Raw genomic sequence first — 57671 nt, forward strand, 5'->3', positions numbered from 1 at the left:
GGGTGGGGTCGTGCGGCGGCCGCGGCCCGGCGGCGACCAGGCTGGCCGCCACCGGCGGCCGCGCGGGTCGCCCGTTGAGGGTCGGCCGCTTGCGCTCGTCGGGCAGGTCGATCTCGCCGAGCCCGATCTTGTTCTGCAGCCGCCTGGCCCAGCGCGGGGCCCACCAGCAGTCGTCCCCGAGCAGTTTCATCACCGACGGCACCAGGAACATCCGGACCACGGTGGCGTCCAGCAACAGCGCCGCCATCAGGCCGAACGCGAGGTACTTCATCAACACCAGGTCGGAGAACACGAACGAGCTGGCCACCACGGCCAGCACCAGGGCGGCGGCCGTGATCAGGCGCCCGGTCGTCGCGGTGCCGATCCGGATGGCCTCGGCGGTCGACATGCCGCGTTCGCGTGCCTCGACCATGCGGGACACCAGGAACACCTCGTAGTCGGTGGCCAGGCCGAAGCCCACCGCGACCACCAGCGCGATCACCACCACCATCAGGGGGGTCGGCGTGAAGTTGAGCACCCCCGACAAATGGCCGTCGACGAAGATCCACGTCAGGATGCCCATCGTCGACCCCAGCGTCAGCGCGCTCATAAGCACCGCCTTGACCGGCAACACCACCGATCCGAACGCCAGGAACATCAGCAGCAGCGTGGCGCCCAGCAGGAAGACCAGCATCAGCGGAGCCTTGTCGAACAGGCTATGGATGCTGTCCTGCTCCAAGGCGGGGGTGCCGCCGACGTAGAGGTTGAGGCCCTTCGGCGGATTTATCGCCCGGAGTTCGCTGATCTTCTTGGCGGCGTCGTTCTTGCTGAGCAGGCCGTTCTGGATCACGCGTACCGAGCCGTCCTTGGGCACGGTAGTCCCGTTCGGCCCGGCGACACAGGGGTTGCCGGCGATGGTCGGGCACGGCCGCTCCTCCCAGGTCTTGTCGGTGAACCCGCCGATCGAGGAGATCCTGTTGCGGATGTCGGCGACCTGTTGGTCGGTGACCTTGCTGTGGTTGGTGCTCTGGATCACCATCGTCAGCTGTTCGGTGCGGTAGCCGGGGAAGAGCTTGTCGAAGTGTTCCTGCGCCTGGCGCACGGGGTTGGTCGGCGGCAGGTACTTCTCACTCATGCCGCCGAACGACAGGTTGCTCAGCGGGATGACCAGCAAAATCATGGCGACGGCGATCGGGACGGCGAACGCCAGCGGCCGCTTCATCACCCAGTTGACCAGCTTGCCCCAGAAGCCGGCCTCGACCTCTTCGCGGGTCTTGGTCTTCTGCAGCCGGTCGGCCAGCCAGTTCAGGTAGGCCCGCGACCACTTCCAGTTCCGCAGGAAGGGCACCCGGAACGCGGTCCGCACGCCCAGCGCGTCGACGTGGCGGCCCAGGATGCCCAGGCAGGCCGGCAGGAACGTGATAGACAGCAACGCGGCGAGCCCCACGGCGGCGAAGATCGCGTAGGTCAGCGAGTGCACGAAGCCCTGCGGTAGCACCAGCAGGCTGGCGCTCGACGCGATGATCAGCACCGCCGAGAACGTCACGGTGCGCCCGGCCGTCATCACGGTGCGCCGCACGGCGGTCTCGGTGTCGTATCCCTCGGCGATCTCCTCGCGGAACCTGCTCACCACGAAGAGCCCGTAGTCGATCGCGATACCCAGGCCGATCAGCGACACCACCGGCTGGGCGAAATAGTGCACCGGCCCGAACACGGCGACCAGCCGCAGAATGCCCAGCGAGCCCGCGATGCTGAGCCCACCCACGATCGCCGGCAGGCCGGCGGCGACCGCACCGCCGAACACCAGGAACAGGACCACCGCCACCATCGGCACCGCAAGGACCTCCATGCGGCGCTGGTCGGTGGCGATGGTGCCGGTCAGGGCGTTGGCGATGGGCTCGAGGCCGGCCAGCTGCACCGTGCCGCCGTCGAGCTTCTGCAGGTCCGGTGCGATGGCCTTGTAGTTGTTGAGGATGCTGTCGTCGTCGTCACCCTTGAGCGGGATGGACACGAAGGTGTGCTTGCGGTCTTCGCTGACCATGCCCTTGATCAGGGGGTTGGTGCTGTCGGGGGCGGCCAGCCAGCCGGCCCACCCGACGACCTGGTCGGCGTGGTCGGTCTTGAACTTGTTGAGCTGGCCGACGATCTTGTCCCGCCAGGCCTGGTCGTCCACGGTTTTGCCGTCCGGGGCGGTGAAGGTGGCGACGATGTGGCTGGTGCGGTCGCGGCCGTAGGTCTGGTCGCCCAGCACCGAGGCCTTCACGGATTGGCTGCCCTCGTCGTAGAAACCGCTCTGTGTGACATGCTTGCCGAGGCTCATCCCGAACACGCCGCCCAGCAGGCACAGAGCTACCGTGACCCCGATCACGATGTACCGGTAGCGGTACACAGTTCGACCCCACCAGGCGAACACGCAAGCTCCTTACTGGATCGTTAACGACCCGCGTGGTGTCTTTCGGTTTCCAAGCCAGTGTCACACACGCGCGGTCAACAAGGCGGACAGCGGCCGGAACGGCTGCAGCCATGCTCCCTGGTCAGGCAGCGAATCCAAACCGATTCGCGGCAATGGCTCCCGGAACACACCGCTGATGTCTTCCAGGTCGACAAAGTCCAAGGTATCCGACGCTAGCGCCCAACTCGCGTGTTCGCGAAATCCGATGACTTGGACGGCGACTCCGCTGCGTGCTATCTCCTCCAGCGGTTGACGAAACGCCTGCCCGTCGGCCGACGCCACCACCAGCGCCGCCAGCCCCTGGCTGCGCCGCAGTTCGATGTGGGCGAGCATGTCGCGGTCGACGTCGCTGTCCTCGTCGATCTTCGGCTTGGCGAACACCGCGAACCCCACGTTGCGCAGCGCGTCCACCCAGGGGCGCACGACGTCGGCGCTGCCCGGCGCGATGTTGGTGAAGACGGTGGCCTCGGGCTCGACGACGACGCCCGGCCGGCTCGCGCTGACCTCGGCCGTGCGCGCCAGCAGCCAGCGCCCCAGGGCGTCGAACCGCGGGCGCTCCAGAGCGGTGGGCCGCCGGCCCAGGATCGAGCCGAGCCCCATGTCGAGGTTGGGCGCGTCCCACACCAGCAAGACGCGTCCGCCCGGCGGTGAGAAGCCGCCCAGCGACGCGTCGTCGGACAACACCGCCAGGGGTTCTGCGGCCGCGGTCTGTTGTTCCGCCAGGCTCATGGTCATCGCCTACTCATGTCGTAGCCAGATGAATTCGGTGACGGCGCTGCCCGCCTCGTGGGCCTTGGTCTCGTACTTGGTGGTCGGCCGTCCCACCGAGATCGGGAGCGCGCTCGCGGGGTCGACGCGGCGCAGCCGCGGCTCGGCGTCGCAGACGGCGCCGATGTGTTCGGCGTAGCCGGGGTGGTCCGTCGCCGCATGCAGGACACCACCAGGGAGTAACCGGTCGGCGATCAGGCCAACCGTCCCCGGCTGCAGAAACCGGCGCTTGTGGTGGCGGGCCTTCGGCCAGGGGTCGGGGAAGAAGACGCGGACCCCGGTCAGCGAGCGCGGGGGGATGAGCCGCTGCAGCACGTCGATGCCGTTGCCGCGGATCAGGCGGATGTTGCGGACCCCTTCGCGGTCGATCGCGCACAGCAGTTGCGCCAACCCCCGCTTGTAGACCTCCACCGCGATCACATCTATATCGGGCTCGTCCTTGGCCATCGCCAGCGTCGACGTGCCGCTGCCGCAACCGATCTCGAGCACGAGTGGCGCTTCGCGGCCGAACCAGGCGCGGGCGTCCAGCGCCGGTTCCCCGCCGCCTTCGGCCGTCGGGGCGCCGACGGACCGGCCCAGCTCCGGCCACAGCCGGTCCCACGTCTGCCGTTGCGCGTCGGAAAGCGCGGACCGCCGGGAGCGAAAGGTCGACGCCGGAAGGTGGCGCTGGTCGCGACGGTCGTCCGAGCCCTCCTGCGGCGTGGCGCGACAGACTCCCACCCCGGGTTGCGCATGCATTTGTCCATGGTGGCGCATAAACCAGTGATGTAGCCGCCCCTGGTCCAGATTGATACCCAACAGTTGCCTTCAGCTGGTAACAGTCAGACGGTGGCTCGCGTCAAAGTGACGCAAGTGCCACCATTCGGTGGGACCCGACCGGCCCCCGGGTCGGATCCATCGAACTGACGGCGAAGCATTGAGGGGACGATGAGGGGACAAGGACACCAGGATTTCGTCGACGAACTGGCGCGATTCGCCGCCGGCCACCCCGACCCGCGCGTGACGGCGGTCGCGGAGCGCACCGCCGCGCCCCTGGGCGTGCTCGTTGGCGGACGTGCCGGCGTGGGGCGCGGCACCGTCGCCCGGGCGCTGGCCCGCGCCGGCGCCACCGCGGGCATCAGGGTGACGACGGCGGATGGTCGCGATCCCGAGGTCGTCGTCCAGGTGGTCGCCGAGGTGGTCAAGCCGGAAGACGTCGACGCGATCGCCGGCGCCGGGCGCCCGGTGCTTGCGGTACTGAACAAGGCGGACCTGGCCGGGTCCCTCTCGGGCGGGGACGGGCCGATCGCGGCGGCGCGAAGCCGCTGCGCGGAGCTGGCCGGCCGGGTCGGCGCGCCCGTGGTGCCGGTGAGCGGCCTGCTCGCGGTGGCCGCGCTCGACGGCCTGGACGACGCCTTGTGGTCGGCACTGCGGACGCTGGCCGCGCACCCCGGCGCGGCCGACTGCCTCGACGGCTCGTTCGCCGGGTTCCTGGAAGCCGACAACCCCCTACCGGCCGACGTGCGGCTGCGCTTGCTGGACGACCTGGACCTGTTCGGCATCGCGCTCGGGGTCGCCGCGGCCCGGCAGGGCAGGACCGCCGCGCAGCTGCGGGCCCTGCTGCGCCGGACGAGCGGGATCGACGTCGTCCTGTCCCACATCACGGTCGCCGGCGCCGAGGCGCGCTACCGGCGGGTGTGCGACGCCGTCGCGGAGTTGGAGGCGCTGGCGGTCGGCGACGAGACCATCAGCGCGTTCCTGTCCCACGACGACACGGTGGTCGCTCGGATGGCGGCGGCCGTCGATCTGGCCGAGGCGGCCGGGTTGGACCCGGGAATCGCGCGGTCCGCCGACTGGGACCGGGACCCGTCCGGGCACCTGCCGCGGGCGGTGCGGTGGCAGCGGTACAGCCGCGCGACCTCGAGCGAATTGCACCGCGCCTGCGGCGCCGACATCGCGCGGGGATCGATGCGATTGTGGTCGCGGGCCTGCGGGTCGCTGCCGGGGGACTGGCGGTGAGCGCCGACAAGCCCGGAGATCCGGTCGCCGAGGTGGATGCCCTGGTGGCGAGCGTCGGGCCGGAGCTGGATGCCCCCGCCGTGCACCGCCGCGACGTGGTGCTGGTGACCGGACCGTGGCTGGCCGGCGTGAGCGCGGTGGCCGCGGCGCTGCGTGAACGGCTGCCCGAGCACAAGTTCGTCGAGTCGGCGGAATTGGGGCCCGGCGACGTGCCGCTGGCCGTGGTGTTCGTCGTCTCCGCGGCGGCGCATCTCACGCCGTCCGACTGCGCGTTGCTGGACGCCGCCGCCGCGCACACCGACGCGGTGGTGGGGGTGGTGTCGAAGATCGACGTGCATCGGGGCTGGCGTGACGTCCTGGCCGCCGACCGCCAGACGCTGGCCGCGCACGCGCCGCGCTACGCCGCGGTGCCCTGGGTGGGCGCGGCCGCGCAACCCGACCTCGGCGAGCCGATCGTCGACGAGCTGGCCGAGGCCGTCTCGGCGTTGCTGGCAGACCCCGAGCTCACCCGCCGAAACCGGCTGCGCGCCTGGGAATCCCGGCTCACCACCGTGGCGCAGCGTTTTGACCGCGAGGCCGACGGCGCGGGGCGCCGGGCGCGGGTGAACGCGTTGCGCGACGAGCGCAGCACCGCCCTGCGGCAGCGGCGCGAGGCGAGGACCGAGCGCACCGTCACGCTGCGGGGTCAGATCCAGCAGGCGCGCGTCCAGCTGTCCCATTTCGCGCGCAATCGGTGTTCGTCGGTGCGCAGCGAGCTGCAGGAAGACGCGGCCGGGTTGTCCCGGCGCAACATGCCCGGCTTCGAGGCGCACACGCGTGGCCGGCTGGACGAGGTGGTCGCCGAGGTGAGCGAGGGCACCGCCACCCATCTCGCGGACGTCGCGCAGGTGGTGGGCGTCGCGACGGCCCTGCCGCCCCTCGAGCAGCTGCCGACGGTCGACGTCCCGGCGCCCCCGCTGAAGTCTCGGCGGCACGAGACCTGGCTGATGATGTTGCTGGGCGCCGGGTTCGGCCTGGGCGTGGCGCTGACCCTGACCCGGCTGATGGGCGGGCTGGCCGCTCGGCTCAGCCCCGCCCTGTCGGTGGTCGCGGCGGTCACCTGCGTGGCGATCGGCCTGGCCGTCACCCTGCTGGTGATCCACATCCGCAGCCTGCTGCGCGACCGGGCGCTGCTGGACCGCTGGGCGGGCGACGCGACCTCCTCGCTGCGGTCGGTGGCCGAGGAGCTGGTCGCCACCCGCGTCCTGGTCGCCGAGTCGGTGCTGAGCAAAGCGGTGCTGGCCCAGGACGAGGTCGAGAACGCCCAGGTGAGCGACCAGGTCAACGCCATCGACCGCGAGCTGCGCGCGCACGCCATGGCCGCGTCCCGAGATGCCGCGGCGCGGGACCGGGAGCTGCCCACGGTGCTGGTGGCCCTGGAGGCGGTTCGTGCGGAACTGGGCGAATCGGGTATATCTACATCCGACGATTCCGATTTGCACCCCGATCCGAACATGGAAGAAGCCGCGGCGGACGAAGCAACCGAAAAACCGGCTTCTAGCAGCGGTGATGGGGATGCTGGAGAATCTTCTGAATCGTTGCTGTGAGAAGGCTTATACCTGCCCGAGGCTTCCCCGACAAGGTCCTCACGATAACCTGTAGTTAACGCCACCATTCGAGCAGCCGTGTGGTCGAGCGCATACGCAATTCAAGAGATGTACGAGTACGCAGAAGGATTCAGGAGATTTCGATGACCTCAGCGACCATTCCCGGTTTGGACACCGCGCCCACCAACCATCAGGGGCTGCTGTCGTGGGTACGGGAGGTCGCCGAGCTCACTCAGCCCGAGCGTGTGGTGTTCACCGACGGCTCCGCCGAAGAGTTCGATCGGCTCTCCGCCGAGTTGGTCGAGGGGGGCACGTTCAAGAAGCTGAACGAGAAGAAGCACCCCAACTCCTACCTGGCGTTGTCCGACCCGTCGGACGTCGCGCGGGTCGAGTCGCGGACCTTCATCTGCTCCGAGCGCGAGATCGACGCCGGCCCCACCAACAACTGGATGGACCCGGCCGAGATGCGCGCGCTGATGACCGACCTGTACCGCGGCTGCATGCGCGGCCGCACCATGTACGTGGTGCCGTTCTGCATGGGCCCGCTCGGCGCCGACGACCCCAAGCTGGGCGTGGAGATCACGGACTCGGCGTACGTCGTCGTCTCGATGCGCACGATGACCCGGATGGGCAAGGCCGCCCTCGAGAAGATGGGCGACGACGGGTTCTTCGTCAAGGCCCTGCACTCGGTCGGGGCTCCGCTGGAGCCGGGCCAGCAGGACGTGCCGTGGCCGTGCAACGACACCAAGTACATCACCCACTTCCCGGAGACCCGCGAGATCTGGAGCTACGGCTCCGGCTACGGCGGCAACGCCCTGTTGGGCAAGAAGTGCTACTCGCTGCGCATCGCCTCGGCGATGGCCCACGACGAGGGCTGGCTGGCCGAGCACATGCTGATCCTCAAGCTGATCTCCCCGGAGAACAAGGCCTACTACTTCGCCGCCGCCTTCCCGTCGGCATGCGGTAAGACCAACCTCGCGATGCTGCAGCCGACCATCCCGGGCTGGCGCGCCGAGACGCTGGGCGACGACATCGCCTGGATGCGCTTCGGCAAGGACGGCCGGCTGTACGCGGTCAACCCGGAGTTCGGCTTCTTCGGGGTCGCCCCGGGCACCAACTGGAAGTCCAACCCGAACGCGATGCGCACCATCGCCGCGGGCAACACCGTGTTCACCAACGTCGCGCTGACCGACGACGACGAGGTGTGGTGGGAAGGCCTGGAGGGCGAACCCGACCACCTGATCGACTGGAAGGGCAACGACTGGTACATCCGCGAGACGGAAACCAAAGCGGCCCACCCGAACTCGCGCTACTGCACGCCGATGTCGCAGTGCCCCATCCTGGCGCCGGAGTGGGACGACCCGCAGGGCGTGCCGATCTCGGGGATCCTGTTCGGCGCCCGCCGCAAGACCACGGTGCCGCTGGTGACGCAGGCCCGCGACTGGCAGCACGGCGTCTTCATGGGCGCCACCATGGGTAGCGAGCAGACCGCCGCCGCGGAGGGCAAGGTCGGCACGGTGCGCCGCGACCCGATGGCCATGCTGCCGTTCCTCGGCTACCACGTCGGTGACTACTTCCAGCACTGGCTCGACCTCGGCAAGAACTCCGACGAGTCCAAGCTGCCGAAGGTGTTCTTCGTCAACTGGTTCCGCCGCGGCGAAAAGGGCGAGTTCCTGTGGCCGGGCTTCGGCGAGAACAGCCGCGTGCTGAAGTGGATCGTCGACCGCATCGAGCACCGGGCCGGCGGCCAGGACACCCCGATCGGCATTGTGCCGACCGAGGCCGACCTGGACCTGGACGGGCTCGACGTCGAGGCCGAGGACGTCGCGAAGGCGCTCGCGGTCAACCCCGCCGAGTGGCGCGAAGAGCTGCCGCTGATCGAGGAGTGGTTCGAGTTCGTCGGCGACAAGCTGCCCACCGGCGTCAAGGACGAGTTCGAGGCGCTCAAGCAGCGGCTGGCCGACGCCGACTAGGCATTCTCGGAGGCGGCCGGTTCCGCCCGGATCCTGTCGATCTGGTCGAGTGCATAATTGACCATTTCTGCGATGGTCATGGCCGCCCCCTTTGCGGCCAACGACTCGTACTCCCGATCGCCGAGGGCGGCGCGCAGGTGTGCGACCGCGCTGTTGATTTCCGGAAACGCGTGCGACGTCAGCGGCGTGGCGGCGAATCCGCTGATGGTGGCCGCCGGCGCGAGATGGCCGAGGCGATCCAGGTATGCCGCGAGGACCGCCAGCGGGCTGCGGACCAACGCAAAACTGCCCGAATCGAAGAAGTTTCGCATTGACACGGTCAGCAGGTCGAGGGCATCCGCGGGGTTGCCCTGCGAAACGGCCAGCCGGGACAGGATAAGCGTCTGGTGCGACTCTTGTTGGCGGTTACCGCTTTCGCGCGCGATCGTCAGGCCCCGGGCCAACGCGTCGTATGCCTGCGTCGGCTCGGCGTCGGAGTTGGCGTACCCATATGCCAGCAGAGCCTGCGATCGAACGTTTGGGTTGTCCGAGGTCTCCGCGGCCGCCGGGAGTTGTTGCGATGCCGCGATCGCGGCCGCGGTTTCCCCGCTGATGATCAACGCGTAGACCAGGCAGGCGTGCACGAAGGTGTGCGGGTGGGGGCGTCGCTCAATGATGTTGCGGCACCAGTCAACCCAGCGTTCCGGGTGCCCGGCGACGATATTACCTACCCCGAGCATCGGCTCGAGTGCCTCCGCAATCTCGTCGTACCTCCCGCTGATGATCGCAGCCTTCCCGGCCTCGCTATAGCGGAAATAATCCTCGATGCGACCGTTGGCGTAGCACTGCACGGCGGCCAGGTACAGGTGCGCCAGCCTCGGGTGGTCGACGGCTTTCGCCGACTCGATGAGTTCCTCCGCCCACTGAACCGGCTCGTACTGCTCGACGCACAGCCCGAGAACCGTTGCGTACCAAGCGATCGCGATGGCAGTGTCGAGATCGACGGCATCGGCGGCCCATCGGAATGCGCTGCGCAGGTTCGGTAATTCGTCAGTGAACCAGATGTAGGACTCGCGCTGTCGGGCACTGTCCCACAGCCTCATGACATCGTTTTCCCGGCCGGCGAAGTACCGCGCGTGCGCATTGCGGGTGTCGTGCGCTTCACCCGCGGCGACGAGCTGTTCCTCGGCGAACTGCCGGACGGTCTCCAGCATCGAGAAGCGCGTTCGCGACGCTGAACGATCGGCCACCAGCAGCGACTTGCGAACCAGCGCGTGCAGCAGGTCCAGGGTGGTCAGGTCGTCACCGGACCCGGTGACCGCGCAGGCGGCCGGAAGGCCGAACCCTCCCGCGAACACCGAGCAGCGTTGCAGCAGAGCCTTCTCCGAATCGTGGAGCAAATCGTAGGACCACTGGACCATGTGCCGTAACGTCTGGTGCCGTTCCAGCCCGCGCCGGGATCCGACGAGCAGCCGGAACCGGTCGTCAAGCCGGTCGCGCAGCTCGGTCGGGGACATGGACACCATCCGCGAGGCGGCCAATTCGATGGCCAGGGGTATCCCATCCAAGCGGCGACAGATCTCGATGACTGCGGCCGCGTCGTCGCCACGGGTCAAGGACACACCCCGCGCGAAACCCTGTGCGCGCTCAATGAACAGCGTCGCCGCGGGTGACGCCAACCCGCGACCGTGGTCCAGCGAGGGTACCGTCCATAGTTGTTCATCGCCCAGCGACATACCCTCGCGGCTGGTGGCAAGAATCGTCACGGTAGCCGAGTGCTCAAGGATCTTTTCAATCAGTTCAGCCGCTGCATCCAGGACGTGTTCGCAGTTGTCGAACACCAGCAGCCGCGACCGGCCCGCCAAGGCCATCGCGATGCTGTCCGCCAGACTCATCTCCGGCTGCTGGATGATGCCCAAAACGGCCGCGGCGGCATCGGGCACCGCGGCCGGATCGCCGATGGTTGCCAGCTCGATGAGGAAAGCGCCGTCCGCGAAGTCATTCGCCAGGCGGCTGGCCACCTCGAGCGCGAGTCGTGTCTTGCCGACGCCGCCGACTCCGGTCAGCGTGACGAGCCGATGGGCTTTGAGCGCAGTTTGCACCTCGACGATGTCCGATTCCCGGCCGATAATCGTGGTTGCCGGCGCTTTCAGGTTCCCCGGCACGGCGTCGACGGCCCGCAGCGGCGGGAAGTCTCTGCTGAGCCCGGGTGCCCGCACCTGATGGATGGCAACGGGTTTGGCGATGTCGCGCAGCCGGCGTGGGCCCAGGTCGACCAGGTCAACCCCGGTGAGGAGTTCCGCTGTGGCGCCGTCGAGCAGGATCTGGCCCCCGTGGCCGGCCGACATCACGCGCGCGGCGCGGTTGAGCACTGCGCCGAAGTAGTCGTCGCCGCGCATCTCCGCCTCGCCGGTGGCGATGCCCATCCGCACCGGCAGCTGCAGGCCCCGTTGCGCGGCAACCGCCGCGTCGACCGCGGCCTTCGGCGAGCTGAACACCGCGCACACCCCGTCGCCGGTGTGCTTGAACAACCAACCCCGATGCGCCGCCACCGTCTCCCGGAACAGTTGGTCGTGCACGGCCAGGGCCGCGCGCATCCCGTCGGGATCGGCCTCCCACCGTCGGGTGGACCCCTCGATATCGGTGAACAGGAACGTCACCACACCCGACGGGGCGTCCGGTGTGTCGGTGGTCATCGGCGCACTCCGCGATCGGGGGAGACCCTGCCCGCTCATCGTAGGTCAGGCGCGGGCCGTCGACCGACCACTTGACACCCGTCAAGTTTTTCGGCGGTACAGTCTGCGCATGCAGATTCGCGAGTACCTCGGCGCCGGCAAGCCCGCCGTCATCCTTCACCCGTCCGGCACGGTCATCACCTTCGACGAGCTCGAGGCGCGGGCCAACCGGCTGGCCCACTTCTTCCGGCGCACCGGCCTGGTCGAGGGCGACGCCGTCGCGATCCTGATGGAGAACAACGAACACATCCACGCGGTGATGTGGGCGGCGCGGCGCAGCGGCCTGTATTACGTGCCGATCAACACCCACCTGACCGCTGCCGAGGCCGCCTACATCATCGACAACAGCGCCGCCAAGGCGATCATCGGGTCGGCGGCGCTGCGCAAGACGTGCGAGAACCTGGCCGAGCATCTTCCCGGGGGCCTGCCCGACCTGCTGTTGATCGCCGACGATGAACTCGAGGGCTGGCAGCGCTATCCCGAATGTGTTGCGGGCGAGCTCGATACCCCGATCGACGACGAACGCGAGGGCGACCTGCTGCAGTATTCGTCGGGGACCACCGGTCGGCCGAAGGGCATCAAACGCGAGCTGCCGCACGTTCCGCCGTCCGAGGCGCCCGGCATGATGTCGGCGCTGGTGAGCTTCTGGATGACCCCGGACTCGATCTACCTCAGCCCGGCGCCGCTGTATCACACGGCGCCCTCGGTGTGGTCGATGAGCGCGCAGGCCGGCGGCGTCACGACGGTGGTGATGGAGAAGTTCGATGCCGAAGGCTGCCTCGACGCCATTCAGCGGCACCGCGTCACGCACGGCCAGTTCGTTCCCGCGATGTTCACCCGCATGCTGAAACTGCCTGAGGCGGTGCGTAATTCGTACGACCTTTCCAGCCTGCAGCGGGTGATGCACGCGGCGGCGCCGTGCCCGGTGGAGATCAAGAAGCAGATGATGGACTGGTGGGGGCCGATCATCGACGAGTACTACGCCTCCTCCGAGGCGCACGGGTCGACGTTGATCACCGCCGAAGAGTGGCTGGCGCACCCCGGTTCGGTCGGCAAACCCATGGGGGGCGCCGTGCACATCCTCGACGAGAGCGGCAACGAGCTGCCGCCCGGGCAGGCCGGTGAGATCTACTTCGAGGGCGGCTCATCGTTCGAGTACCTCAACGACCCCACGAAAACCGCGGCGTCGCGCGACAAGCGCGGCTGGGCCACCGTCGGCGACATCGGCTACCTCGACGAGGAGGGATACCTGTACCTGACCGACCGGCGCCACCACATGATCATCTCGGGCGGGGTGAACATCTATCCCCAGGAGGCCGAGAACCTCTTGGTGACCCACCCGAAGGTGTTGGACGCGGCGGTCTTCGGGGTTCCCGACGACGAGATGGGGCAGCGCGTGCTGGCCGCCGTGCAGACTGTGGACCCGAGCGAGGCCACCGACGAGTTCGCCGACGAGCTGCTGGTCTGGCTGCGAGACCGCTTGGCGCACTACAAATGTCCGAAATCGATCGCGTTCGAGGCGCAACTGCCGCGCACCGACACCGGCAAGCTCTACAAGAACGGACTGATCGAGAAATACTCGGTGTGACCCATGTTCCAGGTGGTGGACCTGGCGAGCCCGCCGGATGCCGTCCCCGCATCGCCGCCGGGGGTGATCCTGGCGCACGGCGCCGCTTCCGACCTCGCCCGAAGTGAATCATGGCTGCAGGCGGCCACTTTCACACTCACCGAGGACCGCTGTGACGATCGGCGGGCGGTCACCGTCGAGTCGGTGCCCGACGCGCTCGCCGAGCTGACCGCGCGGTGTCACCATTGGCCGCACGCCAGCAGCGTCTGTGACGACGTGCTGCGCGGGGTGGTCCCCGGCGGCCCGGCGCTGGCCGCGGTGGTGACCGAATCGCTGGCCTACTCGACACTGCAGGCCGGCCCCGAATTCGCGCGTTGGCTCGGTGAACGTGGTCCGGCCCGGATGCCCGACATCGCCGACCCGGTGCTGGCCGAGCGGGACGGCGACACCCTGTGCATCGCATTCAACCGGCCGCGCCGCCACAACGCGTTTTCCACCGACGCTCGCGCCGCGCTGCTGGAGGCGCTGACCGTCGCGCAACTGGACCCATCCGTGGCCGGGATCGTGTTGCGCGGCAACGGTCCGTCGTTCTGCAGCGGGGGCGACCTCGCCGAGTTCGGTACCTTCGCCGACCCCGCGAGCGCTCACCTGGCCCGCACCCGGCACAGCCCGGCGCTGGTGCTCGATGCGCTCACCGCCCGGCTCGGTCGCGCCTGCCGGGCAGAGGTGCACGGCCGCGTGCTGGGCAGCGGGCTGGAGATGGCGGCGTTCTGCGGATGGGTGACCGCGCGGCAGGATTCGGTGTTCGGCCTACCCGAACTCGAGCTGGGGCTGATCCCCGGCGCCGGCGGAACGCTCAGCGTCACCCGTCGGATCGGCCGGTGGCGCACGGCCTATCTGGTGCTGTCGGGACGCACAGTCGACGCCGGCACCGCGCTGGCCTGGGGCCTGGTGGACGCGACCCGCGACTAAGAAGCGCCTAAAGCGTTGTCAGAAGCCGGAATACGTCGTGGTGGTGGTTGACGGCAGGTTGGAGACGGCGATCACGCCGATGGCCACGTAGAGGATCACCATGACCACGGCGAAGACGGCACCGGCGACGGCGCCGATGATGGCCCATTTCTTGGCGTTGTCGGCGGCGGCCTGCGCCTCGGCATACCGCCCCTGGGACCAGAGTCCGGACACCTTCGTGGAGTAGACGATCGACACGATTCCGAACGGCAGACAGCACAGCACGGTGCACAGGATGGCCCAGACGAGGTAGTTGTCCGGCTCCTGCTGGCCCGGCCAGCCCGGCTGCGGCGCCTGCCAACCCGGCTGCTGGCCCGGCTGCTGGCCCGGCCAGCCCGGCTGCTGGCCCTGCCAACCCGGGGGCTGGCCCTGCCATTCCGGCTGCTGACCCTGCCATTCCGGCGAGCCTTCGTACGGCCCTGGGGGATAACTCATGGCAGCCGACTTTCCTTCGTCGCAGTAACTTTTACTCCCGCGCCGCTTTGCTGGTGCCAGAAGTCAGGCAAATATACAGCACACCAAGGCGTCAAGCCCGCACATTCGAACTCAGATGCCGCCGCGCGCGATGAGCTGCCCGGCGATCACGTTGCGCTGAATCTCGTTGGTGCCCTCGCCGACGATCATCAGGGGCGCGTCGCGGAAGTAGCGTTCCACGTCGTATTCGCACGAGTAGCCGTAGCCGCCGTGAATCCGCACGGCGTTCAGCGCGACCTCCATCGCCACTTCGGAGGCGAACAGTTTGGCCATGCCCGCCTCCATGTCGCAGCGCTCCCCGCTGTCGTAGCGCTCGGCGGCGTAGCGGGTGAGCTGACGGGCGGCGGTCAACTTGGTCGCCATGTCGGCCAGGTAGTTGCCCACCGACTGATGCTGCCAAATCGGCCGGCCGAAGCTCTCCCGCTGCTGCGCGTAGGCCAGTGCGTCCTCGAGCGCGGCGGCGCCCACACCCAGCGCCCGGGCGGCGACCTGGATGCGGCCCGTCTCCAGGCCCTTCATCATTTGCGAAAACCCCTCGCCCATCCGGCCGCCCAGCACCGCCGACTCCGGCGCCGGGAAGTCGTCGAAGGACAGCTCGCAGGATTCGACACCCTTGTAGCCCAGCTTGGGCAGGTCCCGCGACACCGTCAGGCCGGGGCCGTGCTCGACGAGCACGATCGAGATGCCCTTATGGCGCGGCGTGGCACTCGGATCGGTCTTGCACAGCAGCGCGATCAGACCGGACCGCCGGGCGTTGCTGATCCACGTCTTGGCGCCGTTGATCCGCAGGCGGCCGGCACCGTCGGGCACAGCGGTGGTCGTCATGTTCTGCAGGTCCGAGCCGCCGCCCGGCTCCGTCAACGCCATGGTGGCCCGCAGGTCGCCGGTCGCCATCGCGGGCAGGTGGGCCCGCTTCTGTTCCTCGGTGCCGAACAACGTCAACAGCTTGGCCACCACGGTGTGCCCGCCCATCGCGCCGGCCAGGCTCATCCAGCCGCGCGCCAATTCCTCGGTGACCCGCACGTAGCAGGGCATGGACACCGGCGAACCGCCGTATTCCTCGGGAATCGCCAGGCCGTAGATGCCGATCCGCTTCATCTGCTCGATCCACGCCTCGGGATAGGTGTTGGCGTGTTCGACGTCGCGGACGGTCGGCTTGACGTCGCGGTCGATGAATGTCCGCACCGTGGCGACCAGCATCTGTTCTTCGTCGTTCAGCTCACTTCTCACGTGTGCCATATTGGCCCCGTGACTTATGCGCGTGTACGGGAGGGCGGGCCCTACTTCGACGACCTCTCGGTCGGTCAGGTCTTCGACTGGGCGCCGGTGATCACGCTGTCCTCGGGATTGGCCGCCGCGCACCAGGCGATCATCGGGGATCGGCTACGGCTCGCCCTGGATGCCGGCCTGTGCGCCGCCGTCACCGGCCTGGCCGCCCCGCTGGCGCATCCGGCGCTGGTCTGCGACGTGGCGATCGGGCAGTCGACGCTGGCCACCCAGCGCGTCAAGGCCAACCTGTTCTACCGCGGGCTGACGTTCCACCGGTTCCCGGTCATCGGGGACTCCCTGTTCACCCGCACGGAAGTGGTTGGGCTGCGGGCGAACTCAGCCAAGCCGGGCCGCGCGCCGACCGGGATGGCGGCGCTGCGGATGACCACCGTCGACCAGGACGACCGGCTGGTGCTCGACTTCTACCGATGCGGCATGCTGCCCGCCGGCCCCGATTGGCGGCCCGACGAGGCGCCGCACGACGATCTGTCCACCATCGGGGCCGACGCGCCCGCCCCCGCCGCCGACCCGACCGCGGACTGGGACGGCGAGGTGTTCCGGGACAAGGTGCCCGGTCCCCACTTCGTGCCGGCCCTGGCCGGCGCGGTGTTGCACAGCACCGGCGACGTCGTCAGCGGCGCGCCGGAGCTCGCCCGGCTCACCCTGAATATCGCTGCCACCCATCACGATTCGCGGGTCAGTGGGCGCCGGCTGGTGTACGGCGGCCATACCATCGGGCTCGCGCTCGCGCAGGCGAGCCGGCTGCTGCCCAACCTGGTGACGGTGCTGGGCTGGGAATCCTGTGATCACACCGGACCCGTCCACGAGGGTGACACCCTGTACAGCGAGCTGCACGTCGAGTCCGCCGAGCCGACGCCGCACGGCGGCGTGCTGCGGCTGCGGTCGCTGGTCTACGCCGTCAGCGCGGGCGAGCCGGACCGCGCGGTGCTGGACTGGCGATTCAGCGCGCTCCAGTTCTAAGACCGCCGCGCGCACAATGGGAGGTGTGAGCTCGGCTACGGCGTCGTGGGGGAGCAGCGGGCTGGCCTACCTGACCGGCCTGCCGGACGGGCCGCCCGACTTCTCCCGCGCGAACGTGCTCTCGCACGCCCAGCGGGTGGCCACGGCCGTCGGCCAGCGGCTGGGCATCACCGTCGACGCCGCCGACCTGCTGGCCGGACGGGCCGCATTGCTGGGGCTGACCCGCGGCGGTCGTGTCTCCGCCGGGGGCGCAACCCGGTTGCTGGCGGCCGCCGACGGTTGGTGCGCGATCACGCTTTCGCGCCCCGACGACGCCGCCGCCGTCCCCGCGCTCGTGCAGGCCGATGACGTGGGGACAGACCCGTGGTCGGCGTTGCGGCGCTGGGTGACAACGCATCCGCGCTCCGCCGTCGTCGAGCGCGCGACCCTGCTCGACATCCCGGCGGCTGCCCTGGGCGAGGCCGCGGCCGCGGCGCCCCGTATCCGACCCAGGGGCGCCCGCGGGCCGTCGCGCGACGTCGGCGGCCTGCTGGTCGCAGACCTGTCCTCGATGTGGGCCGGCCCGCTGTGCGGGCAGCTGCTGGCCCTGGCCGGCGCGACGGTCGTCAAAGTCGAAAGCCCGCGCCGCCCCGACGGCACCCGCGGCGGCAGCCAGGCGTTCTTCGACTGGATGAACGATGAAAAGCTCTCGTATTGCGTCGATTTCGACACCAACGCCGACGAGTTGTGCGCGCTGCTCACCGTCGCCGACATCGTGATCGAAGGCTCGCGACCCGCGTCGCTGGCGCGGCGCAGGCTCGGGCCGGACGACGTCGAGCCGGGGGAGGGGCGAATCTGGTTGCGCATCAAAGGCTATGACGGCACCAGGCCGGCGTTCGGCGACGACGCCGCGGTGGCCGGCGGCCTGGTCGGCGTCGCCGCCGACGGACCGGTGTTCTGCGCCGACGCCATCGCCGATCCGCTGACGGGGCTGGAGGCGGCGCGGGTGGTCGCCGATTCGCTGAGCCGCGGCGGAGGTGAGCTCATCGAAGTCTCGATGGCCGCCGTCGCCGCAGGCTATGCGGTGTTGCCGCCCCAAGCGTCGGCGTCGAACCGGCCCGCGCCGCCCCCGCGGCTTCCACCGGCGGGGCGCCCGGCGGCGCGGCTAGGCGCCGACAACGAGGCCGTGCGCCGGATGGTGGCCGAAAGGAGTTGCCGGCGATGCTGATTCGGCGCGCGACGCTGCTGGACGGAACGACCACCGACATCCGGCTCGGCGACCACATCGACGAAATGGGCGACGGCCTGGTCGCCGAGAGTGGCGAGGGCGTGCTCTACGCCGGCGGGGGCACCGTCCTGCCCGGCCTGCACGACCACCACGTGCACGTGCGCTCGGCCGCCTCGGCGCTGGATTCGTTCTTCGTCGGACCTCCCGGCGTCAGCACCAAAGCCGAACTGACGCAACTGCTGTCGAACGCGACGCCGGGCCCCGACGGTTGGATCCGCGCCATCGGCTACCACGAGTCGGTCGCCGGCGATCTGGACCGGAACGCGCTGGACGCCATCGTGCGCAGCGTCCCGGTGCGCATCCAGCACCGCAGCGGTGTGCTGTGGATCCTCAACTCCGAGGCGCTCGGTCGGATCGGGTTTTCCGAACATCCCGACGGCCGGCTGCGCAGCGCGGACCACGGCTGGTCGGACCTGCTGCAGCGGCGCGAAAGCGACCTGGCGGAGCTGAGCCGGCGAATCACCGCGACCGGCGTCACCGGCGTCACCGACGCCACCCCCGACCTCGACGCGGACGACATGGTGTCGCTCATGGTGGCGCACCGGCACGGCGAGTTCCGGCCACGGCCGAGTTTTCTGTCCCCGGGCAAGATCATCCTGCACGACGACCGCCTCGACCTGGACGCCCTGACGGACTGGATCGCCGGCCACCACGGCGCGGGAAGGCCCGTCGCCGTGCATTGCGTGACCGCGGCCCAACTGGTGGTCACCATCGCGGCCCTGCGGGCGGCCGGCGGCCACCCGCAAGATCGGATCGAGCACGCCGCCGTCGTGCCCGAGGACAACGTGGCCGACCTCGCCGAGCTGGGTGTCACGGTGGTGACGCAGCCCAACCTCGTCGCCGAGCGGGGCGATCACTACCTCGCCGACGTCCCCGCGGCCGAACATCCCCAGCTGTGGCGGGTCGCCTCCCTGCTGGAGGCGACGGTGCCGGTGGCCCTGTCCACCGACATGCCGTTCGGCCACGGTGACCCCTGGACGGCGATGCGCGCCGCCGTCTACCGCACCACCCCGAGTGGCGCCGTCCTGAACGCCAACGAATGTGTCTCCGCCCGAGAGGCGTTGACGATGTTCCTCGGCCGGCCGGACCGGCCGGGCCAGCCGCGCACCGTGGCGATCGGAGAGCCGGCGGACCTCTGTGTCCTGAGCGAGCCGCCGGCCACCGCGCTGGCTGAGCTGGACGCCGGCATGGTGGCGGCCACCATCATCGGCGGCGAACTCGTCTACTTCTCGATGTGACCGCCGATCACGGCACCGTGGCCAGGGCGGCGCGCAGCATGGCGCACTGGCTGTCGAAAAACCGCTGCGACACTTGGGCTTTCGGCAGGATCAGGTCGAAGCCGTGAAAGGCGCCCGGGATCGTCTCGACCTGGCACGGTACCCCGGCGGCCGTCAGGCGCTCCGCATAGGCCAGGTCCTCGTCGTGGAACAAGTCATGGGTGCCGACCCCGACCCAGGCCGGCGGCAGCCCGCTCAGGTCATCGCGCCGCCCCGGCACCGCGACCTGCGGGTCGGCGTCCCCGAGATACGCCGACCAGCCGAACCGGTTGCTGAGGTTGTCCCACAGCCGATAGTGCGACCTGGCGGCGGTGGCCGAACTCCGGTCGTCCAGCATCGGATACGTCAGCAGCTGGAACGCCGGGCTCACCTCGGCGCGGTCGCGGGCCAGCAGCGCCAGGGCCGCGGCCAGGCCACCGCCGGCGCTGGCGCCGCCGATGGCCACCCGATACCGGTCCACGGACGGCAAACCGGCCAGCCAGGTCAGCGCCGAATAGCAGTCTTCCAGCGGCGCCGGATAGGGATGTTCGGGCGCCAGGCGATATTCCACCGACGCGACGGTGATCCCCAACCGGCGGCTGAACTCGCTGCAGAGCCGGTCGTCCTGCTCGGCGCTGCCGATCACGTAGCCGCCGCCGTGGATCCACAGCAGCGCCGGGGCCGGGTCCGCGACGCCGACCGGGCGGAACAGCCGCACACCGGCCCCCGAACCCAGTGTGATCACTTCGACGTCGCGGACGGGCTTGCTCAGCCGGCTGCGCAGCGCCATCGCGGCCCGCATCAGCGGGAGGGTCCGGGGGCCGACGATTCGTCGGGGGGCGAATCGCGCGACCCGCCGCAGGTCGGGGTGAACATCGGTGTTCGGCACCGCATCAGTATCACCGACGCGGAACACCGCGCGGCCTGCTATGAGTGATATGCGGGGATAGACATCGGGAGGCAACGTGGCCGGGAACGCTCCGAAGCTCGCTGCGCGGTTCGTCGACACCGCGCTCGGCAAGATCCGCGTGCAGGTCAGCCAGGGCACCGGGCCCGCGGTGCTGCTGTGGCCCAGCCTGCTGATGACCGGGGACCTCTGGGCCGGCCAGGCCGCGAGGTTCGGTGCCAGCCACCGTCTGGTGCTGGTCGATCCGCCCGGCCACGGCGGCAGCGAGCCCCTGCGGTCGGCCTTCACGTTCACCGACTGCGCCCGCTGCGTCGTCGACCTGCTGGACGGGCTCGGTATCGACAAGGCCCACATCGTCGGCAATTCCTGGGGCGGCATGATCGGCGCCACGTTCGCGGCGCGGCACCCCGACCGCCTCGACCGCGCCGTCCTGATGAACTGCACGGCGTCGAAGGCCGGCGTCCTGCAGAAGGTGAAATACGCGGCCATGTTGCGCACGGCCGCGGCGCTGGGCGGCCTCCGGCCCCCGCTGACACGGTCGGCCCTGCGCGCGTTCCTCGGGCCGACGTCGCTGCGCACCCGGCCGGACGTCGTCGAGACCGTGCGCGCCAGCCTGCGGGCGGTCAACATCGATTCGGCCCGCTGGGCGGTCCGCAGCGTGGTCCCCGCTCGGCCGGACCAGCACGCGCTGCTGCACACCATCTCGGCCCCGGTCCTGGTGGTCGCCGGCGCCGAGGACGCCACCTTCCCCGTCGCGGAAACCCGGGCCATGGCGGAGTCGATCCCCGGCTCGTCGTTTCGCGTGCTCGACGGGATCGCACACCTCGCGGCGCTGGAAGACCCGGCCCGGGTGAACGGCCTGCTGCAAGATTTCTTGTTCGGATCGCCGCGGTGAGGCCGCGGTAGTCCCTAGGACAATCCGTGGAAATACCTCCGAAACACGCCGCACGTAGCTTCGGAAGCGAAGGCCTATCGGGAGGGCGACATGGGAGGTCTCAAATGCGGGGCCGGCGGATTGCGCGCCGGCCCTTCAGCCAAGCGGTGATCGCCGATGGCGCCGGCGCCGACGAAAACGCACTGCCCGTATTGCTCGTTGCAATGTGGGATCACGCTCGACACATCAGGGGGCCGCGTCGAGCTCGCTCCACAGCGTGACTTTCCCACCAATCGCGGTGGGCTGTGCGCAAAGGGGTGGACCGCGGCTGACCTGCTGGGTCACCCGGACCGCTTGACCGGTCCACTGATTCGCGACGATCGTGGCTCTCCGTTGCGACGGGCCAGCTGGAACGAGGCGCTGGAGCGGGTCGTCGCCGCCTTCCAGCGGGCGCAGCGCGACCACGGGCCGAATGCGGTGGGCTGCTTCGGCGGTGGTGGCCTGACCAACGAAAAGGCTTACCAGTTGGGCAAGTTCGCCCGCGTCGCGCTGCGCACCTCGGCGATCGACTACAACGGACGGTTCTGCATGTCGTCGGCGGCGGCGGCGACGAACCGCTCGTTCGGTATCGACCGCGGATTGCCGTTCCCGCTGGCCGATATCGCGCAGGCGGACGTGATTCTGCTGGTCGGCAGCAACCCCGCCGAGACGATGCCTCCGGCGATGCAGTTCTTCGACGAGGGCCGGGACGGCGGCGCCAAGCACATCGTCGTGGACCCCCGGCGTACCGCGACCGCCGCTCGGGCCGACCTCCACCTGCAGCCCGTCCCCGGCACCGACCTGGCGCTGGCCAACGGCATGCTCAATGTCATTGCCCGCGAGGGACTTATCGACGAGGAATACGTCGCTGCGCGCACCACGGGCTTCGAGGCGGTGCGCCGGGGCGTGCGCCTCTACTGGCCGGATAGGGCCGAACGGATCACCGGCGTGCCCGAGAACGACATCGTCGTCGCGGCGCGGATGCTCGCCAAGGCCGATCGCGCGATGATCTTGACCGCCCGTGGCGCCGAGCAGCACAGCTCCGGCACCGACACGGCGCAAGCCTTCATCAATCTCGCGCTTGCGCTGGGCCTGCCGGGCCGTCCGTTCAGCGGGTTCGCCACCATCACGGGTCAGGGCAACGGGCAGGGCGGCCGCGAACACGGGCAGAAGTGCGACCAGCTCCCGGGATATCGCAGACTCGACGATCCGGTCGCGCGGGCCCACGTGGCGCGGGTATGGGGAATCAACCCAGCCGACCTCCCCGCACCGGGCCAATCGGCGTACGAAATGCTCAGCGGGATGGGCAGTTCGGGCGGCGTGCGCGCGCTGTGGGTGCTGGCGTCCAACGTCGCGGTGTCGGCGCCGAATGCGCTGCACGTGGCCGAGAGGCTCAAGGCGCTCGACTTCCTGGTGGTCTCCGACATCTTCTTGTCCGAGACGGCCGCGCTGGCCGACGTGGTGCTGCCCACATCCCAGTGGGCCGAAGAGTCGGGAACCATGACGAACCTGGAGGGCCGCGTCATCATGCGTCGTGCCGCGATCGCGCCGCCCGGCGACGTGCGTTCAGACCTCGACGTGATGAGCGATCTTGCCAAGAGACTGGGCGCACAGGGCTTTTCGGCAGATCCAAAGGAAGTCTTCGAGGAGCTGTCCCGAGCGAGCCAGGGCGGGAAGGCCGACTACCGCGGAATCAGTTACGAACGAATCGAGGCCGGCGACGGGGTGTTCTGGCCGTGCCCGTCCGCGATGTACCCCGACACCCCTCGGCTGTTCGTCGAGGACTTCCCGACGCCTGACCGGCGCGCACACTTTCATGTGACCGAACAACAGGGTGCGGCGGAACTGCCTGATGACGACTACCCGTACTACCTCACGACCGGGCGCGTGTTGCGCCAATACCAGTCCGGTACCCAAACCCGCAGAGTCGCCGCGCTCGCCGACGGCGACGGCGGACCGGTGGCCCAGCTGCATCCCACGCTGGCGCGGCGGGTGGGGGTGGGCGACGGGGAGAAGGTCCGTCTGACCACCCGCCGCGGCGAGGTCGTGATGACCGCCCGCATGGACCGCGGCATCCGGCCGGACACCGTCTTCGCGCCGTTCCACTGGGGCGGTGCGGCGTGCATCAACCGGCTGACAAATCCGGAACTGGACCCGCACTCCCGGATGCCGTCGTTCAAGGTTTGTGCGGTCGCAGTGTCCCCGGCCGGCGCCGACGCCGAGCCAGTCACATCAAGGGAGGGAGATTGAACGCATGGGTGATGACAGCACGCCCCGATTCCTGCAGGGCGCCTTCATATTCGACGGCAAGGGCTACGATGCGCCGGCGTTGCTCGACGCGTCGCTGCGTTACGTGGTGCCGGCCGGGTCGGTCGCCCAGCCGGTCTACTTTCGCGGCGGTAACAGCACGGACGAGCTGATCACCATCGTGCTGATGCGCGACGGCGCCCCGATGCGCTACTTCCCGATCGGCGCCAAAGACGCCGTGCACGTTCCGCTGCGGGTCGTCGAAGACCTGCTCGCCGACACCGTCCTCGAGGTCTCCGTCGCCGCGCCCGACGGATTCAGCGGGACGGTGTTCGTCGACATCGGACTGGTCGAGATCTAGTCACCGAAGGAAGCCGCATGACACTCTTGGCCAAACCCGAAACAAACGGCCACAATTCGGTCCGTCAGGCAACCCTGGTCGTGATCGGCAACGGCATGGCGGGCGCCCGCGCCCTCGAGGAGATCCTGGCCCGCGGTGGGGGCGAGCGATTCGCCATCACCGTGTTCGGCGACGAGCCCTACGGCAACTACAACCGGATTCTGCTGTCGAACGTGTTGGCCGGTTCCGATGACGTCGGCGAGATTTACCTGAACCCGCTGGACTGGTACTCCGACAACGACATTGACCTGCGCGCGGGGGTGCGCGTGGTGAGCATCGATACGTTCGCGCACCTCGTGCACGCCGACGACGGCACCACCGTGCGGTACGACAAGCTGGTCCTTGCCACGGGCAGCCGGTCGTTCTTCCCGCCGGTGGACGGCATCTGGCTGGACAACAAGGAACTGGCGCCCGGCGTGTTCGGCTTCCGCACCCTCGACGACTGCGCCGGCATGATCGAGTTCGCCGAAGGGCGACGCCGGGCCGCCGTCGTCGGTGGTGGCCTCTTGGGGCTCGAGGCCGCGCGGGGCTTGCAAAACCGGGGGCTGCAGGTCGGGGTCGTGCAAGGCGGTCCCACGCTGATGAACGCCCAACTCGACGACCAGGGCAGCGGCATCCTGCGGCGCCTCGTCGAGGCGCTGGGCATCGAGGTGCATACGGGCAAGAAGACCACCCGGATGCTCACCCAGGACGGTCTGCCATCGGCGATCGAGTTCGCCGACGGTAGCCGGCTGCCCTGCGACATGGTGGTGATGGCGGCCGGCATCCGGCCCAACGTCGGTCTTGCGGTGCGCGCCGGTTTGACGGTGGAACGCGCCATCGTCGTCGACGACCAAATGCGGTCGGTCGACGACGGCGACGTCTACGTGGTGGGGGAATGCGCGCAGCACCGCGGGCAGGTCTATGGTCTGGTTGCGCCCCTGTGGGAGCAGGCCGCGGTGCTCGCCGACCATTTGACCGGGACGAATCCTCATGCGGCATACCATGGGTCGCGCACCGCTACCAAGCTCAAGGTCGCCGGCGTGGACGTTGCGGCGATGGGCATCAAGAGCCCAGAACGCGACGACGACGAGTTCGTGCAGTACTCCGAGCCCCGGCGCGGGGTGTACAAGACCGTGGTGGTGCGCGACGACAAGCTGGTGGGGGCCACGCTGGTCGGCGACGTCAGCAAGGTGGCCTTCCTGATGCAGGCCTTCGACCGTGGGCTGCCGCTGCCGCCCGAGCGCGTGTCGCTGATGTTCGACATCGGCGGCGCGCCGGACGAAGCGACCGGGGCCGCCGAATTGTCCGACGACGCGCAGGTATGCAACTGCAACGGCGTGAACAAAGCCACCATCGTCGACTGCGTCAAGGGCGGCCAGACGTCGGTCGAGGGCGTGATGTCGGCAACCCGGGCCGGCAAAGGCTGTGGGTCATGCAAGGGCCTGGTCGCCCAGATCGTCGAGTGGGCCGCCGACGGTGCGGTTTCCGAAGACGCCGAGGCGAATTGGTACGTGCCCGGTGTGCCCTATGAGAAACCGGAGTTGATGCGCAAGGTTCGCGAGCTCGGATTGCACTCGGTCTCTTCGGTCTTCGCCGCGCTGGCGCCGGAAGGCCGCGAGGACGCCGGATCCAAGATGGCGCTGGCCTCGTTGCTGCACATGATGTGGGGTGACGAATACGTCGACGAACGCGACGGCCGCTTCATCAACGACCGGGTGCACGCCAACATCCAGCGCGACGGAACCTTCTCCGTGGTCCCGCAGCTGAAGGGCGGCGTGACGAACTCCGAGCAGCTGCGCAAGATCGCGGACGTCGCAGACAAGTACCGGATCCCGATGATCAAGCTCACCGGCGGCCAGCGCATCGATCTGCTCGGTGTGCGCAAGGAGGACTTGCCGTCGGTGTGGTCGGATCTCGGGATGCCGTCCGGGTACGCCTACGGCAAGAGCTTCCGCACCGTGAAAACCTGTGTAGGAAGCGATTTCTGCCGATACGGTGTCGGGGATTCCACGGCGCTGGGTATCGCGATCGAGGAGCGTTTCCAAGGGATACCCAGCCCCGGCAAGATGAAGTTGGCCGTGACCGGCTGCCCGCGCAATTGCGCCGAAGCGCTGTGCAAGGACGTCGGCGTCGTCGCGATCGAGGGCGACCAATGGCAGATCTACGTCGGCGGTGCGGCCGGCTCACACGTCCGCAAAGGCGATCTGCTCGCCACCGTGGACACCCATGACGAGGTGATCACGCTGACCGGGCGTTTCCTGCAGTACTACCGCGAGAACGCCAACTGGCTCGAGCGCACCTACGACTTCGTGCCCCGCGTGGGGATCGACCGGATCCGGGGCATCGTGGTCGACGACAGCGACGGCATCGCCGACGAGCTGGACGCGCACATGCAGATGTCGGTCGACTCCTACCGTGACCCATGGGTCGACGGTCGAAATCCCGCCACGGTCAACCAGTTCGGCTCGTCCCTGCCGCTGATCCCGCTGCCTCAGGTGCCGGTCCGATGAGCGGCGTCAACCTGGGCCCGGTGGATCAGATACCGGTCGGGGAGGGCCGCACCTTTGTCGTCGAGGGCCGGCAGATTGCGGTGTTCCGGTTACGGGACGGGTCGCTGCGCGCACTGGACGCCGTGTGCCCGCACCGCGGCGGTCCGCTCGCCGACGGGCTCGCCGACGCCCGGGTCGTCATCTGCCCGCTGCACGGCTTCACCTACGACCTGGCGACGGGGTGCGAGGTCTCGGGCGGCGCGTCGGTCACCGCCTACCCCGTCCACGTGGACAACGGAACGGTTCAGCTGTCGGTAGACGGGAAGGTCCACGCCTGATCGCTGAACCATTCCGCTCCCTGGCGCGTACACCAACGGTGGATTAGCCGAACAAAGATCGGGGTATCGGTGGAATGCTGGCGAGCGCGGCACGCGTCAGCGTGCAGGCTGTTGCTGGTGCGTCGTCGCAACGTCCCTCCCCGGGGCCGAGCGTGGGTCGCCCGGTCGGGCAGGACGCGAGGGACGTGAATGCTGGGTCATCTCTACGATCAGGCGCTCGGCGGCGAGCGATGTTGGATTCGCCACGACGACGGCGAGCTGCGGCCGCTCCCGGCGCACCGCTGGTTGGGGGTGCGATGTCCCGACGATGTATGTCCCGGTGATGGATCTGAGGATGCCTTCGACGAAGTCTTCGACGAAGCCGTCACCCAGATGTGCACCGGGCCGACGATCGAATTGGGTTGCGGCCCGGGCCGATTGGTGGCCCGACTGATTCAGCGGGGGATACCCGCCCTGGGCATCGACCGGTCCGTGACCGCGATCCGGCTGGCGGGCCGCGGCGGCGCGCCGGCCCTGCTCGGCGATGTGTTCGACCCGCTGCCCGGCGTGGGTCTGTGGCAGACGGTGTTGCTGGTCGACGGCAACGTCGGCCTCGGCGGAGACCCGTGCCGCATCCTGGGGCGGGCCGCCGAGCTGCTGGCGCGAGGCGGGCGGTGCGTCGCCGAATTCGACGCCGAGAACATCGGCATCCGTTCGCGCTGGGTCCGGCTGGAGTCCGCGTGTGAGGTCGGCCCCTGGTTTCGGTGGGCGTCGGTCGGCGTGGACAGCGCCGCGGCGCTCGCCGCGCAGGTGGGACTGACGTTGATCGGTTTCCGCCTGATCGGCGGCCGCGTGATCGCCTGCCTGGCGGCGATGTGAGCGTGTCGCGACCGGCCTTCTCCGCAGCGAGTGGCAAACTCCGCCGCCCCTCCCAACACGCCGAACCGGCACAGGGCAACCACGGCCCTGACGCCTTTCCGATGTCGGGGGATGCGTCGACGCAAACGTCAGTTTTGGACCTGGCGCCGGGGGTACGCTGCCCTCACACGACGGCAAGGAGGCCGAGTATGACATCGTGCGCGAAATGGTTGCTGCGGGCGCGTCCCGGCGACTACGCGCTGGCCCTGAGCGTCGCCGGTGCTTCGCTGCCGGTCGTCGGCAAGCACCTCGAGCCCTTGGGCGGCCTGACCGCGATGGGCATCTGGGGCGCCCGGCACGCCCCCGACTTCCTCTCCGGAATGGCCAAGCCGCGTCAGGCAAAGGAAGCCGCCGAGTCCGTCCGCGGCGACAACGTCAGCATTCAGGACGTGTCCGTCGCGGCCCTGCGGGGCATCGTGTCGGCCGCCGATCTGGAGCTGGAATGGCCCGCGGCGGTACGGACGCCGCCGATTTGGGACGCGATGCGTCAGCGCCGCTACCTCCACCGCCGCGCGGTCCACTATGGGGACCACCCCGCGCAGGTACTCGACGTCTGGCGCCGCAAGGACCTGCCCGCGCAGCCCGCACCGGTGCTCATCTTCGTGCCGGGCGGCGCCTGGGTGCACGGCAAGGCCATGGGTCAGGGCTCGGCCCTGATGTCCCGGTTGGCCGAGCAGGGTTGGGTGTGCCTGGCGATCGATTACCGCGTCGCCCCGCACCACCGCTGGCCGCGCCACATCGTCGACGTCAAGACGGCCATTGCGTGGGCGCGCGCCAATGTCGACAAGTTCGGTGGCGACCGCGATTTCGTTGCGGTGGCGGGTTGTTCTGCCGGCGGCCACCTGTCCGCGCTGGCCGGGCTGACCCCCGACGACCCGCAGTACCACGCGAAGCTGCCCGAAGGGGCGAACACCTCGGTGGACGCCGTCGTCGGCATCTACGGTCGCTACGACTGGGAGGACCGGTCGACCCCCGAGCGGGACCGGTTCGTCGACTTCTTGGAGCGGGTCGTGGTCAGGCGCAGGATGGAGCGCCACCCCCAAGTGTTCCGCGACGCGTCGCCGATGGCGCGCGTGCATCGAAATGCGCCGCCGTTCTTGGTGATTCACGGCAGCAAGGACAGTGTCATTCCCGTCGAGCAGGCGCGCGGCTTCGTTGACCGGATGCGGGCGGTATCGCATTCGATGGTGGGCTACCTGGAGCTGCCCGGCGCGGGCCACGGCTACGACCTCATCGACGGGGAGCGGGCGGGCGCCGCGGCGCACGCGACTTCGCTGTTCCTGAACCAGGTTTACCGCGCCAAGACAAACGCGGCCAAAGAGGTTATCTGAACCGCCGCCGCTGAGTATGGTCCCTTTATGGGTCAGGGGCAGCGGTGAAACGGCTGAGCGGGTGGGATGCGGTCTTGCTCTACAGCGAGACGCCGAACGTGCACATGCACACGATCAAAGCCGCTGTGATCGAACTCGATTCCGATCGCCTTGACTTCGGTATCGACGCGTTTCGCGAAGTCATCCGCGCCCGCCTGGGCAAGCTGGAGCCGTTCTGCTACCAGCTGGTCGAGATCCCCTTCAAGTTCCATCACCCGATGTGGCGGGAGAACTGCGAGGTCGACCTCGACTACCACATCCGCCCCTGGCGGCTGCCCGCACCGGGCGGCCGGCGCGAGCTGGACGAGGCCATCGGACGCATCGCCAGCACGCCGTTGGACCGCAGCCGCCCCCTGTGGGAGATGTACTTCGTTGAAGGCCTGGCGAACAACCGGATCGCGGTGGTCGGCAAGATCCACCACGCGCTCGCCGACGGGGTCGCGTCGGCCAACCTGCTCGCCCGCGGCATGGACTTGCAGCCCGGGCCCGAGGGTGGCCCGTACAAGTCCGACCCCGCCCCCAGCCCGCGGCAGCTGATGGGCTCGGCGTTCGCCGACCACCTGCGTCACGTCGGGCGGATCCCGGCGACGATCCGCTACACCGCGCAGGGGCTGGGCCGGGTGCGCCGCAGCTCGCGCAAGCTGTCGCCGGAGTTGAGCCGGCCGTTCGAACCGCCCCCCACCTTCATGAATCACAAGATCACCCCGGAGCGCCGGTTCGCCACCGCCACCCTGGCGCTGGCCGACGTCAAGGAGACCGGGAAGCGGCTGGGCGCGACGATCAACGACATGGTCCTCGCCATGGCCACCGGCGCGCTGCGCACCCTGCAGCTGCGCTACGACGGCCAGGCCGTGCCGCTGCTGGCGTCCGTGCCGATGAGCTTCGACTTCTCCCCGGAGCGGATCTCCGGCAATCGCTTCACGGGTGTGCTGGTCGGCCTGCCGACCGATTCTGACGACCCGCTGGAGCGGGTGCAGTGCAGCCACGAGAACGCGATCGCCGCCAAGGAGAGCAACCAACTGATGGGGCCGGAACTGGTGAGCCGGTGGGCGGCCTACATGCCGCCCGCGCCCACCCAGGCCTTCTTCCGTTGGGCGGCAGGCCGTGACGGCCACAACAAGATCCTCAACCTGAACATCTCCAACGTGCCGGGTCCGCGTGAGCGGGGCCGGGTGGGCGGCGCGCTGGTCACCGAGATCTACTCGGTGGGCCCGTTGACCGCCGGCAGCGGCCTCAACATCACCGTGTGGAGCTATGTGGACCAGCTCAACATCTCGGTGCTGTCCGACGGCGCCACGCTCAAGGACCCGCATGAGGTGACCGAGGCCATGGTCGCTGACTTCATCGAAATCCGCAGGGCCGCAGGGCTTTCCGAAGAACTGACCGTTGTCGAGGCCGCGATGGCGCCGGCCTGAGGGTCGCCGGCGAAAACGCGACTCTCGACTGGTGCCAGTGCCATTTCCGTCGACCGCTACCATCTTCTCGAGTAAGCAGCCACTCCTACCCGAAGGAGCTGTGTGGCCGTGAGCGAAGACGCCAACGAACCCGAAGTCCTGGTCGAACAGCGGGATCGGATCCTGATCATCACGATCAACCGGCCCAAGGCCAAGAACGCGGTCAACGCCGCGGTGAGCCGGGGCCTGGCCGACGCCATGGACCGGCTTGACGGCGACAGCGGCCTGTCGGTGGGCATCGTGACCGGGGCGGGCGGCTCGTTCTGCGCCGGCATGGACCTCAAGGCGTTCACCCGAGGCGAGAACGTCGTCGTCGAGGGCCGCGGCATGGGCTTCACCGAACGCCCGCCGGCCAAGCCGCTGATCGCTGCGGTGGAGGGATACGCCCTGGCCGGCGGCTGTGAGCTGGCGCTGGCCACCGACCTGATCGTGGCGGCTCACGACTCGGCCTTCGGGATTCCGGAGGTGAAGCGTGGGCTGGTCGCCGCGGGCGGGGGTTTGTTGCGGCTGCCGGAGCGCATCCCGTATGCGATCGCCATGGAGCTGGCGCTCACCGGCGACCAGCTCTCGGCCGAGCGCGCGCATGCGCTGGGCCTGGTCAACGTGTTGGCGGAGCCGGGGAAGGTGCTAGACGCGGCCGTCGCGCTGGCCGAGAAGATCACCGCGAACGGCCCGCTCGCGGTGGCGGCCACCAAACGGATCATCGTCGAGTCGGGCGGTTGGAGCCGCGACACCAGGTTCGCCGAGCAGATGAAGATCCAGGTTCCGGTCTTTACGTCGAACGACGCCAAGGAGGGCGCGATCGCCTTCGCCGAGAAGCGCCCACCACGCTGGACGGGCACGTAAGCCGCCAAGTTACACTATGGCTTAGTTTTGTAAACCATCGGCGAACCGGAAAGACCGAGGATGAGCATTTCGCTGCTGCTCGAGATGGCCGCGTCTAGCAACCCCGAGCGCACGGCGGTGGTCTCCGGGGACATGCGGCTGACGACGCAGCAGCTCAGCGACCTGGCCGACGGCGGCGCCGGCGTGATCGCGGGGTCGGGCGCCGAGCACGTCGCGTACGTGGGCACCGGCGGCGCCACGCTGCCGGTCCTCATCTTCGCCGCCGCACGGGCCGGGCTGCCCTTCACCCCGATCAACTACCGGTTGTCCGCCGACGGCATCCAGGCGCTGATCGAGCGCCTGCCCGAACCCCTGGTGATCGTCGACGACCGCTACCGGGACATGGTCGGAGAGGCTTCCGGCCGGCTGATGACCACCGACGACTTCCTGGCGGCCGCGGAGGGGAGCGAGCCGGCGGCGGAATTCCCCGACCCCGACTCGGTCGCGATCGTGCTGTTCACCTCGGGCACCACCTCGCAACCCAAGGCCGTCGAGCTGTCGCACAACAACCTGACCAGCTACGTGACCGGCACGGTGGAGTTCGAATCGGCCGCCGAGAGCGACGCCGCGTTGATCTGCGTGCCGCCCTATCACATCGCCGGGGTGGGCGCCGCCCTGTCCAACCTGTACGCCGGCCGCAAGATGGTCTACCTCCCGAATTTCGATGCCCAGGAATGGGTTCGGCTGATCAACGCGGAGAACGTGACCACCGCGACCGTGGTGCCCACCATGCTGGACCGCATCGTCGCGGCGCTGGAGACCGACGGCCACGAACTGCCGTCGCTGCGCAACCTGGCGTACGGCGGTTCGAAGGTGGCGCTGCCGCTGGTCCGCCGGGCCCTCGAACTGCTGCCCGGCGTGGGCTTCGTCAACGCCTACGGCCTGACCGAGACCAGCTCGACGATCGCGGTGCTGACCCCCGACGACCACCGGGCGGCGCAGGCCGCCGAAGCGCCCCAGGTTGCCAGGCGGCTGGCGTCGGTCGGGCAGCCGGTGCCCGGCATCGAGATCGAGATCCGCGACGAGGACGGCAACGTCCTCGGACCGGGTGAGACCGGCGAGCTGTTCGTCCGCGGCGAGCAGGTTTCCGGGCGTTACACCGGAATTGGCTCGGTGCTCGACGAAAATGGTTGGTTCCCAACCAAAGACATCGCCATGCTGGACGAGGATGGCTACCTGTACATCGGCGGACGCAGCGACGACACCATCATTCGCGGCGGAGAGAACATCGCGCCCGCCGAGCTCGAAGAGGTGTTGGTCGAACACCCGCACGTCAGGGATGTCGCGGTGGTGGGCGTGGAGGATCCGCAGTGGGGCCAGGCGATCGTCGCGGTGGTGGTGCCCCGCCCCGGTGCCGAACCGGATCCCGAGGATCTGCGCGAGCACGTCCGAAAGAGCTTGCGCGGGTCGCGAACTCCGGACCGGGTGGTGTTTCGCGACGAACTGCCCACGACCCCCACCGGCAAGGTTCTTCGCCGGGAGATCATCGAGATGCTAGAAGGGCTACGTGCATGATCAAGAATGGAACCCGCCTGGCCAGCCAGGTGTGTGACACGCAGGTGATCGTCGTCAGGAGCGCCGACAGCCTCGACGATTTGCGTTGTGGCGGTGCGCCGATGGTGCCGATCGGCGCCGAGCGCTCCGGCGAGCTGGACCCGGCTTTCGCCGACGGGACCGTGATGGGCAAGCGCTACGTCGACGAGACCGGCGCGGAGGTGCTGGTGACCAAGCCGGGCGCCGGGAGCCTGAGCGTCGGCCAAACCGCGCTGCAGCTCAAAGAAGTCAAGCCGCTGCCGGCCAGCGACTGAGGAGTCACTCCGCGATATTGTTGCGCAGCACGAATTCCCTTGCCTTGATGAGGAATTCGAGCTGTTCCCCGACCTGGCGCAGTGGGTCGATGCTGCCGGTCGAGCGGGACAGCACGATGGCACCCTCCAGTGAGGCGATCGACATCACCGCCAGCGAGGCGGCGCACGGCTCATCGAAGCCGTCGTGGGTGAACGCCCGGGTCAGCGCGGCGCACCAGCGGCCCAGGATGGCGGCGGCCTCGTCGGAAAGCGCGGCGTCGTCGGCGTCCGAGCCGATCGCCGCGGCGACCACGGGGCAGCCGGCGTTGAAGCTGCCCTCGGTCAGCAGACGCTCCCAGAAGTCGACGAACTTGCCCAGTAGCACCCGGGCGCCTTGCTCGGCGGCGTCGTCGATCATCGCCGTGATCGAGTCCCCGGAGTAGCGCAGCGCCTCGATCAGGATCTGATTGCGGCCGTCGGGGAAGTGGTAGTACACGGAGCCGCGCGGCGCGCCGCTGCGGGCGAGCACCGCGTCGATGGTCACTCCCGCGGCACCGCGTTCACGCATCACCTCGGCGGCGCTGGCCAACATCTTCTTGCGCGTGCCGCCGCGCTTCGTCGGGGTCAGATCCTGCACTGATTCGCTCGTGGTCGCCACTCTCGTGCCTCCCGTGGCCAACGTCATGCAGCGGGTGAATGCCGCAGTACCGGCCAATGCATGCTGCGCGGGCTGAAGCGGAAATTCCGGCGCTTCAGGTCGGGCATCTCGCGGGTGAATTGATAACCGCCGATGTTCAACTCGATGATCCACATGATTCTCTCCCGGCCTATGCGCCGACCATGATTATGCTGAGAAGCATATAAGACAGCGGTCCAGTAAGCAAGTTTTATTCCCTATGTAACGCCAGGTGCACGGGAGATGCCGCTGAAGGGCATCCGGGACCCGTGGTTAACGCAGACGTCACAAGCTGGTTTCTATGCTTTATTGCATAATTTGCCGGGCTGGGGCGCGGGGATGCGGTGCGCTCACACACAGCACCGACCGCGCGCTCGCCGCTGGTCGCGGTGAGCGCGCGGTCGACGAGCGGGCGTCAGCCCTCGATTGTGTGGCCCATCGGCATGAGCACGCTCTTCTGCTGGGTGAAGTGCTCCACGCCTTCGGGGCCGTTCTCGCGGCCGATGCCGGAGTTCTTGTAGCCGCCGAACGGGCAACAGGGGTCGAACGCGTACCAGTTGATCCCGTACGTCCCGGTGCGGATTTTCTCCGAGACCGCGATGCCGCGCTCGATGTCGGTGGTCCACACGCTGCCGGCCAGACCGTACACCGAGTCGTTGGCGATCTTGATCGCGTCCTCTTCGGTGTCGTAGGGGATGATGCTGAGCACGGGCCCGAAGATCTCCTCTTGGGCGATCGTCATCTTGTTGTCGACGTCGGCGAAGACGGTGGGCTGCACGAAGAAGCCGCTGTCCAGGCCCTCGGGGCGGCCGCCGCCGCAGACCAGCCGCGCGCCCTCCTCGATACCCTTGGCGATGTAGCCCTCGACGCGGGCGCGTTGCTTCTCGGAGATCAGCGAACCGATCTGGGCGGCCGGGTCCGTCGGCAGGCCCACCGGCAGCGCCTGCACGAAAGTGCTTACCGCATCCACGATTTCGTCGTAGCGCGAGCGCGGGGCCAGGATGCGTGTCTGGGCCACGCAGGCCTGGCCGGTGTTCATGATGCCGGAGAACACCAGCATCGGGATGGCGGAGGGCAGGTCGACGTCGTCGAGGACGATGGCCGCCGACTTGCCGCCGAGCTCCAGCGTGCACGGCTTGAGCATCTCCGCGGCGCGGCGGCCGATCTCCTTGCCGACGGCCGAGCTGCCGGTGAAGGAGAACAGGTCGACGTTCGGGTTGGAGGTCAGCGCCTGCCCGGTCTCGATCCCGCCGGGCACCACCGACAGCACGCCCTCGGGCAGTCCGGCCTCGGTGAACGCCTCCGCCAAAGCGTTTGCGCTGAGCGGGGTTTCGGCGGCCGGCTTCAGCACCACGGTGCAGCCGGCCAGCAGCGCCGGGCCCAGCTTGTTGACGGCCAGGAAAAGGGGCACGTTCCACGCGACGATTGCGCCCACCACGCCGATGGGCTCGCGGTGCACGATGCTCTGCCCGTAACCGCCGGTGCGGATCTCCTTCCACTTGACCTGGTCGACGGCCGGGCCGGCGAAGAAGTTCAGCGCCCCGATCGAGCTCATCCAGTGCATCGTCTCGACGCTGGTCGGCGGCTGGCCGGTTTCGGCCGCGAGCAACTCGGTGAACAGGTCCTTGCGCTCCTCCATCACCTTGAGCGCGTTGGCGATCACGGCCGCGCGCTCCTTGGGCGGCGTCGTGGGCCAGGGTCCGTTGTCGAAGGCGGCGCGGGCCGCGGCGACCGCGGCGTCGACGTCGGCGGCCGCCGCAAGCGGCACCTTGCCGACGTATTCACCGGTGGCCGGGCAGCGCACCTCGATCACCTCGTCGGTCGACGGCTCGGTCCACTTGCCGCCGATGAAAAGCTTGTCGTATTCCGTCTTGCTGTCGGCCATCTGCGCCGTTCCTCCTCATTGCCTCCGCGCTGCATCGTTGCCGGCGCGCATGGGCGCCACCCTACCCAAGCCGACGCGAAACGAGAACACGTTTCACTATTGGGGTCGCAGGACGAGCACCAGATTGCTCACCAGGAACTCGCGGAGCAGCGGGACCGAGGTCAACCACCATGCCCATCGGGGGTGGTAGCGGGGAAATGCGGCCACCGCCGCCCCCGTGCTGGCGGCCCACGTCAGGCCGTCGGCCGCGGACACGGCGAACAACGACGACCCGTAGTTGTTTTTCGCCGGACGCCCGTGTTTGCGAGCGTAGCGGGCGGCGGCGCGCGCGCCGCCGAGGTAGTGGGTCAGGCCCATCTCGTGCCCGCCGAACGGCCCCAGCCAGACCGTGTAGGAGAGCACGGCCAGCCCGCCGGGCTTGGTCACCCGCAGCATTTCGGCGCCGAGCCGCCACGGCCGCGGCACGTGTTCGGCGACGTTGGACGACAGGCAGATGTCCACCGAGTCGTCGGCGAACGGCAGTGCCGTCCCGGAGGCGCGCACGAAGTTTCCGGCGCCCCCCGCGGGCGCCGGCCCGGCCGCGTGCATCTCGCTCGGGTCGGGTTCGACGCCCAGGTAACGGATCCCGGCGTCGGCGAACGCGGCCGAGAAGTAACCGGGCCCGCCGCCGACGTCGAGCAGGCTGCGGCCGGCCGGGGATTCGCCGTGCGTGGCCAGCCAGAGATCACTCACCATCGCCGCGGTGTCCGCCGCGAGCGCGCCGTAGAAGCGGGCCGGGTCCGACTGCTCGAAGCGGAACTCGGACAGCAGCCGCAGCGCGCGGGCCAGGGTCGCCCGCCGCGCGAAAACGCGGGTGGGATCCGGGGTCGCGGCCACCGGCCAACCCTACGCAGCGCCGGTGCTCGTCGTTCCCGGGCTAGGCTGACCAGTGATGTCTGGTCTGCGCTCCGTGCTCCTGCTGTGCTGGCGCGATACCGGGCACCCGCAGGGCGGCGGCAGCGAGGCCTACTTGCAGCGCATCGGCGCGCAGCTGGCCGCGCGCGGCATCGCCGTCACGCTGCGTACGGCCCGTTACCCCGGGTCGCCGCGCCGGGAGGTGGTCGACGGTGTGCGCATCGACCGCGCCGGCGGCCGGTACTCCGTCTACGTCTGGGCTTTGCTCGCGATGGCCGGGGCGCGGCTGGGGCTCGGACCGCTGCGACGGGTGCGGCCCGACGTGGTCGTCGACACCCAGAACGGCCTGCCGTTCCTCGCCCGGCTGGTGTACGGCCGGCGGGTGGCGGTGCTGGTGCACCACTGCCACCGCGAGCAGTGGCCGGTCGCCGGTCCCGTGCTCGGCCGGCTCGGCTGGTTCGTCGAGTCGACGCTGTCGCCGCGGCTGAACCGGCGCAATCAATACGTGACGGTGTCGCTGCCGTCGGCGCGCGACCTGGTGTCCCTCGGGGTCGACAACGCGCACATCGCGGTGGTGCGCAACGGCCTCGACGAGGCCCCGGCCCGAACGCTGTCCGGCCCGCGCGCCGCCGCGCCGCGGGTGGTGGTGCTGTCGCGGCTGGTGCCGCACAAGCAGATCGAGGACGCGCTGGAGGCCGTCGCGCAGCTGCGGCCGCGCATGCCCGGTCTGCACCTCGACATCGTCGGCGACGGCTGGTGGCGGCAGCGGCTCGTCGACCACGTCAGCCGGCTGGGCATCTCCGGCGCGGTGACCTTCCACGGTCACGTGGACGACGTCACCAAACATCATGTGCTGCAAAGCGCTTGGGTGCAGCTGCTGCCCTCGCGCAAGGAGGGTTGGGGCCTGGCGGTCGTCGAGGCGGCCCAGCACCGGGTGCCGACCATCGGCTACCGATCCTCGGGCGGCCTGTCGGACTCGATCGTCGACGAGGTGACCGGGATCCTGGTGGACACCCACGCGGAGCTGGTGGTCCGCCTCGAGGAGCTGCTTTCCGACCCGGTGCTGCGCGACCAGCTCGGCGCCAAGGCCCACGCCCGAAGCGGCGAGTTCTCGTGGCGGCAAAGCGCCGACGCCATGCACACGGTCCTCGACGCCGTGCGGACCGGCCACCCGGTCAGCGGCGTGGTGTAACGCCGAGCGCCGGCCCGGCGAGAGTCGACCCCCAAGCGCCGACCCGCGAGACTTAATCCCTGGCGGCGTTTGTCGGCGGCGTGTCGTCACCGTGGTTTAAGTGTCGCGGAAGCGCCGCCGACCGCGAGCGCCGCGCGCTGACCAATGCGCCGGCCCCGCCCACCAGCAGCGCCGCCAGCCACGCCAGATGCGCGATCAGCGTCGCCGTGCGCGCGCCCGCGGGCACCCCGGCGGTGTCGCCGCCGATCCGGTAGAGCGCGATGTCCTCGTCGCGGTAGACCGGCGGCAACGCGTCGAGGGTGCGGGCCGACGCGCCCATGTCGCCGGCGGTGTCCGATTCGACGACCAGCCAGCCGACCCCGGCCTGGGCCAGCGCGGCCGGGTGGGGTCCGGCCAGCAGCAACTGCTGCACCGCCCGGGCGCGGCTGCCCTCGCCGGGGATGACGGTCCCCGAGATGGCCAGGTCGCCCGTGCTCAGCACGTCCGCGCGCACCCAGCGGGGCAACGGATCCAGCACCGGGGCGCGGCCCGACCAGCTGTAGAGCCGCATGGTGCCGGCCGGCAACACCGCCACCGTCGCGGGCCGTTCGTTGATCGCGGCGGCCACCGCGGCCCACCCGCGCGGATACTGCACCGGCGACACCTGGCCCCACACGCCCAAGGCGAGGTCGGGCAGGGCGAAGATCAGCGCGAGGCAGCAGACCGGCGCCGTGACCGCCGGCCACACCCACTTCTGCAGCGTCACTACCGCGCCCGCGCCCGCCAGCGCGTACCCCGGTACCGCCAGCGCCACCCATTTCTGCCCGTCCCGCAGCACCCCGAAGGCGGGCACGGCGTCGACCACCGCACCCAGCAGGTGCAGGCCCGGGCCAGTGGCCAGCGCGGCCGGCACCAGCACGGCCGCCGCCGCCAACGCCAGCAGCGGACGCGCCGCCGGGCGCCGCAGTACCGTCGGCAACCCGGCGGCCACGACGCCCAACAGCACCACGGCCGACGCCACCGCGAACAGGGTGGTCCGCGAGATCGGCACGGCCTCGCCGTTCCAGATCCCCCCGAGGCCGGCCAGGCTGCCGAGCGTGCCCAGGCCCGGCTCGGCGCGCGGCGCGAACGCGTCGACCCCCAAGGTGTTCGCGACCGTGTGGGGGGCCAACGACGCGCCCACGACCGCCGCGGTCAGCCAGGGCAGCGCCGCCACCAGCGCGGCGCCCAGCGCCACCGCGGCGCACAGCCAGCGAGGCCGGCCCGCGGCGGGGGCGGCGACGCACACGAGCCCGACCGTCGCGGCGAGCAACAGACCGGTCGGCGTCAGCCCGGCGAGCGCGGTCCAGAAGGCCAGTCCGAAGAACGAGCCGGCGCCCGTTCGCAGCGTCAGCATCGTCGTCGCGATCCAGGGCAGGCAGCCGTAGCCGACCAGCAGGCTCCAGTGGCCCTGCAGCAGCCGCTCGGCGACGTAGGGGTTCCAGATCGCCAGGGTGGTGGCGACGAACTGTCCGGCCATGCCCGCGTCGGGTAGCGCCGCCGCGACCAGCCGGGCCGCGCCCCAACCGGCAAGCCAGAGCCCCAGGACCAGCATCGCCTTGACCACGACGCCGCCGTTGAGCACGTGCGAGGCCAGCGCCATCGCGAAGTCTTGGGGCGTCGCCCGCGGCGCGGCCGTCAGCCCCAGCGCGGTGTCCGACACATACGAGCGCGGTGTCGACACCGCGTCGCGCAGCAGCAGGTAGCCGGGCTTGAGCAGCGGTCCGACCACCAGCAGCGCCAAGGCCAGCGCGTACCCGGGCCGGGTCCAGCGCACGCGGCGGGCTATTCCCGTTCGGGCGGGCTGGTGGGCTCGGGGGGCCCGGGTTCGGGTGGCTCGTCGGAGCCCAGGGTGGGCGCGTCCGCACCGGGATCATCGTGCGCCGTGGGGCGCTGTGTGGGCAGCTTCTCGGTCTCGGCCTCGGCGCCGGGGACCGGCTCCTCGAGCCCGCTGCGGCCGAAGAAGTCCTGGTCACCCCGGTCCAGGCCGGGATCGGTCACCGCGCTCTCGGTGCGCAGGCTGAACGAGGCGAGCAGGCCGCCGGCGACCAGCGCGATCAGACCGACCGCGGTGAACGTGATCGGCAGCACCCGCGACCACAGCGAGAGCCGGTCGCGCTCATCGCGGGCGGCGTTGACCTGCGATTCGACGGTGTCCTGGTTGGAGGTCACCTTGTAGTCGGCCAGCGTCAGTTCCGGCTTGAGCGGATCGCGGGCGAAGTAGTGGTTGGCGTGCTCGGTCTCCTTGACGATGGTGCCCGACACCGGGTCCACCCAAAATGTCCGCTGCGCGGCGTAGTAACGGGTCATGGTGATCTGCTCGTTGGGGTCGCCGCCCTGGATGCCCCACATCGATGCCGACGTGGTCTGCTTGGCGTCCTCATTGCCGGCCATCAGCGACGGGTAGGCCACGGGGGCCACCAGCTTGCCGTCGGCGTTGTAGCCGATGTTCTGGGTGAACTTGTAGGTGGTCAGGCCGTTGACGTCTTCCTGGCTGTCGTAGTTGACGTCGAACGGCTTCTGCGCGATCGGATCGAAGTAGGGGTACGTCTTCTTCTCGGTGTGGAACGGGAACCGGTAGGCCAGCCCGTCGTGCCGCAACGGCATCGCGGTGGGCGGGTTCTCGTCGTTGAAGGCGCGCGGCTTCTGGACCGAGCCGCCGGTGTGGGTGTCGTCGGACACGGCCATCGCCGTCTTGCGGTTGAGGGTGACGGTGTCGACGATCGCCAGCAGCAGGCCGCTGTCCTTCTGCTTGTCGGTGCGCCGCACCGAGCTGCCGACCTGCAGCGTGACCACGTCGGCGTTCGCCGGCGATTCGACGCTGATCTGCTGCTGGGACACCAGCGGGACGTTTTGGTTGACGACGACGTGATCGGTCGACAGCGACGCGGCGTCGAGCGCGGTTCCGGTGCCGTCGCTGATCAGCGTGGCGTCGATGTCGAGCGGGACCTTGGTGATCCGGTTGGTGGTGTAGGTCGACAACAGCAGGGCGGCGATCAGCAGGGCGGCGCCCAGTCCGATGATGCCGCATGCGGCAAACCGCAACATGACTGCTCGGTTCACGTTGCTGTGCCCTCCTAGTGCTCTCGCTATGCGCCGTCGGCCGCGACCCACCCCGACCTGAGCAAGCACCGAGGCAAACCCGTTTGACCCTAACAGCAGAACGTAAGGGCTCGACTTACGAACCTGTTGCCCCGTCCTTCGGGTCTACCCATTCGTTCCCCGACGCCGCGGATGCAAACTGTGGGGGTGACCGATGGCCGACAGGTGGGCGGGACCCGCAGCTTCCTGCCCGCGGTGGAGGGGATGCGCGCGTGCGCGGCCATGGGCGTGGTGGTCACGCACGTCGCGTTCCAGACCGGGCACTCCAGCGGCGTCTCCGGGCGCCTCTTCGGCCGCTTCGATCTGGCCGTCGCGGTGTTCTTCGCCTTGTCGGGCTTCCTGTTGTGGCGCGGACACGCCGCGGCGGCGCGCGGCCTGCGGCCGCGCCCACGGACCGGCCACTACTTGCGGTCGCGGGTCGTGCGCATCATGCCCGCCTACCTGGTGGCCGTCGTCGTCATCCTGTCGCTGCTGCCCGACGCAGACCGCGCCAGCCCGACCGTGTGGTTGGCCAACCTGACCCTCACCCAGATCTATGTGCCCCTCACCCTGACCGGCGGGCTGACCCAGATGTGGAGCCTTTCCGTCGAAGTCAGCTTCTATCTGGCCCTGCCGATCCTGGCGCTGCTGGCCCGGCGCCTGCCGGTCGGCGCGCGGGTCCCGGCAATCGCCGCGCTGGCGGCGCTCAGCTGGGCGTGGGGCTGGGTGCCCCTCCATTCCGGGTCCGGCACCAACCCGCTCAACTGGCCGCCGGCGTTCTTCTCCTGGTTCGCCGCGGGCATGTTGCTCGCGGAATGGGTGCACAGCCCGATCGGCCTGCTACTGCGCTTGGCGCAGAAAAAGGCGGGCCGGGTCGTGATGGCCGTCGTCGCCGTGCTGGCCTATCTGGTGGCGGCCTCCCCGCTCGCCGGCCCCGAGGGCCTGATTCCCGGCACCGCAACGCAGTTCGCGGTGAAGACGGCTGCGGGCTCGCTGGTGGCGTTCGCTTTGGTCGCCCCCCTGGTGCTGGACCGGATCGATACGCCGCACCGGCTGCTTGGCAGCACCGTCATGGTGACGCTGGGACGGTGGTCCTACGGCCTGTTCGTGTGGCACCTGGCCGCGCTGGCCATGGTGTTCCCGGTGCTCGGGACGTTCGCGTTCACCGGCCGGATGCCCTCGGTGTTGGCGCTGACGCTGATCTTCGGGTGGGCGATCGCCGCGGTCAGCTACGCGCTGGTCGAGTCGCCCTGCCGAGAAGCGTTGCGGCGCTGGGAGAAACGAGAGCGGCCGACCGCAGCCGACGCGGCCGACGAAGTCGCCGACGCCGAGGCAGACGCGATCGCGCCTTAGCCGGTGCGGTCCATCCACTCCTCGAGTGTGTCCGCGGACGGCAGGCAGATGGCCCGGTCGATCTTCTTGAACAGGTCGGCCCCGTACTCGACGGTCGATCGGACGAGATTGCCCAACGCCTCGACGTGGATGCCGTCGGTCAGCAGGTAAGCGTTCTCACCGACCACGCTCACGTGGCCAGGCAGGGCGGTCTCGCGCACAAACGCCTTGGGCCAATGGGTTTCGCGGTTCCAGTCGTTGACCAGTTCCATCAGCCGCGGCCGCTCGGTCGCGTCGTAGTGCCCCGCGGGGCTGATCGAGATCTCGAAGATGTCCCGCCGCAGGCCGTTGATCCGCAGGGTCACGTGCAGCCTGCCGCGCTCGTAGCTGGGGAGCATCATGAACTCCTCGCCGTCGTCGCTGCGGAAGAAGCGCAACTCGCGCGATCGCAGATAACGTTCGATCAGCTCGGTGCTCAATGGTTCGATCTGCATGGCCCGATCATGGGGCGGGGGCCTTGGAGAATTCTTGGTGCCCGTCAGCTCGCTTCCGCGGCCGCCAGGCGCTCGATGATCTCGGCGCGCACCGCCGAACGCCGCGCCTTGCCGGCGTCGTCGCGCAACGGGGTGTCGACGAATTCGACGAACGCCGGCACCTTGTACCCCGCGATGCTTTCGCGCAGGAATTCCCGCGCACCCGCGGCGTCCAGCGTGGAACCCTCGGCGGTGTGCACCAGCGCGTAGGGCACCTGACCCAGGTCGCCCGAGTTCGGGTCGGGCACACCGACGACGAGGCAGGACAGCACATCCGGGTGCGCCGACAAGGCGTTCTCGATCTCGGCGGGGTAGACGTTGCGGCCGCCCACGGTGAACATGTCCACCCGGCGGTCGGACAGGTAGAGGAAGCCGTCGGTGTCGAAATGGCCAAGATCCCCAAGGGAATCCCAGCCGTCGCGGGATTTGGCGGTGGCGCCGACGTAGCGGTAGGTGGGCGCGCTGCCGGGGGCGGGCCGCATGTAGATCTCGCCGACCACGCCGGGCGGGCACGGGTTGCCGTCGTCGTCGAGCACCCGCATCTCGCCGGCGACCACCACGCCGACCGAGCCGCGGTGGGTCAGCCACTGGTCCCCGGAGATGAAGGTGAGCGCCTGTAATTCGGTGCCGCCGTAGAGTTCCCAGACCACCTCGGGGCCCAGCAGATCGATCCAGGCCTGCTTGATCGCCGGCGGGCACGGCGCGCCCATGTGCCAGAACCGGCGCAGCGACGACAGGTCGTAGGACCCGGGATCGGCGTGGTAGACGGGCAGTGTCCGCTGCATGATCGTCGGCACCGTGGTCAGGAACGTGACGCGGTGATCGGTGATCAGCCGCAGGAATCGGTGCGGGTCGAACCGGCTCATCACCACCAGGTGATGGCGCATCAGCAGCGCGATGGTCGCGGTGCTGAACCCGGTGTTGTGCGACAGCGGGATCGGCACCAGCGTCGTGTCGCCGGGCTGCGCACCCAGCGGGTAGCCGACCGCCGCCGGTATCCGGCTGTCGCCCGCGGATTCGATGAGCTTGGGCCGGCCGGTGCTGCCGCCGGACCCCATCGCCTTCCACACCGGCGATACCGCTTCCGGCAGCGGCCGCTCGGAGCATTCCCGACCGGGCGTGAAACCCGCTGGGACGCTGGGTATCTCGGGATGCTCGCGGCCGACGAGCAGCGCGGGCGGCCGCAGGTCCAGCAGCCCCTGCAGTTCCGCGTCCGGCAATCGCGCCGACAGCGGCTGCGGCACCGCGCCCAGCTTCCAGCACGCCACGGCGGCCTGGATCCACTCCACGGAGTTGGGCAGCACCATCGTCACGTAGTCGCCGACGCCCACGCCGCGGTCGGCGTAGGCGCGCGCCAACCGGTTCGTCGAGGCGTCGAGTTCGGCGCGGGTGAGGGTCAGGCCGTCGCAGGTGACGGCGGGCTCGTCGGGCGCGAGCGCTGCCAGTTCCGCGATCTGGGTGCCGATCGGCGGGACCGGCTCACTCATATGCGCCCTGCCGCTCGAAGATGCGGCGGGGGTTGTCGACCAGCATGGTCTTCAGTTGCTCGTCGGTGACGCCACGCTCCTTGAGCGCGGGGATGACGTCGTTGTGGATGTGCAGGTAATGCCAGTTCGGCGCCATCTGTGGCACGAGGTCTTCGGGCAGCGCGTCGAAATAGCAGTTCGCGTCGTGCGAGAGCACCATCCTGTCGGCGTGCCCGCGCTCGCACATCTGTGCCACGATCTTCACCCGCTCCTCGAACGGCGAGATTACGTCCAAGCCGAACCGGTCCATCCCGAGATACGAGCCCGCGGCGATGAGCTCCTCGAGGTACCCGATGTCGGTGCTGTCACCGGAATGGCCGATGACCACCCGGGTCAGGTCGACGCCTTCCTCTTCGAAGATGCGTTGCTGTTCGAGCCCGCGCCGCAGCCCGGCGTGGGTGTGGGTGGAGATCGGCACCCCGGTGCGCTTGTGCGCCTGCGCGACGGCGCGCAGCACCCGCTCGACGCCGGGGGTGATGCCGGGCTCGTCGGTGGCGCACTTGAGAATCCCGGCCTTGACGCCGGTGTCGGCGATGCCCTGCTCGATGTCGCGGACGAACATCTCCGTCATGATCTCCGGGCCGTCCAACATGCCGCCCGGGCCCTCGTAGTGGAACCGGAACGGCACGTCGTTGTAGGTGTAAAGCCCGGTCGCCACAACGATATTCAGCTCGGTGGCCGCCGCGACGCGCGCGATGCGCGGAATGTAGCGGCCCAGGCCGATCACGGTCAGGTCGACGATGGTGTCGACCCCGCGGGACTTCAGCTCGTTGAGCCGATCGATGGCGTCGGCCACCCGCCGGTCCTCGTCGCCCCAGGCTTCCGGATAGTTCTGGGCGATCTCGGTGGTCATGATGAACACGTGCTCGTGCATGAGGGTCACGCCCAGATCGGCGGTATCGATGGGGCCGCGGGCGGTATTGAGTTCTGACACGTGACTGATGCTAGGTCGACTCGGTGGTCGGACAACAGTGCCGATTTGCTCCGGTCCGCCCCGACGGCCCCCACGGTGCAGTACCGTCACCCTCGTCCGAACCGGAAGTCGCGGGAGGCTCGTCATGTTGCTCAATCCCAACCACCTGCAGCGCCAATACCCAGACCGGCGGTCGGCCGAGATCATGGCCGCGACGGTCGACTTCTTCGAGTCGCGGGGCAAGGCGCGGCTGAAGCACGACGACCACGAACGCGTGTGGTACTCCGAGTTTTTGGACCACATCGGCCGCGAGCGCGTCTTCGCCTCCCTGCTCACGCCCTCGGAGTACGGCGCCGACGATTGCCGCTGGGACACCTACCGCATCAGCGAGTTCGCCGAGATCGTGGGCTTCTACGGCCTGAACTACTGGTATCCCTTCCAGGTGACGGCGCTGGGGCTGGGCCCGATCTGGATGAGCGACAACACCGACGCCAAGCGCAAGGCCGCCGCGCAGCTGGAGGCCGGCGAGGTGTTCGCCTTCGGGTTGTCCGAGCAGACCCACGGCGCCGACGTCTATCAGACCGACATGATCCTGACCCCGTCGGAGAACGGCTGGGTCGCCAGCGGCGAGAAGTACTACATCGGCAACGCCAACGTCGCGCGGATGGTCTCGACCTTCGGCAAGATCGCCGGCACGGACGAGTACGTCTTCTTCGTCGCGGACTCCCAGCACGACCGCTACGAGTTGATCAAGAACGTGGTCAACTCGCAGAACTTCGTCGCGAACTACGCGCTGCGCGACTACCCGGTCGGCGAGGCGGACATCCTGCACCGCGGCCCCGAGGCGTTCCACGCGGCGCTGAACACCGTCAACGTGTGCAAGTACAACCTGGGCTGGGGCGCCGTCGGCATGTGCACGCACGCCATGTACGAGGCGGTCACCCACGCCTCCAATCGCATCCTGTACGGCACCGTCGTCACCGATTTCAGCCACGTGCGGAGGCTGCTCACCGACGCGTACGCCCGGCTGATCGCGATGAAGCTGGTCGCCACCCGCGCCTGCGACTACATGCGCAGCGCGTCGGCGGCTGACCGCCGGTACCTGCTCTACAGCCCGCTGACGAAGGCGAAGATCACCAGCGAAGGCGAGCGGGTGATCACCGCCCTGTGGGACGTGATCGCCGCCAAGGGTGTCGAGAAGGACACCATCTTCGAGGCCATGACCCGCGAAATCGGTTTGCTGCCAAGGCTCGAAGGCACTGTGCACATCAACATCGGCTTGCTGGCCAAGTTCATGCCCAACTACCTGTTCGCGCCGAACGGTGACCTGCCGTTGATCGGCCGTCGCGACGACGCGGTCGATGACGCGTTCCTGTTCAACCAGGGCCCCACCGGGGGCTTGGGCAAGGTGCGGTTCCACGATTGGCGGGCGCCGTTCGAGAGCTATGCGCACCTGCCCAACGTCGCGCTGCTGCGCGAGCAGATCGACGTGCTGGCCGACATGCTGGCCAGCGCCACCCCCGACGCCGCGCAGCAGAAGGACGTCGATTTCGCGTTCGGGGTCGGGCAGCTGTTCGCCACCGTGCCCTACGCCCAGCTGATCTTGGAGGAGGTCCCGCTGTCCGGGGTGGACGAGGCGCTGATCGACGAGATCTTCGCCGTGCTGGTGCGCGACTTCAACGGCTACGCCGTGGAGCTGAGCGACAAGTCCGCCACAACCGACGCGCAGGCCCGCTTCGCGATGCGGATGATCCGGCGTCCGGTGTTCGACCACGCGCGCTGCGACCAGGTCTGGAAGGAACACATTCAGCCGATCAACGGCGCCTACCAGATGCGGCCGTAATCATGCTGTGCGCCAACCGGTTCCGTTGGTCGGCGTGAAACAGCACGTTCCACAGTTCATCCCACCGCCTGTCGCGCAGCACGTGGCGGCGAACAGGCGGCTGACGTGGATGACACCTGCCCCGGTCTGCCGGCCGCCCGACCGGCCGGACCGTGCGATTCGACCGCCCGTCCAGCCGGGCGCTCGGAGAGGACAATCGGTCAATACCCCTTGACTGTGACGCAGCTCACCGTAATATGACCAGTGGTCATCGACGCGAGGAGGTCCCATTGCCAACGGTGACTTGGGCGCGGGTCGACCCCGCCCGCCGTGCCGCCATCATCGCCGCCGCGGAACAGGAATTCGGGGCGCACGGGTTCTCCCGCGGCAGCCTCAACGTCATCGCCCGCAAGGCCGGCGTCGCGAAAGGCAGCCTGTTCCAGTACTTCGCGGACAAGCGTGACCTGTACGCGTTCATCGCCGACATCGCCAGCCAGCGGGTGCGCGCCTACATGGAAGGCCGCATTCGCGAGCTGGACCCGAGCCGGCCGTTCTTCGAGTTTCTCACCGACTGGCTCGACGCCTGGGTGGCCTACTTCGCCGACCACCCGCACGAACGCGCGCTGCACGCCGCGGCGACCCTCGAGGTCGACACCGAAGCCCGCGTCAGCGTGCAGAACGTTATCCATCGGCACTACCTGGAAGTGATGCGGCCGCTGGTTCGCGACGCGAAGGTGCGCGGCGACCTGCGCGCCGATTCGGACACCGACGCGCTGATGTCGTTGCTGCTCTTGATCTTTCCGCACCTGGCGCTCGCGCCCTACATGCGCGGCCTGGATCCGATCCTCGGGCTCGATGAACCCACCCCGGAGCAACCGGCCCTGGCCGTGCGCCGGCTCGTCGGGGTGCTGGCGGCCGCCTTCGCGGCGTCCCCGCACCCGCCCGTGCACTCAGCCCCACAACAATCCGAGGAGGTCACATGACACGCACGCATACGAACTCGATGGTTCGAGGGGGACTCAACTGGGACAGCCTGCCGCTGCGGCTGTTCGCCGGCGGCAACGCGAAGTTCTGGAACCCGGCCGACATCGACTTCTCCCGCGACCGCGCCGACTGGGAACAGCTGACCGACGACGAACGCCACTACGCCATCCGGCTGTGCGCGGAGTTCATCGCCGGTGAGGAGGCGGTGACCGAGGACATCCAGCCGTTCATGTCGGCGATGCGGGTCGAGGGCCGGCTGGGTGACGAGATGTACCTGACCCAGTTCGCGTTCGAGGAAGCCAAGCACGTCCAGGTGTTCCGCATGTGGCTCGACGCCGTCGGCGTCACCGACGACTTGCACCAGTACCTCGACGACATCCCGACCTACCGGACGATCTTCTACGAGGAGCTGCCCGACTGCCTCAACGCCCTGTCGGTGGACCCGTCACCGGCGGCCCAGGTGCGGGCGTCGGTCACCTACAACCACATGGTCGAAGGCATGCTGGCGCTCACGGGTTACTTCGGCTGGCACAAGATCTGCGTGGAGCGCGGCATCCTGCCGGGCATGCAGGAGCTGGTCCGGCGCATCGGCGACGACGAGCGGCGCCACATGGCGTGGGGCACGTTCACCTGCCGCCGCCACGTCGCCGCCGACGACGCCAACTGGGGCGTGTTCGAGACCCGCATGAACGAGTTGATGCCGCTGGGGCTGCGCCTCATCGAGGAGGGCTTCTCCTTGTACGACCCGATGCCGTTCGGCCTCTCGGTGGACGAGTTCATGCAGTACGCCGCCGACAAGGGCATGCGCCGCTTCGGCACCATCTCGAGCGCCCGCGGGCGGCCGCTGGAAGAAATCGACCTCGACTACTCGCCGCTGCAGCTCGAGGACACCTTCGCCGACGAGGACGAGAAGGCCCTGGCCGCCGCGTCGGCCTGACGCGCTACTCGACCTTGCTGCCGCCGAGTGTGGGCCTTAAGTACGAAAACCGCGAAGATCTCGTCCATAGGCCCCACACTCGGCGGCGCGCCAGGCTATTCGACCTTGCTGCCGCCGGCGGCGTCCCCGGCGTCGACGTCGCCTACCCAGACGGTCTTGGCGTTGACGAACGCGCGGATGCCCAGGCCGGCGAGCTCGCGGCCGTAACCGGAACGCTTGACGCCGCCGAAGCCCAGCTCGGGGTAGGACACCGTCATGCCGTTGATGAAGACCTGGCCGGCCTCGATGTCGTCGATGAAGCGCTGCTGCTCGGCCTCGTCGTTGGTCCAGGCGTTGGACCCCAGCCCGAAGGTGGTGGCGTTGGCGATCTCGATCGCTTCGTCGATGTCCTTAGCCCGGTACATCGACGCCACCGGACCGAAGACCTCTTCGGTGTAGAGCGCCATGTCCTTGGTGATGTCGGTGACCACCGTCGGCGGGTAGAACCAGCCCGGCCCGTCGATCGGCTTGCCGCCGAGGCGGATCGTGGCGCCCGCCGCGGCCGCTTCGTCGACCTGCTTGGTGATGTCGTCGCGGCCGGACTCGGTGGCCAGCGGGCCCACGTCGGTGTCCGGGTCGGTCGGGTCGCCGACCTTGAGCGCGGCCATCCGCTCGGTGAACTTGTCGACGAACGCGTCGTAGATGTCGGTGTGGATGATGAACCGCTTCGCGGCGATACAGGACTGGCCGTTGTTCTGGACGCGGGCGGTGACCGCCGTCTTGGCGGCCTCGTCCAGGTTCGCCGACGGCATGACGATGAAGGGGTCGCTCCCGCCGAGCTCGAGCACGGTGGGTTTGATCTCGTCACCGGCGATGGCCGCGACCGACTGCCCGGCCGGCTCGCTGCCGGTCAGGGTGGCCGCCGCGACCCGCGGGTCGCGCAGGATGCGCTCAACGGCGCTGGAGGAGACCAGCAGCGTCTGGAAGCAGCCGTCCGGGAAGCCGCCGCGGGCGATGACGTCGGCCAGGTAGAGGGCGGACTGTGGCACGTTGGAGGCGTGCTTGAGGATCCCGACGTTGCCGGCCATCAGCGCCGGCGCGGCGAACCGGACGGCCTGCCACAGCGGGAAGTTCCACGGCATGATGGCCAGCACCACCCCGAGCGGTTGGTAGCGGGTGTAGGCCCGCTTGGCGCCCACCGCTTGGGCGTCGGCCGGCTCGTCGGCCAGCAGCTGCTCGGCGTTCTCCGCGTAGTAGCGAAAACCCTTGGCGCACTTCAGGGTTTCCGCCTTCGCCGAGGCCAGCGTCTTACCCATCTCCTGGGTCATCATCGCGGCGACGTCGTCGGCCTCCTTCTCCAAAAGGTCGGCGGTGGCGTTTGCCCACCCCGCGCGCTGGGCAAAGGTGGTGTTATGGCGGTAGTCCTGGAATCGGGCGTAGGCGCGGGCGATGGCCGCGTCGACTTCTTCGTCGGTTGCCGGGGTGAAGGTCTTCACCGTCTCGCCGGTGGCCGGGTTGATCGTGGCGATGGGCACGCTGCAATCCTTCGCTTCGGGGTTGATAAGAGGTCCAACACCCACCCTGCCACTATCGTTCCCCCAAGGGAGGTGCCGGATGAGTAAAGCCGCCGAGCTGATGGTCAAGTGCCTGGAAAACGAGGGTGTTTCCGTGGTCTTCGGCCTGCCGGGGGAGGAGAACATCCACTTCGTGCAGGCGCTCGCGTCGTCGAGCATCCGCTACGTGCTCACCCGGCACGAGCAGGGCGCGGCCTTCATGGCCGAGATGTACGGGCGGGTCACCGGGCGGGCGGCGGTGGTGTCGAGCACCCTGGGCCCGGGCGCGATCAACATGCAACTGGGGGTGGCCGACGCCACCACCAACAGCACCCCGTTGGTCGCCATCTCCGCTCAGGTCGGTCACGACCGGGAGTTCAAGGAGTCGCACCAGTACGTCGACCTGGTGTCGATGTTCGCGCCCATCACGCGGTGGGCCGCCGGGATCCCCACCGCACACGCCATCCCCGAGATGTTCCGCAAGGCGTTCAAGGTCGCCGAGACCGAACGCCCGGCGGCGGTGTACTTGGCCGTCCCGGAGCACATCGATGTCGACGAGACGGACTATGACCTGACGCCGTTGCCGCGCAATGTCGTTCGCGCCGACGCGCCCGCGCCAGGGCAGGTGGAGCGCGCCGTCGACATCCTGCGCCAGGCCAAGCGGCCGGTCGTGCTGGCCGGGCACGGCGCCGCCCGCGGCAACGCCACCGCGGCCCTGGTGCGGTTCTCCGAGGAATTCGGCATTCCCGTCGCCAACACGTTCCACGGCAAGGGCGTGATGCCCGACGACCATCCCAACAGCATCGGGACCCTCGGGTTCATGCGGCACGACTACGTCAACTTCGGCTTCGACAACGCCGACGTGGTGATCGCCGTCGGGTACGAGCTGCAGGAGTTCGACCCCGTCCGGATCAACCCGCAGGCCGACAAGAAGATCATCCACATCCATCGGTTCCCGGCGGAGGTCGACGCCCACTATTCGGTGGACGTCGGGATCATCGGCGACATCAGCGCTTCGTTGGACGCGCTGACGGACGGGCTGGACGGCCACGCCTACGAGGCCGATCCGGAGGTTCCCGGCCACGGCCTGCTCGCCGAGGAATTCAGCCGCGGGCAAGAGGACTCACGCTATCCGCTGGCCCCGGCGCGGGTGGTGGCCGACACCCGCGCGGCGCTGGGCCGCGGCGACGTGGTCCTGGTCGACACCGGCGCCACCAAGATGTGGATGGCCCGGCTGTATCCGACGTTCGAGTGCAACACCTGTCTGGTCTCAAATGGCTTGTCCACCATGGGATTTGCGCTACCCGGCGCCCTGGGTGTCAAGCTGGCGCGGCCCGATTCCAAGGTGCTGGCGGTCGTCGGGGACGGCGCGTTCCTGATGAACTCGCAGGAGATCGAGACCGCCGTCCGCGAGCGGATACCGCTGGTGGTGCTGATCTGGGAGGACGGCGGCTACGGCCTGATCGAGTGGAAGATGGACCTCGAGCTCGGCGCCCACTACTACGTGAAGTTCGGCAACCCCGATGTGGTGAAGTACGCGGAAAGCTTTGGCGCCAAAGGCTATCGGATCTCTCATGCCGAGGAGCTGTTGCCGACGCTGCGGACCGCGTTAGCGGAGGACGGCGTCTCGGTGATCGCCTGCCCGGTCGACTACTCGGAGAATTTGCGGTTGACCGATCGGCTGGGCGAGCTGGACGAGACGCTCTAATTCACGGACACATCCAGGCCAGGGGCGGGCAGACGCCGGTGTTCGGCGGCAGCCGCAAACCCGGTGGCTGTCCTTGGACGATCAGCGCGGGCAGGCCGGAGTCGGGCGCGAAGTAGTAGGTGTGGCAGACGTTCATGTCCCAATCCGGCATCCGGCGCATCTGGCCCACGTTCGGGCACCACATCTGGCTGCAGATGTGGGAGGTGTAGCAACCCGGCGGTCCCTCCGGCGGTGCGCACTCCGGTGGCTGATTACCGCCGTTGTTCGTGGAGCAGACGGCGTGGGCGGTACCGGGAGCGAGCATCAAGTCCGCCGTCCACAGCGAGCCGGACAGCGCCAACACGGTTGCCAAACCCGCAAGTCCTGGTCTCATGCTCGGATCCTTCGCGGTGGCCCGCGGCTGTTGCGAGGGGATTTAGTCCTCACATCATCGCTAGTGCGGCCTACGGCGCGCGGGCCGGAAGGCCCTATCGATCGAGTCCCCGGGCGTGGAGCCTTAAGACATGCGGTGGGTCCGGCACGTTCACATGCGCCTGGGTGGTGTCGCCGTCGGGGCGGCTCTGTTCGCCGTGGCGTCGGCGGGGACGGCGAGCGCCGTCTACCCGGGCGTTCCGGAGTGGTATTCGCAGGCCCAAGAGCACCTGGCGAATACGGCCAAGTTCATGCAGGCGGCGGTCAACGCGATTGAAGCCAACGACATCAACGCCCTGCGGTCGGCATGCTCGGCGATCCACGACGAACAAACCATCGGCCTTCAGGCCCACCTGCCCACGCCGGATCCGGCGTTGACTGCTGCCCTGCAGTCCGAGATCAATGACTTCCACACGGCGATGCGCCTCTGCATGTCATTGGGGCCTAACAGCACCCCGGAGGATCTGGAGCGAGCAGACTCGTTCGTGCACCAGGCAATCGAAGACCTGAGGTTGGTCAACGACATCCTGGTCGAGGACCTCAGTTGAGGTTCTAGCCGAAAATATTCAAACCTTTTGCGGCTTTTTCGAGTGTGCATCTGTGGCGATTTTTCGGCGGGTTGTTGTCGGTGGGGGTCGCTAGTTTGTCGGTGTGAGTCCACGTGGTCATCCCGACGCCGAGGCGGTGTTCGACGACTTGGATTCAGTCTTGGCTCGCGCGCGTGCGCTGCCGGTGGAGGCGATGACCGTTTCGCAGCAGTTGGCGATGCTGCAACGCTGCGAGCAGGCGCGCCGTCAGCTGCCCGCCATCGAGCATCCGGTGATCAACAACCTGGCCTGCCAGGCCACGCCCCAAAGAGTTGGGCGGCACGCTGGCGCATGCGATCGCCGAGGCCACGTTTGATCCGCCACGCCGAGGCGTCACAGCGGGTCAAGGAGGCGACCGATCTGGGGCCGCGGCGCGGGCTGACCGGGGAACCCTTGGAACCGGTCCTGCCGGCCACCGCGGCCGCCCAACGCCAGGGGAAACTGGGCGGTGGGCAGGTGGCGGTGATCCGCCAATTCTTCCGCCACCTACCCGGCTGGATCGACGCGGCCACCCGCGCCGCCGTGGAGGCCGAGCTGGCCACCCACGCAACCCACTACCGGCCCGAACACTTGGCCCAGCTCGCCGATCACCTCGCCGACTGCCTCAACCCCGACGGCACCTACCGCGACGAGGACCGCGCCCGCCGCCGCGGCCTGACCCTGGGCAAACAAGGCCCCGACGGCATGGCGGAGCTACGCGGCCTGCTCACCCCCCAAGCCCGCGCCACCCTGGAAGCCGTGCTGGCCAAACTCGCCGCCCCCGGCATGTGCAACCCGCTGGACGACACCCCCTGCATCGACGGGGCCCCCACCCAGGACGCAATCGAACGCGACGCCCGCTCGGCGGCCCAACGCAACCACGACGCACTGCTGGCAGCCAACCGGGCCCTGCTGGCCTCGGGCAAACTCGGCCAACACAACGGCCTACCCGCCTCCATCATCATCACCACCACCCTGGCCGACCTGCAGGCCGCCGCCGGCACCGGCCGCACCGGCGGGGACACCCGCCTGCCGATCAGCGACGTCATCCGCCTAGCCCGCCACTACCTCGCCGTCTTCGACAACGCCAAACCCGTAGCGCTCTACCACAGCAAGCGACTGGCCTCCCCCGGCCAACGCATCGTCCTCTACGCCAAAGACCGAGGCTGTTCCGCACCAGGCTGCACCGTGCCCGGCTACCTCTGCGAAGTCCACCACGTCACCGACTACGCAACATCGCGGCGCACCGACATCGACAACCTCACCTTCGCCTGCGGACCCCACCACCGCCTCCTCAAACCCCGCGGCTGGACCACCCAAAAGAACACCAAGGGTGACACCCAATGGATCCCACCCCCACACCACGACCGCGACCAACCCCGCACCAACACCTTCCACCACCCCGAAAAACTGCTGCGCGGTGAAGACGACGATGACGACGCCGCGTAGCCTGGGCCGCGCTTCGATAAGGTTTCGTCCGTGTCGTTGTGGCTGTCGTTGAGACCGTGGTGGCTGCAGTGGCCGCTGTACACCCTGGTGGTGATGGTGGGCCTGACACCGATCGTGATGGTCGGCGACTACCCCAGCGAGCCGTCCCCGTCGCACTGGGCCAGCGCACCGTGGTGGATCGCCGTCGCGATCGTCGCACTGGTGATCGGCCTGGCCACTGCGCTCGGCTCGGTGCGCCGCATGGCGGGGCTGCGCCCCTCACTCGAAACACTGTCATTCTCTGAATGTCGTCAAGTGTCCAAGGCGATGCGTTCAGGCGCTCTTCCCAGTGACCCGGCAACGCGCCGGGCGGCGAGGCAACTGATCGAGCGAACGCGCGACTCCGTCGCGGGCTCTGCCAAACTGATGATCACCGTTTGTTGGATCCTCGTGGCATTGCAAGTTGTCGGCTTCATCGGTGACGCAAGACATTTCACGTTGCGAAGCCTGTTGCTGTCGGTGGCCTTCGCATATCTCGCCGGCTACTACTGGTATTACCCACGTCTGCTCGACGCGCGTCTCCAACTGCTCGACCGGCCCGCGCCCGGCTAGCCCCGTCCTGTTCCCGAATCCGCCGTCAGCGCCATCGGTCGGACGTACCCGCCGATCAGCGTCCGATGCCACCAGGCTCGCTCACGGCGCAGCTCGGCGGGTGTGGTGAAGCGGTACTCGTAGAGCCGCGCGCGCACATACCTCGGGGGCGAGTCCGGAAACGGGTTGTGCCGCAACAAACGCAGCGTGGGCCGATCGTTGCGCAGCAGGCGCCGCAGGAACGGCGTCAGCCAGGGTTGCGCGTAAGCGGGGGAGATGGCCGCGAACCACATCAGCCAGTCCAGCCGCAGGTGATAGGGCGCCCACTGGCGCGGGAGCCGACGCACGGCGCCGGGCTTGCCCTTGAATTCGTATTCCTTCCAGACCGTCTGATCGGTGAGGTGTGCTTCGTCGGTGCCTTCGATCACCACCTCACGGCGGACGCGGCCGATGCTGCCGAACGCGCCGTAGGTGTTGACCAAATGAAAAGAGTTGAACGACATGTTCATTCGCTGCCACGAGGACAACATGTTGCGTATCGGCCAGTAGCTCATGAACAGCACCGCCGCCGTGAACGCGATCACCAGCGCGGCGAACCACACCGGCGTCGCCGAAAACGCCGGATGCCCGCGGAGGCCAACCAAACCGAACCACGACTCGTCGATGGCGCTGCACGCCAAGAGGATTGTCAACCAGTTCAGCCACGCGAAGTTGCCCGACGCCACCAGCCACAGCTGGGTGACGACGATGATCGTCGCGGCGACGCTGGCCACCGGTTGCGGTGCGAACAACCCGAACGGGACGACCAACTGCGAGAAGTGGTTGCCCGCCACCTCGATTCGATGCAGCGGCTTGGGCAGGTGGTGGAAGAACCAGCTTAACGGCCCGGGCATGGGCTGCGTCTCGTGGTGGTAGTACAGACACGTCAGGTCGCGCCAGCAGGGGTCGCCGCGCAACTTGATCAACCCGGCGCCGAACTCGACCCGGAACAACAGCAGCCGGGCCATCCACAACGTCAGCACGGGCGGCGCCGCCTGGGAATTGCCGAGAAAGATCATCAGGAAGCCGGTTTCCAGCAGCAGCGATTCCCAGCCGAACGAGTACCAGGTCTGCCCGACGTTGACTATCGACAGGTAAAGCACCCACAGCGCCAGCCACATCAGCGTCGCGGCCCACAGCGGCACCGCGTCGGCCGCGCCGGCGACGATCGCCGCCGACAGCGCGGCCCCGAACCAGGACACCGCCGAGAACAGGCGATCGGAGTAGCGCAGGTGAAAGAGGCTGGGGGTCCGCCAAAACGACTGCCCGGCCAAAAACCGCGGGATGGGCTGGATCCCGTGTTCCCCGATCAGCGCCCGGAACTGCGCCGCGGCCGCGACGAACGCGAGCAGGTAGACAACTGCGGCGCCCCGCTCGAGCACCTCCCTGCCGAGCCAATACTGCGGCGCGGAAAACCAGCCCATGGCGCTAACTCCTCGGACGGTGGCGGTCACACAGACCCGCATATCCAGTGAATCAGCCGGTAAACGGCTAGCCAATACCCGCGACGGCTATTCGTCGCGCGACGCGCGCGCCCACTCGGGCATCGTCACCGCGGAGGCGGCGAGCGCCGCGAGCGAAATCAGTGCCAACAGCTGGACATTCGCGGAATGGCCGGCGTAGCCGTCCACCGATCGCCAGGGATGCCGCGAGAGTGCCGCCCCGGCCAGGATCAGGCCGCCCGCGCTGAGCAGCATGGTGGCGCCGTCCGGGCTCCGACGGCGCAGCGCGTACCGCAGCGCCAAGGCCCCGCCGACCACGACGACGCCGGCCACCCCGGCGACCACCGCCCCAGCCGCCACCACCGCGACCGCCGCCCACGCCCCGGGGTTCCACGGCCGGGCCGCCGCATCGTCGGTCCGCCGGCTGCGGGTGCGCCACAGCGCGAGCATGGCCAACAGCGGCAGCAAGGCCAGCCCCACCGCCAGCCCCGCCCGGTAGGGCGCGTTGGACGGGAAGGTCAGCGTGATGGTGCCGGGGTCCCCCGGGGGCACCACCCAGCCCTGCTGCCAGCCGTTGACGGCGACCGGGGTCAGCCGAGTCCCGCTGCTGGTGCGCGCGACCCAGCCGGGGTTGAAGCTTTCCGGGACGACCAACACCCGCGAGGTGGACGACGGCGGCGCCTGCACCTCGCGGCGGTCCGGCCCCCAGGTCCGCCACACCGGAGTCGCGACGGCGGCGGGCGCGACCGGGGCGGCCGCCCGCGGGGTCAGCTCGGCGCCGTCGACAACGAACTGGGCGCCCGGGCTGATCAGCAGCTCCTGCTGGCCCGCCGGCAGTGCGACCGGATCAGGGTCGCACACCCGCGCGGCAATGGGCTCGTCGTTGAGCAGCGCCCCGACGGTGGTGCGGACCGACGTGTGCAGGAACCGGCCCGCGATCGCGATGACCGGGCCGTGGTCGCAGTCGATCGTGATCTCGCGCCCGCGGTTGCGGGCGGCGTCGGCGGGCGCGATCGGGTTGCCGTCGGCGCCCAGCGCCGCCAGCTCGGCCAACCCCGGCGGCTTGAGCTGGTCGAAGCCCAGTGCGTTGCGGTCGATGACGTCGTCCCAATTCAGCAGGCTCACGGTGACGCTGTCCGTCACTCGCGGATTCAGCGAAACCGTTTGGGGTTCACCGGCTTTCAACGAGCGCACCTG

At 69.0% G+C, this 57671-nt stretch carries 47 protein-coding genes and 1 pseudogene (1 of these 48 running past the window's edge); 28 read left to right on the forward strand and 20 right to left on the reverse strand.

Going from position 1 to position 57671, the window contains the following annotated elements:
* The 3 genes from BRW65_RS20005 to trmB form a co-directional block, all read right to left on the reverse strand.
* Window positions 1–2392, reverse strand: a 2392-nt coding sequence (locus BRW65_RS20005; protein WP_073877654.1) for an MMPL family transporter, incomplete at its 3' end; no start/stop codon positions are given.
* Between the two features lie 60 nt (window positions 2393–2452).
* Window positions 2453–3160, reverse strand: a complete 708-nt coding sequence (locus BRW65_RS20010) for an NYN domain-containing protein (protein ID WP_073877656.1) — start codon at window positions 3158–3160, stop codon at window positions 2453–2455.
* Between the two features lie 9 nt (window positions 3161–3169).
* Window positions 3170–3955 (reverse strand): tRNA (guanosine(46)-N7)-methyltransferase TrmB, encoded by a 786-nt coding sequence (gene trmB, locus BRW65_RS20015; protein WP_208611896.1) that lies wholly within the window; start codon window positions 3953–3955, stop codon window positions 3170–3172.
* Window positions 3956–4126: 171 nt separating this feature from the next.
* Between trmB and BRW65_RS20020 the strand changes: the two genes are divergently transcribed.
* The 3 genes from BRW65_RS20020 (at window position 4127) to BRW65_RS20030 (ending at window position 8756) form a co-directional block, all read left to right on the forward strand.
* Window positions 4127–5197 (forward strand): hypothetical protein, encoded by a 1071-nt coding sequence (locus tag BRW65_RS20020; RefSeq protein ID WP_073877521.1) that lies wholly within the window; start codon window positions 4127–4129, stop codon window positions 5195–5197.
* Complete coding sequence (locus tag BRW65_RS20025) at window positions 5194–6783, forward strand: hypothetical protein (RefSeq protein WP_073877657.1); 1590 nt, start codon at window positions 5194–5196, stop codon at window positions 6781–6783. The genes BRW65_RS20020 and BRW65_RS20025 overlap by 4 nt, the downstream gene beginning before the upstream one ends.
* A 143-nt stretch (window positions 6784–6926) precedes the next feature.
* Window positions 6927–8756, forward strand: coding sequence for a phosphoenolpyruvate carboxykinase (GTP) (locus BRW65_RS20030; protein ID WP_073877523.1), 1830 nt, complete (start codon window positions 6927–6929; stop codon window positions 8754–8756).
* Here BRW65_RS20030 and BRW65_RS20035 read toward each other — a convergent pair.
* On the reverse strand, window positions 8753–11431 hold the full coding sequence (locus BRW65_RS20035) for an adenylate/guanylate cyclase domain-containing protein (RefSeq protein WP_073877525.1): 2679 nt from the start codon (window positions 11429–11431) through the stop codon (window positions 8753–8755). The two genes, BRW65_RS20030 and BRW65_RS20035, sit on opposite strands and share 4 nt — an antisense overlap.
* A 109-nt stretch (window positions 11432–11540) precedes the next feature.
* Here BRW65_RS20035 and fadD4 point away from each other — a divergent pair, with 109 nt between their 5' ends.
* On the forward strand, window positions 11541–13058 hold the full coding sequence (fadD4, locus tag BRW65_RS20040; protein WP_073877527.1) for a fatty-acid--CoA ligase FadD4: 1518 nt from the start codon (window positions 11541–11543) through the stop codon (window positions 13056–13058).
* Window positions 13059–13061: 3 nt separating this feature from the next.
* On the forward strand, window positions 13062–14009 hold the full coding sequence (locus BRW65_RS20045) for an enoyl-CoA hydratase/isomerase family protein (protein ID WP_073877528.1): 948 nt from the start codon (window positions 13062–13064) through the stop codon (window positions 14007–14009).
* 18 nt (window positions 14010–14027) lie between these two features.
* On the opposite strand, the gene BRW65_RS20050 is transcribed toward BRW65_RS20045, so the two are convergent.
* Window positions 14028–14483, reverse strand: a complete 456-nt coding sequence (locus tag BRW65_RS20050; protein WP_073877530.1) for a CD225/dispanin family protein — start codon at window positions 14481–14483, stop codon at window positions 14028–14030.
* A 111-nt stretch (window positions 14484–14594) separates the two neighbouring features.
* Window positions 14595–15740 carry an acyl-CoA dehydrogenase family protein gene (locus BRW65_RS20055; protein ID WP_073877659.1) on the reverse strand — a complete coding sequence of 382 codons (1146 nt, stop codon included), beginning with the start codon at window positions 15738–15740 and terminating at the stop codon, window positions 14595–14597.
* Between the two features lie 30 nt (window positions 15741–15770).
* Here BRW65_RS20055 and BRW65_RS20060 point away from each other — a divergent pair, with 30 nt between their 5' ends.
* From BRW65_RS20060 to BRW65_RS20070, 3 genes are read left to right on the forward strand one after another with little or no spacing between them, the layout of a single operon-like run.
* Window positions 15771–16772, forward strand: a complete 1002-nt coding sequence (locus BRW65_RS20060; RefSeq protein WP_073877532.1) for a MaoC family dehydratase — start codon at window positions 15771–15773, stop codon at window positions 16770–16772.
* A 16-nt stretch (window positions 16773–16788) separates the two neighbouring features.
* The gene (locus tag BRW65_RS20065) at window positions 16789–17979 is read left to right on the forward strand and encodes a CoA transferase (protein WP_073877534.1); all 1191 of its coding nucleotides are present in this window, start codon (window positions 16789–16791) and stop codon (window positions 17977–17979) included.
* Complete coding sequence (locus tag BRW65_RS20070) at window positions 17973–19277, forward strand: amidohydrolase family protein (RefSeq protein ID WP_073877536.1); 1305 nt, start codon at window positions 17973–17975, stop codon at window positions 19275–19277. Before BRW65_RS20065 ends, BRW65_RS20070 begins: the two co-directional genes overlap by 7 nt.
* Window positions 19278–19284: 7 nt before the next feature.
* Here BRW65_RS20070 and BRW65_RS20075 read toward each other — a convergent pair whose 3' ends face one another.
* Window positions 19285–20184, reverse strand: a complete 900-nt coding sequence (locus BRW65_RS20075) for an alpha/beta hydrolase (RefSeq protein WP_073877661.1) — start codon at window positions 20182–20184, stop codon at window positions 19285–19287.
* A 133-nt stretch (window positions 20185–20317) separates the two neighbouring features.
* Here BRW65_RS20075 and BRW65_RS20080 point away from each other — a divergent pair, with 133 nt between their 5' ends.
* The 11 genes from BRW65_RS20080 to BRW65_RS20130 all read left to right on the forward strand — a co-directional run bounded on the left by BRW65_RS20080 (window position 20318) and on the right by BRW65_RS20130 (window position 32985).
* Window positions 20318–21097 carry an alpha/beta fold hydrolase gene (locus BRW65_RS20080; protein WP_432206443.1) on the forward strand — a complete coding sequence of 260 codons (780 nt, stop codon included), beginning with the start codon at window positions 20318–20320 and terminating at the stop codon, window positions 21095–21097.
* A gap of 156 nt (window positions 21098–21253) precedes the next feature.
* Complete coding sequence (locus BRW65_RS20085) at window positions 21254–23365, forward strand: molybdopterin oxidoreductase family protein (RefSeq protein ID WP_073877538.1); 2112 nt, start codon at window positions 21254–21256, stop codon at window positions 23363–23365.
* Between the two features lie 4 nt (window positions 23366–23369).
* Entirely contained in the window at window positions 23370–23723 is a 354-nt protein-coding gene (locus tag BRW65_RS31825; RefSeq protein WP_073877540.1) for a molybdopterin oxidoreductase, read from the forward strand.
* A 17-nt stretch (window positions 23724–23740) separates the two neighbouring features.
* Window positions 23741–26254 (forward strand): nitrite reductase large subunit NirB, encoded by a 2514-nt coding sequence (nirB, locus tag BRW65_RS20095; protein WP_073877542.1) that lies wholly within the window; start codon window positions 23741–23743, stop codon window positions 26252–26254.
* Window positions 26251–26571: a Rieske (2Fe-2S) protein gene (locus BRW65_RS20100; protein ID WP_073877544.1), complete on the forward strand. Its 321-nt coding sequence runs from the start codon at window positions 26251–26253 to the stop codon at window positions 26569–26571. Before nirB ends, BRW65_RS20100 begins: the two co-directional genes overlap by 4 nt.
* A 189-nt stretch (window positions 26572–26760) precedes the next feature.
* Window positions 26761–27429, forward strand: coding sequence for an SAM-dependent methyltransferase (locus BRW65_RS20105; protein ID WP_073877546.1), 669 nt, complete (start codon window positions 26761–26763; stop codon window positions 27427–27429).
* Window positions 27430–27617: 188 nt separating this feature from the next.
* A complete protein-coding gene (locus tag BRW65_RS20110) occupies window positions 27618–28799 on the forward strand; it encodes an alpha/beta hydrolase (RefSeq protein ID WP_073877548.1) in 1182 nt (393 codons plus the stop codon).
* Between the two features lie 44 nt (window positions 28800–28843).
* Window positions 28844–30253, forward strand: a complete 1410-nt coding sequence (locus BRW65_RS20115; protein ID WP_073877550.1) for a WS/DGAT/MGAT family O-acyltransferase — start codon at window positions 28844–28846, stop codon at window positions 30251–30253.
* A 108-nt stretch (window positions 30254–30361) separates the two neighbouring features.
* Window positions 30362–31138: a crotonase/enoyl-CoA hydratase family protein gene (locus BRW65_RS20120; protein ID WP_073877665.1), complete on the forward strand. Its 777-nt coding sequence runs from the start codon at window positions 30362–30364 to the stop codon at window positions 31136–31138.
* Window positions 31139–31198: 60 nt separating this feature from the next.
* Window positions 31199–32692, forward strand: a complete 1494-nt coding sequence (locus BRW65_RS20125; protein WP_073877552.1) for a class I adenylate-forming enzyme family protein — start codon at window positions 31199–31201, stop codon at window positions 32690–32692.
* Window positions 32689–32985, forward strand: coding sequence for a hypothetical protein (locus tag BRW65_RS20130; protein WP_046184624.1), 297 nt, complete (start codon window positions 32689–32691; stop codon window positions 32983–32985). Before BRW65_RS20125 ends, BRW65_RS20130 begins: the two co-directional genes overlap by 4 nt.
* Window positions 32986–32989: 4 nt before the next feature.
* Here BRW65_RS20130 and BRW65_RS20135 read toward each other — a convergent pair whose 3' ends face one another.
* From BRW65_RS20135 to BRW65_RS20145, 4 genes are all read right to left on the reverse strand, one after another.
* The gene (locus tag BRW65_RS20135; RefSeq protein WP_073877666.1) at window positions 32990–33556 is read right to left on the reverse strand and encodes a TetR/AcrR family transcriptional regulator; all 567 of its coding nucleotides are present in this window, start codon (window positions 33554–33556) and stop codon (window positions 32990–32992) included.
* Between the two features lie 89 nt (window positions 33557–33645).
* Window positions 33646–33777, reverse strand: coding sequence for a hypothetical protein (locus tag BRW65_RS32690; RefSeq protein WP_279627683.1), 132 nt, complete (start codon window positions 33775–33777; stop codon window positions 33646–33648).
* Window positions 33778–34055: 278 nt separating this feature from the next.
* Complete coding sequence (locus BRW65_RS20140) at window positions 34056–35525, reverse strand: aldehyde dehydrogenase (RefSeq protein ID WP_073877554.1); 1470 nt, start codon at window positions 35523–35525, stop codon at window positions 34056–34058.
* 96 nt (window positions 35526–35621) lie between these two features.
* Window positions 35622–36401: a class I SAM-dependent methyltransferase gene (locus BRW65_RS20145; protein WP_073877556.1), complete on the reverse strand. Its 780-nt coding sequence runs from the start codon at window positions 36399–36401 to the stop codon at window positions 35622–35624.
* A gap of 55 nt (window positions 36402–36456) precedes the next feature.
* Between BRW65_RS20145 and BRW65_RS20150 the strand changes: the two genes are divergently transcribed.
* Window positions 36457–37611, forward strand: coding sequence for a glycosyltransferase family 4 protein (locus BRW65_RS20150; protein ID WP_073877558.1), 1155 nt, complete (start codon window positions 36457–36459; stop codon window positions 37609–37611).
* Between the two features lie 52 nt (window positions 37612–37663).
* On the opposite strand, the gene BRW65_RS20155 is transcribed toward BRW65_RS20150, so the two are convergent.
* Together BRW65_RS20155 and BRW65_RS20160 are read right to left on the reverse strand one after the other, a co-directional pair.
* On the reverse strand, window positions 37664–39406 hold the full coding sequence (locus BRW65_RS20155) for a hypothetical protein (RefSeq protein WP_073877560.1): 1743 nt from the start codon (window positions 39404–39406) through the stop codon (window positions 37664–37666).
* Between the two features lie 8 nt (window positions 39407–39414).
* Window positions 39415–40692, reverse strand: coding sequence for a DUF3068 domain-containing protein (locus BRW65_RS20160; RefSeq protein ID WP_167374073.1), 1278 nt, complete (start codon window positions 40690–40692; stop codon window positions 39415–39417).
* 171 nt (window positions 40693–40863) lie between these two features.
* On the opposite strand from BRW65_RS20160, the gene BRW65_RS20165 reads away from it, so the two are divergent.
* On the forward strand, window positions 40864–42063 hold the full coding sequence (locus tag BRW65_RS20165) for an acyltransferase family protein (RefSeq protein WP_139273189.1): 1200 nt from the start codon (window positions 40864–40866) through the stop codon (window positions 42061–42063).
* Here BRW65_RS20165 and BRW65_RS20170 read toward each other — a convergent pair.
* Genes BRW65_RS20170 through BRW65_RS20180 form a run of 3 tightly spaced genes read right to left on the reverse strand, consistent with a single transcriptional unit; the run spans window position 42060 to window position 45035 of the window.
* The gene (locus BRW65_RS20170) at window positions 42060–42536 is read right to left on the reverse strand and encodes a YbjN domain-containing protein (RefSeq protein WP_073877564.1); all 477 of its coding nucleotides are present in this window, start codon (window positions 42534–42536) and stop codon (window positions 42060–42062) included. The genes BRW65_RS20165 and BRW65_RS20170 overlap by 4 nt on opposite strands.
* 44 nt (window positions 42537–42580) lie before the next feature.
* On the reverse strand, window positions 42581–44062 hold the full coding sequence (locus tag BRW65_RS20175; RefSeq protein ID WP_073877566.1) for an AMP-binding protein: 1482 nt from the start codon (window positions 44060–44062) through the stop codon (window positions 42581–42583).
* Window positions 44055–45035: a phosphotriesterase-related protein gene (locus BRW65_RS20180; protein ID WP_073877568.1), complete on the reverse strand. Its 981-nt coding sequence runs from the start codon at window positions 45033–45035 to the stop codon at window positions 44055–44057. Before BRW65_RS20180 ends, BRW65_RS20175 begins: the two co-directional genes overlap by 8 nt.
* Before the next feature lie 124 nt (window positions 45036–45159).
* On the opposite strand from BRW65_RS20180, the gene BRW65_RS20185 reads away from it, so the two are divergent.
* From BRW65_RS20185 to BRW65_RS20195, 3 genes are all read left to right on the forward strand, one after another.
* A complete protein-coding gene (locus BRW65_RS20185; protein WP_073877570.1) occupies window positions 45160–46857 on the forward strand; it encodes an acyl-CoA dehydrogenase family protein in 1698 nt (565 codons plus the stop codon).
* Window positions 46858–47126: 269 nt separating this feature from the next.
* A complete protein-coding gene (locus tag BRW65_RS20190) occupies window positions 47127–47819 on the forward strand; it encodes a TetR/AcrR family transcriptional regulator (RefSeq protein ID WP_073877572.1) in 693 nt (230 codons plus the stop codon).
* Window positions 47816–48757 carry a R2-like ligand-binding oxidase gene (locus BRW65_RS20195; protein ID WP_073877574.1) on the forward strand — a complete coding sequence of 314 codons (942 nt, stop codon included), beginning with the start codon at window positions 47816–47818 and terminating at the stop codon, window positions 48755–48757. The genes BRW65_RS20190 and BRW65_RS20195 overlap by 4 nt, the downstream gene beginning before the upstream one ends.
* 95 nt (window positions 48758–48852) lie before the next feature.
* On the opposite strand, the gene BRW65_RS20200 is transcribed toward BRW65_RS20195, so the two are convergent.
* On the reverse strand, window positions 48853–50271 hold the full coding sequence (locus BRW65_RS20200) for an NADP-dependent succinic semialdehyde dehydrogenase (protein ID WP_073877576.1): 1419 nt from the start codon (window positions 50269–50271) through the stop codon (window positions 48853–48855).
* A 79-nt stretch (window positions 50272–50350) separates the two neighbouring features.
* Between BRW65_RS20200 and BRW65_RS20205 the strand changes: the two genes are divergently transcribed.
* Complete coding sequence (locus BRW65_RS20205) at window positions 50351–51997, forward strand: acetolactate synthase large subunit (RefSeq protein ID WP_073877577.1); 1647 nt, start codon at window positions 50351–50353, stop codon at window positions 51995–51997.
* Window position 51998: 1 nt separating this feature from the next.
* On the opposite strand, the gene BRW65_RS20210 is transcribed toward BRW65_RS20205, so the two are convergent.
* Window positions 51999–52370 (reverse strand): hypothetical protein, encoded by a 372-nt coding sequence (locus tag BRW65_RS20210; protein ID WP_139273190.1) that lies wholly within the window; start codon window positions 52368–52370, stop codon window positions 51999–52001.
* A 130-nt stretch (window positions 52371–52500) separates the two neighbouring features.
* On the opposite strand from BRW65_RS20210, the gene BRW65_RS20215 reads away from it, so the two are divergent.
* From BRW65_RS20215 to BRW65_RS20225, 3 genes and pseudogenes are all read left to right on the forward strand, one after another.
* Window positions 52501–52956 (forward strand): hypothetical protein, encoded by a 456-nt coding sequence (locus tag BRW65_RS20215; RefSeq protein ID WP_073877581.1) that lies wholly within the window; start codon window positions 52501–52503, stop codon window positions 52954–52956.
* 103 nt (window positions 52957–53059) lie between these two features.
* Window positions 53060–54423: pseudogene (locus BRW65_RS20220) on the forward strand (HNH endonuclease signature motif containing protein).
* Window positions 54424–54453: 30 nt separating this feature from the next.
* On the forward strand, window positions 54454–55014 hold the full coding sequence (locus BRW65_RS20225; protein ID WP_073877583.1) for a hypothetical protein: 561 nt from the start codon (window positions 54454–54456) through the stop codon (window positions 55012–55014).
* On the opposite strand, the gene BRW65_RS20230 is transcribed toward BRW65_RS20225, so the two are convergent.
* Complete coding sequence (locus BRW65_RS20230; RefSeq protein ID WP_073877585.1) at window positions 55011–56456, reverse strand: lipase maturation factor family protein; 1446 nt, start codon at window positions 56454–56456, stop codon at window positions 55011–55013. The genes BRW65_RS20225 and BRW65_RS20230 overlap by 4 nt on opposite strands.
* Window positions 56457–56543: 87 nt before the next feature.
* Window positions 56544–57671, reverse strand: the final stretch of a protein-coding gene (locus BRW65_RS20235; protein WP_432206442.1) for an alpha-(1->3)-arabinofuranosyltransferase domain-containing protein. Its footprint extends 3078 nt past the window's final position; the window shows 1128 of its 4206 coding nt (coding positions 3079–4206); its start codon lies beyond the right edge, outside the window — the gene reads right to left on this strand; its stop codon occupies window positions 56544–56546.

This window comes from Mycobacterium paraffinicum (assembly GCF_001907675.1).
GTDB lineage: Bacteria > Actinomycetota > Actinomycetes > Mycobacteriales > Mycobacteriaceae > Mycobacterium > Mycobacterium paraffinicum_A.

Excerpts from the sequence above, each read along its gene's own strand:
- BRW65_RS20010 (WP_073877656.1), bottom strand. The coding sequence starts at position 3,160 with ATGAGCCTGGCGGAACAACAGACCGCGGCCGCAGAACCCCTGGCGGTG.
- trmB (WP_208611896.1), bottom strand. The coding sequence starts at position 3,955 with ATGCGCCACCATGGACAAATGCATGCGCAACCCGGGGTGGGAGTCTGT.
- BRW65_RS20020 (WP_073877521.1), top strand. The coding sequence starts at position 4,127 with ATGAGGGGACAAGGACACCAGGATTTCGTCGACGAACTGGCGCGATTC.
- BRW65_RS20030 (WP_073877523.1), top strand. The coding sequence starts at position 6,927 with ATGACCTCAGCGACCATTCCCGGTTTGGACACCGCGCCCACCAACCAT.
- BRW65_RS20035 (WP_073877525.1), bottom strand. The coding sequence starts at position 11,431 with ATGACCACCGACACACCGGACGCCCCGTCGGGTGTGGTGACGTTCCTG.
- fadD4 (WP_073877527.1), top strand. The coding sequence starts at position 11,541 with ATGCAGATTCGCGAGTACCTCGGCGCCGGCAAGCCCGCCGTCATCCTT.
- BRW65_RS20045 (WP_073877528.1), top strand. The coding sequence starts at position 13,062 with ATGTTCCAGGTGGTGGACCTGGCGAGCCCGCCGGATGCCGTCCCCGCA.
- BRW65_RS20050 (WP_073877530.1), bottom strand. The coding sequence starts at position 14,483 with ATGAGTTATCCCCCAGGGCCGTACGAAGGCTCGCCGGAATGGCAGGGT.
- BRW65_RS20065 (WP_073877534.1), top strand. The coding sequence starts at position 16,789 with ATGGGAGGTGTGAGCTCGGCTACGGCGTCGTGGGGGAGCAGCGGGCTG.
- BRW65_RS20070 (WP_073877536.1), top strand. The coding sequence starts at position 17,973 with ATGCTGATTCGGCGCGCGACGCTGCTGGACGGAACGACCACCGACATC.
- BRW65_RS20085 (WP_073877538.1), top strand. The coding sequence starts at position 21,254 with ATGGCGCCGGCGCCGACGAAAACGCACTGCCCGTATTGCTCGTTGCAA.
- BRW65_RS31825 (WP_073877540.1), top strand. The coding sequence starts at position 23,370 with ATGGGTGATGACAGCACGCCCCGATTCCTGCAGGGCGCCTTCATATTC.
- nirB (WP_073877542.1), top strand. The coding sequence starts at position 23,741 with ATGACACTCTTGGCCAAACCCGAAACAAACGGCCACAATTCGGTCCGT.
- BRW65_RS20100 (WP_073877544.1), top strand. The coding sequence starts at position 26,251 with ATGAGCGGCGTCAACCTGGGCCCGGTGGATCAGATACCGGTCGGGGAG.
- BRW65_RS20105 (WP_073877546.1), top strand. The coding sequence starts at position 26,761 with ATGCTGGGTCATCTCTACGATCAGGCGCTCGGCGGCGAGCGATGTTGG.
- BRW65_RS20110 (WP_073877548.1), top strand. The coding sequence starts at position 27,618 with ATGACATCGTGCGCGAAATGGTTGCTGCGGGCGCGTCCCGGCGACTAC.
- BRW65_RS20125 (WP_073877552.1), top strand. The coding sequence starts at position 31,199 with ATGAGCATTTCGCTGCTGCTCGAGATGGCCGCGTCTAGCAACCCCGAG.
- BRW65_RS20130 (WP_046184624.1), top strand. The coding sequence starts at position 32,689 with ATGATCAAGAATGGAACCCGCCTGGCCAGCCAGGTGTGTGACACGCAG.
- BRW65_RS20135 (WP_073877666.1), bottom strand. The coding sequence starts at position 33,556 with ATGTTGGCCAGCGCCGCCGAGGTGATGCGTGAACGCGGTGCCGCGGGA.
- BRW65_RS32690 (WP_279627683.1), bottom strand. The coding sequence starts at position 33,777 with ATGTGGATCATCGAGTTGAACATCGGCGGTTATCAATTCACCCGCGAG.
- BRW65_RS20140 (WP_073877554.1), bottom strand. The coding sequence starts at position 35,525 with ATGGCCGACAGCAAGACGGAATACGACAAGCTTTTCATCGGCGGCAAG.
- BRW65_RS20150 (WP_073877558.1), top strand. The coding sequence starts at position 36,457 with ATGTCTGGTCTGCGCTCCGTGCTCCTGCTGTGCTGGCGCGATACCGGG.
- BRW65_RS20165 (WP_139273189.1), top strand. The coding sequence starts at position 40,864 with ATGCAAACTGTGGGGGTGACCGATGGCCGACAGGTGGGCGGGACCCGC.
- BRW65_RS20170 (WP_073877564.1), bottom strand. The coding sequence starts at position 42,536 with ATGCAGATCGAACCATTGAGCACCGAGCTGATCGAACGTTATCTGCGA.
- BRW65_RS20175 (WP_073877566.1), bottom strand. The coding sequence starts at position 44,062 with ATGAGTGAGCCGGTCCCGCCGATCGGCACCCAGATCGCGGAACTGGCA.
- BRW65_RS20185 (WP_073877570.1), top strand. The coding sequence starts at position 45,160 with ATGTTGCTCAATCCCAACCACCTGCAGCGCCAATACCCAGACCGGCGG.
- BRW65_RS20195 (WP_073877574.1), top strand. The coding sequence starts at position 47,816 with ATGACACGCACGCATACGAACTCGATGGTTCGAGGGGGACTCAACTGG.
- BRW65_RS20205 (WP_073877577.1), top strand. The coding sequence starts at position 50,351 with ATGAGTAAAGCCGCCGAGCTGATGGTCAAGTGCCTGGAAAACGAGGGT.
- BRW65_RS20210 (WP_139273190.1), bottom strand. The coding sequence starts at position 52,370 with ATGAGACCAGGACTTGCGGGTTTGGCAACCGTGTTGGCGCTGTCCGGC.
- BRW65_RS20215 (WP_073877581.1), top strand. The coding sequence starts at position 52,501 with ATGCGGTGGGTCCGGCACGTTCACATGCGCCTGGGTGGTGTCGCCGTC.
- BRW65_RS20230 (WP_073877585.1), bottom strand. The coding sequence starts at position 56,456 with ATGGGCTGGTTTTCCGCGCCGCAGTATTGGCTCGGCAGGGAGGTGCTC.